Here is a 53,647-nt window from a genome sequence, read left to right as displayed (position 1 = left end):
GGAAATTCTGGATGGTGGGACAGTGGCTCTGGTCAATACAATGCTTCAGAAATTACTTATAAAGTTGTTTCGGGTGACTTTGATCGTGATGGTTATAAAGATGATATTGCCGGTATATTTGAGTATAGTAATGGTAACTCAAATATTCATGTGTGGAAGTCTACCGGAAGTGGCATGTTATATCAAGGTAATGATGGATGGATTTCAAATGTCAAAATAGGAGGTAGAGATGTAATGGGGGTAGCATCGGGTGATTTTGATGATGATGGTTATGATGATATTATCGCTTTGGCAGTAGATGTGACAAGTGAGAGTAAACCATTAGATAGGCCACAGTTTGAAGATCCTCATATTTTTATATCATATGGAGATCAATTTGAATTGAAAGTAGGAACTTGCAGCGGTACCCTAAAAGGAATGAGTTCGTCTAAAAAAGATATAAGCAGTGGAATGGATTGTAAATTATATCCAAACCCAGCGAAAGATTTTATTCAGGTAAAGTTTAATTCAGATGAATTGCTATGTCTAACTATTTTTAATTCATATGGACAGTTAGTTTTAAAAACAGATGTGAATTCTTTTGATAAGGTGAATGTAAGTTCTTTATCACAAGGTCTTTATACTGTTCGGGTTAGTTCGTCCAATAAAGAACTCAACAGCGTTCATAAACTGATTATTCAGAAGTAATATTTTAAGGTGAGATAAGCATATTTGCCATTATTAGTTTGGTAGAAGTCGTCTTGACTTTTAAGTATTTCGATAACAGGTTGAGGTTGTAGGTGTTTGCGTATGCATAAGTTACAACCTCATTTACAAAGTACTAAGCAAAGATATTATCGATTAAGAGAATTTATCTTGATTTGTCAACAGTAAAATGAGGTAATATGTGTAAATCAGTCATCCAATTCTCAATTTCCAAAGGTTCTTCATCAAGTCCGGCTAATAAGTAGCTATCAGATCCATTATAATATTCATCCAAAGATGTCATCTGTGCTCCAACTGGGAGAAAGATATATTGAAGAAAGGTGCTGAAATAAAAAATGCCGGCTTAAACCGGCATTGAGATATTTATATTATTGTCATGTTTTATTCTTAATATTTAAGTGCTATTAATATTGGCGCTTGATTATCTAAATTGATATCCTTTATTCCTTCAATTTCACTGGCAGAAACTCTGTAGAAATCACTTAAATCTGTCATCCAATTTTCAATTTCCAAGGGTTCTTCATCATGTCCGGCTAATAAGTAGCTATCAAATCCATTATAATATTCATCCAAAGATGTCATCCATAATTCAACATACATTGGTTCTTCATCTTCAACATTGAAAGATGCTAAATCAGTCATCCAGTCTTCAACCACCAACAAAACTTCATCGTTGTTAGCAAAGCTATTCAAGTCGGTCATCCACGATTCGATTTCAAGATTTGGCTCATCAGTGTTAAATGATTCTATATCGGTCATCCAATCTTCAACAATTACTTCATATTCTTCGAATGGTAATTCATCATAGCTTGCTTGTGCGTGTACACTAAAACTCATGATAAGTGATATGAATAATACGCTTGAAATAGATTTTAAGGTTGAGTGGAAATTGAAAGTTTTCATGACAATAAATTTAATAATTAACAACGTAAGAGAATTTTCAATTGCTGTGCCAAATCTTGTAAGTAAAAGATGTACAGTGTGTAATGAAAAGATAAAGACATTTGGGTCTTAATATTTCGCACGAATATGCAACAAGTTGGTGTTCGGAAATGAACAAAGCTTAAAAAGTTGAAATGAGCATTGATTTTATCTATAATATTCGTGGCAATTTTGATAAAACAGTAGTTATTTCCCCGTGTTCGCCTGATAGAGCAACACATTAAACCTAGATATATCATTAGGGTATCGTGATGAATGTTCAAACAATAATAAAATCAAGTATTTGAACGAGGAGTCATAGTCTAAGCTATGCTGACGAGTACAAATACAATGAAATGATTGATTTTGAAATTGTTTGAATTTGTAATAGATAATCTAATGACATTTCTGGGTTAAAATACTTTTGTGATGCTTCAACTATTTATCGTACTTTTGCATCTACCCAGTTAGAAATTGAACTAAAAACTGAGGTTAAGGTGTTGAAGAAAAGAAAAATAAACTATATGAAAACAGCAGAAATTCATACCGAAAAAGGCATCATGAAAGTAGAATTCTACGATAATGATGCTCCAAAAACAGTTGAAAACTTTGTTAAACTGGCCAAAGAAGGATTTTATGATGGTTTGTCATTTCATCGTGTTATACCTGACTTTGTGATTCAGGGAGGATGCCCTCATTCAAGAGATAAGAGCAGTCCTCGTGCTGGTACAGGAGGTCCTGGTTACAGCATTGATTGCGAATTAGATGGTGACAATCAATATCACGATCGTGGTGTATTATCAATGGCACACGCAGGTCGTAATACAGGTGGATCGCAGTTTTTTATTTGCCATGGTCGTGACAACACGCAACATTTAGATCGTCAGCATACATGCTTTGGTAAGGTTGTGGATGGTCTTGATGTTATTGATGATATCCGCCAGGGAGATGAGATTGTTAAAATTGTAGTAAACGAATAGAACAGTATAATATGAATTTTGAGATTTCAGGAAATGTAATTGTTAAGGATGATATACAGGAAATAAGCGCCAGTTTTAAAAAACGTGAGTTTGTGATTGAGGTAGTTAACGAGCGCAATTCTGACTGGAACGATTTTATTAAGTTTCAACTGACACAGGACCGATGCAACCTGATGGATCCTATTCAATTGGGTGAAAAAATAAAGGTGAGTTTTAATATTCGTGGTCGTAAATGGGAAAAAGACGGACGCGTTAACTATTTCTCTAACCTTGAAGCGTGGAGAATCGAAAAGGAAGAGGCTGTTTTGCCACCTGATGCTCCGGCACCATCTTTCAATGAAGCAGATATTCCACCTGCGGGACCCGAAGAAGATTTACCATTTTAATGATAGAATCAAAATCCTGAGCAAGTTGTTCAGGATTTTTTTTATGAAGTTCGATGATGTTGTTATAGCATTCAACGGAAAGGTCTTTTGGATATAAAGGTTGAGAGTAAAATCATGAAAGAATATCAGAAAATTCAAATGGGAAAAGTGAGTCTAATTACGATTGCTCATTTTTTTCATGATATCTATACTGCATTTCTTGCACCGCTGTTGCCTCTTTTGCGTGAATCATTAGGGTTTAGTTTAACCTTTGCAGGATTTTTATCGGTTGTTCAACGTCTGCCAACTTTGTTGAATCCTCTGGTTGGAATGTTGGCTGAGCGCACTAAAGCAAGGTATTTCGTAATAGTAACACCAGCCATTACAGCCATTGCAATGGGTTTGTTAACTGTAGCTCCAAATAAACTCACTCTTGTAATGTTGGTTTTAATCAGTGGCATCAGCAGTTGTTTTTTTCATGTACCATCTCCGGTTATGATGCGAAAAGTTTCTGGAGATCGGGTTGGAATGGGGATGAGCTTTTATATGGTTGGAGGAGAATTGGCTCGATCGGCCGGTCCGGTTTTAGTATTAGGTGCAGTTGAGCTATGGGGACTTAATGGTGTCACTTATTTTATTCCAACAGGCCTGTTGGCTTCAATCATTTTATATTTTAAACTACGTAATATATCCATCTCAGAAGATGTCAATTCAAGTAGTGGACTTGAGTATTTAAAGACATTCAGGAGTTTCCTGCCACTAATTTTAAGTATTGCATTAATTCTGTTTTTTAGAGCGGCCATGAAATCTGCTCTAACATTTTACTTGCCGGTTTTTATACAGAGTCGAGGTGAATCGTTATGGTATGCTGGTATTTCGTTGTCGGTACTGCAAGGGGCCGGAGTGGTTGGGACAATGTTTGCCGGAACAATATCTGATAAAATAGGTCGACGCAATACCTTATTAATCGCTTCATTAGGAGCTCCAATTTTCTTTTATACATATCTATATACAAGTGGTTGGTTACAGCTTATTGCACTTGTGGCAACCGGATTGTTTTTGTTTGCTACAGGCCCAGTGTTTCTGGCCATTGTTAATGAGTATAAAACTAAGCATAACAGTTTCGTCAACGCGGTATTTATGACCACTACCTTCTTAATCGGAGCGGTTATGGTGATGTTGGTTGGCTTCTTAGGCGATTTACTAAATCTTGAACTGACTTATAAGATTGTTGGTGCGCTGGCCTTTTTATCAGTTCCCGTAGTTTTATCAATGCCTAAAGATTGATTATAGAAATCGTGTTTCGTTTATATGCGGCTTAGGCACATGAATGGTGTGCTCAATTATGTGATCTAACTGGCTGATAAATTTAGATTTATCACGGTTTAATCCACCTTTGAATACAAGGTAATTTGATGCATGATCGCTCCTGAAAACAGTACTTTCCAATTCAAGCTGACTTAATAAAAGCCTCATCTCCTTAAGCATTTCAAGCTGCGAAAGTGGTTCAAATTCACCTTTCACCCGCTTTTTAAAATGTTCAAAGCCATAGGGAAACGATATAACTAATAATGCTAGCAAATCAGGTTGTATGCGGTTTAAAAGTTTAGCAGAATTAATCGCGTGATTCTCTGTATGTTGTCTTCCTCCCAAACCATTCAAAATCATAACAGACAGTTTAAAACCTGCATTTTTTGCACGGATAGAAGCATTAGCTTGTTCGTCAGCAGTTATACCTTTTCTCATCAATTTAAGCACATCATTATCACCTGACTCAAGACCGATGTAAAGTAGATCTAAACCTGCTTCTTTCAAAGATTTAAGCTGTTCGTCTGAATAACGCTTTAATTCCCTTGTTGAGGCATATCCAGATATTCTCTTTAATGAAGGGAAGCGTTCTTTAATGAATTGTATTGTTTTTAGCAGTAATTCGTACTCAACGGTAAAAAGATCACCATCGCCTATGAACAAGCGCTTAGCATCAGGTTGCATGCCCGATAACAAGATTACTTCTTTTACAATGGTATCCCATGGTTTAACCGAGTAGATTTTTGAGGTATACATTTCACAAAAATTACATTGGTTCCATTTACAACCATGTGTTAATTGGAATATCAGGGAATTCGCCTCTGAAGGGGGACGAAATACGGGCTCGTGGTAGACTAAAAACGACTCATTCATTTCCGCAAAAGTAATAAAACAACCCTTATAAAATGGCTACTTTTTCTTCATGCTAATATTTAATTTCGACACTTCGTGTTTTTGTAAATCATCCGTTGACAGAACTCTCTTAAAGTCAGGGCACAGATTTCTTTTACATCGAAAGTATAATTTTAAATCTTTTTTTAATTGATGGTTAAACTTTCCAACAGACTATTATTGATTCTACTGGCAGTTGGTGTATAAATAAAGGTTTTTGCAAAGATTGAAAACAAAAAAGCTGTTACAGATTAAGTGTAACAGCTTATATTTTGTGGCAATAAAGACCTACGCATTGAGACGTTTAAGCTCAGCGTTTACTTTATCAATTTCTTTTTCAATTCGTTTGATTTCCTTTAAAACAAATGAAATTTCATATCCATCACGAATGGCTTCTTTATCGAATTTCTCCATAACGATATAGTAGTACTTTTTGCCTCTGAATTGAACTTTAAGTGATTGATTGGCATTGTTGGCAATAAACTCGATAATACCGTTGTCAGTTCCATCTTTAAAGTTAATTACTTCCCATTGGTTCTCGCCATCTTCAAAATGCCGATTGTTGAACCCGTCTTCCTTAACTACTTCACTTAAAGCATTATTTCCGCTGAAATAAACTTTTATCTGGTCATGATGAATTCTTTCGGTTCCGGTATACCTGCTGGAGATGAAGAAGTTTCCTTCTAAATCCAGATGAGCCCTTAGGTATGTGCGTCCATAAGAGTTCTCAGGCTTTTGACGTTTATGAATCAAAATCTTCTTAGCTCCGTAGTCAGAAGATTCAATAAAGTTTTTCATTAATGGCTCTAGCTCTTTTTCTTTACCGGCTAACATGCTATCCAGAAAAACCAAATTTTGTTGTTGTTCTTCAATAACAATTTTACGGAGTAACTCTTTTCCCCTTGTTATAAATTCAACCTGGCCTGGATAAAGTTCTTCAATGGAGTCGATCTCAAGCTTGGCATCATTAAATAACTTGTTTTCAAAAAGTTTTTCAGCTTTGTTGAATCTTTCTTTTGCTAATTCTTCTTCCTTCGCTCCGCAAGAAATTAGTAAAATGGAAAATACTAATATGGCAAGTCCTTTCATACAATGAATATTTGATATTCAAAAATAGCAAGATTTTATGGAAGACTTATGAAAAGGTAAAAATGGCAAACAAAAAAACAGCAGATATTTTAATATCTGCTGCTAAAGTCTATAGATCTTATTTTTTAATTCAGGAGTTCAAGATTTTTGACATTCACATTTAAAGCTGATTTAATTGTTCCTTCTTTATTCTTGAACCCCTCACTTCCTGGTGTACCTTCAATCAGTACCTTTTTTCCTTGTTTCAGGTAATCGGCGATTTTAGTGCTTTGTTTTTCATTACGCCACATGGTAGCTCGTACCCATTCAGTACGTTCAACTTTTTGACCTTCTGAACTTTTATAGTCCATTGTTACAGCTACATCAAAATTGATGACTTTACTCTGACCAAGATCCTTTACCTCGGCATCTTTACCTAATGTTCCGCTTAAAATTAGTTTTAGCATTTTGCAAGGTTTTAGTTAATAAAAATTAGAATATTAATAAAACTAAGAACCTTAAATGTAATTGTCAAGTATCAACAATATAAAAGACAAAGTAAAAATAAGTGTTTAGTAATCTTTCTCTGATGTATCCTTAATGAGTTTCTTAGTAGAAAGCAAACCGCATGCTGCATAGATGTCTTCGCCTCTTGATTTTCTTATTGTTGTTGTGATTCCTTTTTTACTTAATTGATCTCTGAATACTTCCATGGTCTTATAATCACTTCCTTCCAATGGTGAATTAGGAATTGGGTGGAAGTGTATAAGGTTAATACGGCATTTTATACCGTTAAGTAGTTGTAATAAGCCTTTTGCATGTTGTATAGAGTCGTTAACTCCTTTAAACATGATATATTCAAAAGAAATGCGACGTTGTCGGCCAAAGTCATAGTCTTTTAAAGCTTCTACTACTTTTTCAGCTGTATAAACATTTTCAACCGGCATTAACTGTTTGCGTTCTTCGTTGAAAGGCGTGTGTAGACTGATTGCCAGATGAGCTTCTGACTCTTCAATAAAACGACGCATGGCAGGTACAATGCCGATAGTTGATACATTAATACGGCGAGGACTCCAGGCATATCCCCATTCAGAAGTGATAATCTCCAGACTTTTCAGGACATTTTCAATATTATCCATTGGCTCGCCCATGCCCATGTACACAACGTTGGTTAGTGTTTCCCTTTCAGGTAAGCTGGCAATCTGATTCAGTATCTCATTAATACTAAGATTTTTCTGAAAACCCTGGCGAGCTGTCATACAAAATAAGCAACCCATTTTACATCCTACCTGTGAAGAAATACATAGGGTATTCCGGTTTTCTTCAGGCAGATAAGCAGCTTCGATAAACTGGTTGTTGCTTGTTTGAAACAAATATTTCTTAGTTCCATCGATTGATTCCTGGTAGGATTGTGGAGGAATAAGCCCAACGGTATATTTTTCATTGAGTTGAATCCTGGCTTTTTTAGAAAGATTGGTCATGTCGTCAATGCAGGTCACATGTTTTTTATATAACCAATCAGCAATTTGCTTCGAGGTAAACGCCGGTAAACCTAATTCCTTTACGCACGCTTTCAACTCACTCAGTGTTTTGCCGTATAATGCCTCTTTACTCATCTCCTAAAAATATATTTCAGCTATAATGTTGTCGAATGGAATGCCTTTGTCAATCAATATTTCACGAACATCAATTACCATTTGCGAACTACCACAAAGATAGTATTTATTATCGGTTGGTAGTTGAGCCTTTTCTTTAAGGTAAGTTGTTAAACGCCCCTCGATGATTTTGCTATTTGATTCAGTGGTACAAAATCGCAGATATTTATCACCAAGCTCCTCTTCAAATAATTCTTGAAAGAAAAATTTATCAATTGTTCGTGCCCCGTGTAATAAGGTAATGTGTTTAGTCTGACCCGATTCTGTTAGAGAAATAAATGGAGCAATGCCAGTACCTGTTGCTATCCAGGTGGCAGGTTGATGCAGGCATAAAAATTTCCCGAAAGGCTCGGAGATGTATAAAGTATCGTCCTTTTTGACTCGCGAAAGAGGAGGAGTGAGTTCTCCCTCGGGTTTTATATCAAACAGAATACTAATGTATGGTTTGTTAACGGCGGAGGCAATGGAGTACAGGCGTGGTTCATCGTTTGGGTTCATAGCTATGGCGATCACCTGACCAGCTTTAAATTGAAACGGTTTTTCAATACTGATGTAATGAATTCCTTCAGATAAAATTTGATTATTAAGTACTTTTACCGGATTTAGTTCTTTTCGTTTGTGTTGGTTCATTAAATCTAATTTTGAATGAAACGGAAAAGCTGCCCTTTTGTTTGCATTATAGAAAAACAAAGGCAACCCCGGATAAGAGTTGCCTTTGTATATCTATAAAAAGAAGAATTATTTCAATTCAATCAATGCCTCTCCAGTCATTTCTTCTGGCTGTTCAATGTTCATTAGTCGAAGAAGTGATGGAGCTACATCAGCTAAAATACCATCTTTCACTTCACCCTGACGCTCAGTTACCCAAACGAATGGAACTGGGTTTAATGAGTGCGCTGTATTTGGAGATCCATCTGGATTGATAGCATTATCAGCATTACCATGGTCTGCAATAATGATTGCCTCGTATCCATTGGCTTTAGCTGCCTCAACAGTAGCCTCCAAACAATCATCAACAGCTTTCACGGCTTTCATAATGGCGTCGTACTCACCTGTATGTCCCACCATATCACCATTGGCATAGTTCAAGGCAATGAAATCATACTTGTTTTCATTCAGCTCAGCAACGATTTTATCTTTCACTTCGAAAGCACTCATTTCAGGCTGAAGATCGTAAGTAGCTACTTTTGGCGAATTAACCAAAATGCGCTCTTCTCCATCATAAACAGCTTCGCGACCACCTGAGAAGAAGAAAGTTACGTGAGCATATTTTTCAGTTTCAGCAATGCGCAGTTGCCTTAAGCCTTTGCCGGCCACCACTTCACCAATCGTATTGGTTACATTGTCCTTATCGAATAAGATATGCATCCCTTCAAAAGTTGCATCATAAGGCGTCATTGTGCAATAATGAAGCGGAATGGTTTTCATTCCTTCTTCTGGCATATCCTGCTGGGTTAAAACCTGTGTAATTTCACGGGCACGATCGTTACGGAAGTTGAAGAATACAACCACATCACCTTCCTGAATTGTTCCAACTTGTTTACCATTGGCATCAACATGACTAACGGCTTTGATAAACTCATCGGTTACACCATCAGCATATGACTCATCAATTGCAGTCAATATGTCATTGCTGGCTTTGCCAGTTCCGTTCACCATCAAGTCATAAGCTTCTTTTACTCGTTCCCAACGCTTATCGCGATCCATTGCATAATAACGACCAATCATAGAAGCAACCTGTCCGCCTGACTGCTTCATATGATCCAGTAACTCAGACATAAACCCTTTACCACTCTTAGGGTCGGTATCGCGCCCATCCATAAATGCATGAACAAAGGCACGCTCTTCAATACCGTACTCTTTAGCAATGTCTAATAATTTATAAAGATGCTCCTGACTTGAGTGAACACCTCCTTTTGATAATAACCCAAGGAAGTGGATTTGCTTACCACTTTCTTTAGCATACGAATAAGCTTTTACAATTTCCGGGTTTTGAGCAATTGATCCATCTGCACAAGCACGGTTAATTTTTACCAAATCCTGGTAAACAACGCGTCCGGCACCAATATTTAAGTGACCAACTTCACTATTACCCATCTGCCCATCGGGTAAACCAACATTTTCCCCTGAAGCCTGAAGCTTAGAGTTTGGATATTTCTTAAGCAGACTGTCGAAGTAAGGAGTTTCACCTGTAAAAATACCGTCAGATTTCGAGTGGTCGCCATAACCCCAACCATCAAGGATAATCAAAATCGTTTTCTTGCTCATGTGATAATATTTAATTCTTTTTCGATTTTTACTTTCTAATCTTTTCTAAAAACGGCGCAAAAATAGTCAATTTAAAAGGAAATTAAAAGGTTCTGTTTGTGTGCATTGCTTAAAGCAAGCATCAGAAGTTAAACAAGGGTTGTAAACAATGGTTTATAGTTGAATTGTCAGAAAACGTTAAAAAGATATAATAATTAAGAGTCCATTACTTGTATGTGGTTTTTTCTAAAAATCTCTTTTGCGTCTGATGATATTATTAAATGGTGATTAAAAATTAAATCCGATGCCAAATTCAAAGTAATTGCCGGTAGGAATAGCAAATTCAGCTGGCGTTAGGTTTTTTCGAAACTGATAGTTGGATTTAATGACAATATCTTCTGTAAGATTAAAGTTGGTACCGATGGCCAGGATATTCATATAATTCTGAACACGGGGAAGGTGTGCCAGGTTAGCATCAATGCTGGCATGCGTATTCAAATGTTCATATCTCACGAAAAGAGACCATTTCATCTCATGTGTGTCCATAATTGTATTTTTCACTTCCCGACGGTCTTTCCATAGCCAGTGTAAAATGTCTACACCCGCTTCGCCATAGATACCGTAAACCTCCTTCCCGAGAACCTGGCCATTGTTGACAGATTGACTGTTTCCAAGATGATAGATGCCTTCAGTATCTGACAACCAACCGTATGTCCCGGAAGTGAGCAAACGGAAGTTGTTTTTCGTGTAACGAGCATAAGCTGATATAAGGCTTAACTTCGAATCAAGCGTATAAGTTGCGTTATCCTTTGAGTAGTTGTAGTTACCATTTGAGCCATAATATCCTGAAACACTCAGATCAAGACCCGATTTGGAAGCATAGTTTAACTGACCAACCCACGCAAGTGAATTCATGTCGAATGCTTCTCGTCCGTTTCTCACCCAGGTTGCACTTTTGAATTGCTGACCATCAAGTGCTGTTACAACACTTGTAAAATAACTCAGTTGCGGTGTGATTTGCCCGTAGGCCGCCGCACCAAGTTCAATCCATGTTGAAGGAAGGATAAGACGCTCTGTTTCCGGTCGGTTAACCGAGTAGAATAGAATTGGCTCATCATTACTGTTAATATATCCAATGCCAAGGGGATGAAATCCGAAACGAAGATTAAAAGCTGAATGAAGACGGTAATCCATAAATAATTCAAAGGCTAGTTCTGTATGATTATCGTTGCCTGCCTTGAGGTATTCGACCTGGATCTCAGAATTGATGATCAATTTATCACTAAAGCGATAACCAAAGAAAACGGCTAGTCGGTAAAGGTTATTGTAGTAAAGTTCAATATCATCCAAGGCTTCTTTGTCGGGAGTGAAACCAGGTGTAGTAACGCCATTTATCTCACCAAAGCCACTTATAGACCATGGTTTATCAGAAAAGAATATTCCCGAGGCTGCTTTGCCAAGTCCCGGGTATTGATTAGGTGAGTTGGTAATTGTATCCTGTTGAAGGCCTGATCCGAAAGTATATGAACAAATAAAAATTAATGCGAGAATAAAAGTGGTCTTCATGACTTTTTGATTAAAAGTTTTACTTAAAGGCAGTGTTTACAGTTTATGCTGAAATTCAAATTGTAGCATAAACTATAAATATCATAAATGATTTGCAAGGTTAGTTTTTAATCAATAAAAAAGGGGAGAGACTTTCGTCTTTCCCCTTTATGTGTGGTGCCACCTGGAATCGAACCAGGGACACACGGATTTTCAGTCCGTTGCTCTACCAACTGAGCTATGGCACCAAGTTACTTTTACCGAAGTAAAAATAACATAAACAATAACCCTTTACCCTTTGGATTAATACCCTGTCCCCACAGGATATTAACTTAACCCTAAAATCAGCCTTACGACTGGTGGTGCCACCTGGAATCGAACCAGGGACACACGGATTTTCAGTCCGTTGCTCTACCAACTGAGCTATGGCACCAATCTTTGCCAACACCCCGCGTATCGGGACTTTTAGCGGCATCTCTTCCGAAATGCGGTGCAAATATAGGCAAAGATTTTGTACCGCAAAAACATTTTTAATTTTTTAGTGTTGCTTTTTATTTAAGGTTATGTGAATTTGCCTGATGTTTAGTATTTTTGCACCCTCAAAAAAAATTAATGGAGTTTCAGACATATACCTTGCGAAATGGAATTCGCATCATTCACAGGCAAGATAAATCACCGGTTGCTTATTGCGGGTTAATTATTAATACAGGATCGCGCGATGAAAAGCCGGAAGAGCATGGAATGGCTCATTTTATCGAGCATGTTATTTTTAAAGGAACAAAGAAACGGAAGGCCTATCATGTATTAAGCCGCCTTGATGATGTTGGTGGTGAGCTAAATGCTTATACAACAAAGGAAGAAACCTGTATTTATGCTGCTTTTCTGAAACAGGATTATGAGCGCGCCATTGAACTGATTCATGATATTACCTTTAATTCGACCTTTCCTCAAAAAGAACTGGCAAAAGAAAAAGAGGTTATTCTTGATGAAATAAATTCATATAAAGATAGTCCGGCCGAACTGATATATGATGAATTTGAAGAGATGCTCTTTAAGAATGATCCTATGGGGCGAAATATTCTTGGAACTGAGGATAAACTCAAGGCATTTGATGAGCAAATGATTCGGCAGTTTATGTCGAGTAACTACAATACGGATCAAATGGTGTTTTGCTCAGTTGGCAACATATCGTTTAAAAAGGTTGTGCACTGGGCAGAAAAGTATTTGGGTACGGTTGAGGAAAACCTCAGAGATTTTGATCGAAGTGATGTTAATGTTTATGTTCCAGAATCACAAACGATAGATAAAGAGACACATCAATGTCATGTATTGATAGGCAACATTGCTTATGATTACACACATGATAAAAGGTTGCATCTGCATCTGCTCAATAATTTGCTGGGCGGACCGGGAATGAACTCGCGTCTAAGTATGGCATTAAGGGAGAAAAATGGTATAGCATACAATGTTGAATCGAGTTATGCACCTTATTATGGAACAGGCGTTTTTAATATTTACTTTGGAACCGATGAAGAGAACCTGATTCGTTCTTTTAATATTATTGACCGGGAGTTAAAAATTTTGCGGGATAAGTCATTGGGAGCTCTTCAGCTACATAAGGCAATAAGACAATTAAAAGGCCAAATGGCGATTTCATCGGATAATCGAGAAAATTTGATGTTATCAATGGGTAAAAGTTATATGCTTTACGATCATGTTGATTCACTTGATACCATCTATAAAAAGATTGAAAGCATAAAATCAGTTGATATTTTAGAAGTTGCCAATGAAGTTCTTGACCCAAAGAAATTATCATATCTAATTTACCAATAGAAAATGACAGGTAACTCAATTGACCTCGAACAATATATTCTTGATCATATCGATGAAGAAATAGACATACTTAAAGAGTTGAACAGGCAAACGCACATAAAAATGCTTCAGCCGCGTATGTTAAGTGGTCATCTTCAAGGACAAATTCTAAAAATGTTATGCCGGATGATTAATCCTAAAAGCATTCTTGAGATAGGAACTTTTACAGGTTATTCAGCAATTAGCATGGCAATGGGGATTGACAAGGGTGCTACTATCGATACGATTGAAATAAATGACGAGAATGAGGAGTTTATTCAAATGTTTATTGATAAAGCTGGTCTGAATGATGTTATTAAATTACACATTGGCAGTGCCGTTGATTTGATTCCTGAAATGAATAAGCAATTTGACTTGGTATTTATGGATGGAGATAAGCGCGAATATAGTTTGTATTACGACTTAGTTTTTGATAAACTATCTAAAGGCGGTTATATTTTAGCTGACAATGTGTTGTGGGATGGAAAGGTTGTGCAGAAACTGCAGCCCAACGATGATTATACAAAAGAGATTCTGGCGTTTAATAAGAAAGTAAAGGAAGACAGCCGCGTTGAAAAGGTTATATTACCATTTCGCGATGGTATTACTTTAATACGTAAAAAATAAACTTTTCAGCACTCAAAATGTTTCAGAATAGAAACTTAAACTAAGCTTATGCAGACCGCAATCTTTTACGGCTCATCATTGGGCAACACGCAATTTGTAGCTGAAAAAATACATGCTCTACTTCCTCAGGCTGATTGTTTACCGGTGAATGATTTAACTGTGAGTCAGATTCTGAAATATGACAATATTATATTAGGAACTTCGACATGGGGTGTTGGAAATCTGCAGGACGATTTTGAGTTATTTGTTGATTTATTGCTATCGCTCGATATGTCGGAGAAAACCTTTGCTTTGTTTGGTTTGGGAGATCAGCAAACCTATCCTGATACATTTTGTAATGGTATGGGCAAACTTTATCATTTGTTAAATGATAAGGGTTGGAAAGTTGTAGGGCGCACATCAGTTGAAGGTTATGACTTTTCTGAATCAGAGGCTCAGGATGGTGATGAGTTTGTTGGCTTGGCCTTGGACGAAGACAACGAGCCGGACTTGACGGATGTTCGTATTGCTCAATGGGTTAAAATATTGCCATTTTAGGATGTTGGATGAAATAATCGTCTGATTGATTAATGTTCATCTAAGAAAAAGCTGCGATTATCCCTTGAATTTGTTTGTAAATCAATTTTTCAGGATTTATTGATTTATTCGCAATACTTTTATTTGTTCAAATAAAGGTAACAGGTCAGTGATGTATCTTAACGAACAAGTTGTTGCAGATTATATTTCCCATCAAATAGCTTTTAGCTTCGTATTTGATGAAGAAGGTCTTGTGCTAAAGACTCAAGGTCATTTTCTTGATGTTGGATTATTACAGCATGGTTCTAAAATAACTGAGATATTACCTGAAAACTTAATTCAACGTTACTATTCTTTTTTGTCTTCAGAACACGATCAATTTAAAGTGCAGTTGATTATAAATAGAAACAGCGAAACTTTATTTGTGAATTGTATTTTCTCGAAGTTGATTGGAGGTGAAATAGAATTGCTTGGTTATATAAGTGAGAACAATAATAAAGAAGCCTCAATCCCTATTGATAAACTACCTTACCCAATTGCGATTGTTAAAAAGGATGGCGAGGTAATGCAGATGAATAACTTGTTCATTAATTATTTTATAGATCGTGAGTTGATAGTGCGTCCTTTGTTTATTCAGAAAGTGATAAAGACTAACGAACTCTCTCCTGAGAAATTTGATTATTTGAGAATGATTGAATCGGATGCTAATTCGCGAGCCGTGTTATGCCATTATAACAGAGATAAGATTAATCAGACGTTTTTATTGAATTTAATTCCTCTCTCTGATGAGAAACCGAATTTATATCTGGCTACTGTAAAGGATCTGACTCAATTTATTGAAGTTCAGAAAAACCTGGAAGTTCAGAATGAGGAGTTGAAGAGGCAAGTTCAGGAAGAGTTTGATATCAATAAATCCTATGAGTTAAAGTTGCTTAAGAAAAATCGTTTAGAGTCATTGGGTGAGATTGCTTCAGGAATCTTCCATGAGCTAAATCAACCCTTAACCCATCTGAGTCTCAAGATCGATAATATGTTGGAGAAATATAGGAAGGGTGATTTGAATGAGGATTACCTGTTCGTGAAGACAGAGCAGGTTCAGCGCCAGATAACAAGAATGCGAGGTATAATTGATGAAATGAAACAATTTTCAATTGTACCTGATCAAAGAGATGAATTGATTAATGTAAAAGAGGTATTGGATTGTTCGCTTGAAGATGTCAGTTACCTGAAGGTTCAGGGCCTGGTTTTAATCGTTAAACAATTGGAGGATTTAAAAATAAGTGGCACTGGCAGGGAACTTGAGCAGGTGTTTGTGAATGTCCTTTCAAACTCATTGCAGGCATTGCAGTTGAAGATGCAAAAAGAGAAATCCTTTAAGCCTAAACTTCGGATTGTTTTCGAGAAAAAAGAGAAATTGGTTAGAATAGTATTTATTGATAATGGATTAGGAGCATCGGGAGACCTGAAGAAGTTGTTAAAACCTTTTTATACAACTAAAAAGAATGAAGGAGGTACCGGCTTAGGTTTGTTTATTGTCAATAATCTGATGCGTAAAATGAATGGAAATATAGAATTGAAAGCCAGGGAAGGAAGGTACTTTAAAACTATTCTGACATTTCCGGCCATACATTGATGTTGCAAAAGGCTTGATGGTCATTTCTGAAATTTACAGAGCATAATTATGTAAGAGTTCCATCAGACCGTTAAAAACTAAATTAACAGATGAAATACGTCATATTACTTTTTGAAGATGAAACTGAATTGCGACAGGAAATACATGAAAGTATCCTGCTTGATGATGTTGTGGTGTATCCATTTGAATCCTGGAAAGAATATGAAGAAACATGTATTGATTTAGAACCTCATTTGGCCATACTGGATATCAATTTACTGGATAGAGATGGTTTGTCAATATTTAAGGAGTTAAAGGAAAGCTATTCTGATATTGAAGGTATTGTAATTACCGGGCAAGCAAGCCTTAAAAATGCAATTACCTCTTTGAAATTAGGTGTAGACGATTACATTGAAAAGCCATTTCGGGTAAAAGAGCTAAGGAAAGCCATTGAAAAATGTGAAAGTTACAAGCGTTTCCGGGTTAAAAATTATGTGATCGACCGGCAACTGGAAGAATCAAGGAAAGAGTTTGAAGCGCATTGGGGTATTGAGTTTGTAGGAAGGAGTCAGGCCATTAAAGAAATAAACAGTATGATGAAGCGCGTGGCCCAAACAGACTCGACATCTGTTCTGATTACAGGAGAAAGTGGAAGTGGGAAGGAATTGATAGCAAGAGGTATCCATAGTTTAAGTGATAGGAGCGGGGCTCCTTTTTATCCTGTAAACTGCACGGCTATTCCGGAATCGTTATTTGAGAGTCAGCTTTTGGGTTTTCAAAAGGGTGCTTTTACCGGAGCATTATCTAATCAAGAGGGATGGTTTGAGTCTGCCAATGGAGGGACACTGTTCCTTAATGAGGTGGGTGATATAAATCTCGATGCTCAATCAAAGTTACTACGGGTGTTGAATGAGGAGAAAGTAAATAGAATAGGGTCCTCCAAAGAGACAACCGTTAATGTGCGTATTGTATGTGCGACCAATAAAGATTTAAAGAAAATGGTTGATGATGACCAGTTTAGACCAGATTTGTATCATCGGTTAAATTCATTTCATATTCATATGCCACCTTTAAGCAGTCGAAGTGAGGATATTCCGGAATTGGTTAATCATTTTATCAGGCTGTTTGCAGAAATTCATCATAAAGGAACAGTTAGTATACATTCAAAAGCAATGAACCTGTTAGTTAATCATCATTATACCGGAAATATCAGAGAGTTAAAGAATATAGTTGAAAGGGCAATGTTGATGTGTGATTCAAATGTGATTAAGCCACAGCATCTACCTTTTACAGATGAAGTTGGTTTGGTTGATAATGATTACGATTCGTATAGTTTAGAGGAGGTTGAGAAAGAAGCAATATTAAAAGCCATGAAGGTGTGTGGTCATAATAAAACACATGCAGCTGAGAAACTAAATATCACGCGTCAGGCTCTTAATCGAAAATTAAAGAAACACGGCATTGAATAAAGATATTTAAGCGGTTTAATTGGAGAGCAACTAATCCGAAATAAGCCTGTCCAGGTCTTGCTTCTCGAAAAGGGTCGGGTAATCATCTAAAAACTTTTCCATAACTACACTCATAACAGCTTCACGCATAAACTTTGACCGGTTACCGATCTTATATTTCTTGCAATACGTGCTTACAGCATCCTTTTCTTTATCATTTAATAAAAAAGTAGCCCGGTGCTTGCGTCGAAGTGCCTGTTCTCGTGAGATTACCTTCTGTTTATTCTTTTTTGTTTTTTTAGCCATTCAGAAGTGATGATTACCAGCGCAAAATTAATAAAATTACTCGATTGTTTATTAAACCATTGTTGGTAAAGATTAGCTATGAGAAATAAAGAGAGTAGAAATGTATCCGGTTAAGGATTAAAAATGGAATGAATATTAGATATATCAAAAATCCCTTATAAATTTGCGAAATATAATTAAATAAAGAAGAACTAATTAAGAAATGGGACGCGCATTTGAATACAGAAAAGCCTCAAAGCTAAAGCGCTGGGGAACGATGGCCAAGACATTTACGAAGATTGGAAAACAAATCACCATGTGTGTGAAAGAGAGCGGACCTGATCCAACGAGTAACTCACGTTTAAGGGTGTTGATTCAAAATGCCAAGGCAGCCAACATGCCAAAGGACAATGTTGAACGTGCGATAAAAAAAGCAACAAGTAAAGATACTGCTGATTATAAAGAAGTGGTTTACGAGGGTTATGGACCTTTTGGAACTGCTTTTATGGTGGAGACTGCTACAGATAATACCACAAGAACAGTAGCAAATGTCAGATCATATTTCAATAAATATGGTGGTTCACTTGGAACAAGTGGCTGTGTTGATTATATGTTTGAGCACAAATGCAACTTTAAAGTTGTAATGAAGGAAGGTGTTGATCTAGAAGAATTAGAACTTGAATTAATCGACTTTGGTGTTCAGGAGATATTCGAAGATGAAGGCTTTATCATGATTTATGGCGATTTTGAAGGTTTCGGACCCATCCAAAAGTATTTGGAAGATAATGGCTTTGAAATTGAAAATGCAGAATTCGAGCGCATCCCACAGGATACAAAAGAGTTGAATGATGAGCAAATGACTGAAATAGAGAAGTTATTGGCTAAGTTTGAAGAAGATGACGATGTGACCAATGTTTTTAATAACATTAAATAGTCAGCGATAATTCGTAGAGATTTGATATTTTCAAGCGGCAATCTGAACAAATCAGGTTGCCGCTTTTTAATTTTTATGAGATTCGTCAATATGTAATAGTATTGCTGTAAAGTATGAGATATGTTCTTGCTTATTGATGATGAGATATGTACTTTCAAAAACTATTTAAATGATTTTAGCGGTAGAATGGGGGCTTAAGTCAACAATATAGACCAAAGAATAAAACTTAAAACAGTTTCTTAATCAGAAATTCAATTAATAACTAAATAATTATGCAAGATTTAAAACAATACATTGAAGACAATAAACAGCGTTTTTTAGATGAGTTGTTTGAGTTAATTCGTATTCCATCGATTAGTTCAAAGCCAGAGCACAAGGATGATATGTACCGTTGTGCCGAAATGTGGAAGAAACTTTTGCTTGAGGGTGGTGTTGATAAAGCAGAGATAATGGAGACTGAAGGTAACCCTGTTATCTATGGTGAAAAAATGATGGACCCATCATACCCAACCGTTTTGGTTTATGCCCATTATGATGTGCAGCCAGCCGAGCCATTGGAATTGTGGAAGTCACCTCCGTTTGAGCCTGAAGTGCGTGACGGAAAGATTTTTGCCCGTGGTGCAGATGATGATAAAGGACAAGGTTTTATGCACACGAAAGCATTTGAATACTTGGTAAAGACGAATCAGCTGAAATGTAATGTTAAGTTCTTAATTGAAGGGGAAGAGGAAGTTGGTTCTCCAAGTTTACCTAAGTTCTGTAAGGAGAATAAAGAGCTGCTTAAATCGGATGTGATTGTTGTTTCTGATACCGGAATGATTGCTCCTGATGTTCCTACCATTACAACTGGTCTTCGCGGACTGTGCTATTGGGAAGTGGAACTAACAGGTCCGAATCGTGACTTACACTCAGGATTATTTGGTGGTGCAGTAGCTAACCCAATTAATGTATTGGCAAAGATGATCACCGAAATGGTGGATGAAAATGGTCATATCACTGTTCCTGGTTTCTACGATGATGTGATTGAAGTGTCGGACGAAGAGCGTGCCATGATGGCGAAGGCTCCATTCAGTGAGGAAGAATACAAGAAAGCTTTGGACATTGAAGAGTTGGCAGGTGAAAAAGGCTATACTACAAATGAAAGAACTGGTATTCGTCCATCATTTGATATTTGCGGAATCTGGGGAGGATATACAGGTGAAGGTGCGAAAACAGTATTACCATCTAAAGCATATGCGAAAATTTCTTCTCGCCTTGTTCCTGATCAGGATCACCAGAAAATAGCAGAATTATTCTGCAAGCATTTTGAATCAGTAGCTCCTAAGAGTGTAAAAGTAAATATCAGACACTTACACGGTGGACAGGCTTATGGATGCCCTATTGATCTACCAGCTTATAAGGCTGCAGAGAAAGCATTTGAGGATGTGTTTGGTCAGCGTCCTGTTCCGGTTCGTAGTGGTGGTTCTATTCCAATTATCTCGGATTTCGAGCAGATTCTTGGTGTTAAGTCGGTATTGATGGGCTTTGGTTTAGAAGCTGATGCGATTCACTCGCCAAATGAAAACTATCCATTGGAACAGTTCTTTAATGGTATCAATACGATTCCATATTTCTACAAGTACTTTGCTGAAATGGGAAAATAATAAATGTGAAGGAGGGTGTATGAAATAAATACCCTTATTCAAGAAATAATATTTTTATAAAAAGCTATCCTTATATTATAGGGGTAGCTTTTTTTATTCTACTTTCTTAAATGCTAATTGTTGGGTTGTTAAAAATTGGGGGTGTTTTATCTAAAAATGAAAAATATTGCCAAAAACCTCCAAAAAATAGCATTTCGTCAATGAAAAATGAAAAAATATTCATTTTTATCCCTAAAAATATAGGTTGATGTATAAAAATATCTATTTTTGCTCCTGCTAACTCGATAAAAAATTTGAAAATTATGGCACAATTAAGATTTCAGGCTCTGTCAGAATTAATGAACAGAGAGGCAAAAGAGGTAACTTTTCCTTCGGCGAAAGCAACAGATTACTATGGCGAATTGGTATTTAATAAAGATGCAATGTCTAAGTACTTGTCTCAAGATGCCTATAAAGCTGTAAAGATTGCAATTGATAAAGGTGATGCAATTGATCGCAAAGTTGCAGATAACGTTGCTTCAGGTATGAAAGCATGGGCAATAGAGCATGGTGCAACACATTATACTCACTGGTTCCAGCCTTTAACTGACGGTACAGCTGAAAAACATGATGGTTTTCTTGATTATGGTGATAACGGAAACATGATTGAATCATTTTCCGGTAAATTATTAGCTCAGCAGGAGCCGGATGCATCATCATTCCCGTCAGGAGGTATTCGCCAGACTTTTGAAGCAAGAGGTTACACAGCCTGGGATGTTTCTTCGCCAGCATTTATTATCGGTACAACACTTTGTATTCCAACTGTATTTATATCATATACAGGTGAAGCATTAGATTATAAAACACCATTCCTTAAGGCCCTTCACGCAGTGGACAAGGCGGCTGTAGGTGTGGCGCAATATTTCGATAAAGACGTACGTAAAGTTCATACCAACCTGGGATGGGAGCAGGAATACTTCCTGATCGATACAGCTTTGTATCAGGCTCGTCCAGACTTAATGGTAACAGGTCGTACTTTGATGGGACACTCTTCTGCTAAAGATCAGCAGTTAGACGATCACTACTTTGGTTCTATTCCTGAGCGTGTATCTAAATTTATGATCGAATTGGAAATTGAATGTCATAAACTAGGTATACCAGTTAAAACACGTCACAATGAGGTAGCTCCTAACCAGTTTGAGGTAGCACCGATTTACGAAGAGGCCAACCTGGCTAATGATCACAACCAGTTATTGATGGATGTGATGAAGCGTGTGGCGCGTCACCACAAATTTGAAGTGATCCTTCACGAAAAGCCATTTGCCGGTATCAATGGTTCAGGTAAGCACAACAACTGGTCGTTACAAACCGATAAAGGAGTTGTTCTGTTGGCACCAGGTAAGAACCCTAAAGGTAATCTGCAGTTTTTAACATTCGTAGTAAATGCTATTGCTGCTGTATATAAGAGTCAGGATTTATTACGTGCTTCTATCTTAACAGCATCGAACAGTCACCGTTTGGGAGCTAATGAGGCACCTCCGGCGATTATCTCTGTATTTACCGGATCTCAGATAGCTGATACTTTGGATAACCTGGCTGAGCGTATTACAGATCAGAAAATGACGCCGGATGAGAAAACAGCTCTTAAATTGGGTATCGGTCGTATTCCTGAAATCTTATTGGATAATACTGATCGTAACCGTACTTCACCATTTGCATTTACCGGTAACCGTTTCGAATTCCGTGCGGTAGGTTCAATGACAAACTGTGCAGCTCCTCTTACAGCTTTAAGTGCTGCTATGGCTGTTCAACTGGAAGAATTTAAGAAAGATGTTGACGAGTTGATCGAAAAAGGTGTTAAGAAAGACGAAGCCATCTTCCAGACCATTAAGAAGGTGATCCTTGAGTCGAACCCAATTCGTTTCAATGGTGACGGATACTCAGAAGAGTGGAAAGACGAGGCTGCGAAGCGTGGTTTAACTAATATCACTTCTGTGCCTGAGTCATTATCGAAGTACCTGGATGATGCAAGTAAGAAAGTTCTTATTGAAACTGGTGTGATGTCGGAGCGTGAGCTCGAAGCCCGTGTTGAGGTTGAGATGGAGAAATTCATGAAGAAAATTCAGATCGAAGCACGTGTGTTGGGTGATTTAGCTATCAACCACATTGTTCCAACCGCTATTCAGTATCAAACGGAGTTGATCCACAACGTGCAGGGAATGCGCGATATCTTCGATGAAAAAGAGTTTAATGAATTGGCAAGTGCCCGTAAGGAATTGATCAAAACCATTTCTGGTCATATTTCATCTATCAAAGCTAAAGTAGCAGAGATGATTGAAGCACGTAAGAAGTGTAATGTGATTGAGTCAGAGACTGAAAAAGCATATGCATACGATAAAGAGGTACGTCCTTACCTTGATGATATTCGTTACCACATTGATAAGTTGGAGCTAATCGTTGACAACGAGATGTGGCCATTGCCAAAATATCGTGAATTATTATTCTTTAGGTAGGATAATTAAGAGGATAAAAAAATCTACAGAGAAAAAAGGTCGCAGCGTTTGTTGCGACCTTTTTTACTGTAAAAAACCTGAGACCTGTCAGGTTTTAATCTATCTACGCCATTTCCAACACCGCCTTAACCACATTGTCAGCACCCTCTGCTATCTGCAGAATATTGGCATCTAACATATAGCAAGGTGTAGTGGCAATTTTATTGGCTTCATCAATAATCACCTCACCATGGTCTGTTATCAGGTGATTACCACCCATTGCCTCGATTGCCTGAGCAGTGCCTTCGTCCTGACCAATGGTTACTGTTACTTCACCTAATATTTTGGTAATTACAGCAGGGGCAATACATAAAGCTCCAATTGGCTTATTGGCTGCATGTGTCTCTTTAACCGCCCGTTCTGTTTCTGCTTCCACCGAGCAACCCGGACCATCAAAAGCAACTGAACTCAGATTCTTGGCAGCACCAAAACCGCCAGGTAAAAACAATGCATCAAAATTCTCAGCTTTATATGCTGATAAAGGTTGAATAGCTCCACGGGCAATTCGGGCGGCTTCAACCAACACATTGCGAGTTTCTTCGGCCGGCTCACCTTTCAGGTGGTTGATCACATGATGCTGCTCCACATCAGGGGCAAAAATGCTGTATTCAGCGCCTTGTTTGGCAATGGCTAACAGGGTTAGTACCGACTCGTGTATCTCGGCTCCGTCGTATACACCGCATCCTGACAGGATGACGGCTGTTTGTTTTTTTGTTGTCATAGCTCTATGTTTTTATTTGAACAATAAAAATACATTATTTTGAAGACCTAAGCCAAAGATTAAGACTCCAGTAAAGATTGCGCAAATAATAAAAGGCTACTTCTGTATGGTAACGGGAATGGGTATTTTTAATCATAAAAATCTCCACGTTCACATACAAAAACGATTAGTTCGTCAAGAAGAAGAAAAATAGCTGCTTAAAAAGGTGTTACGTTTTCGGGTTTTTGCAATTAACTTATATAAACCAGACACACTTTTATGATTGCAAACACCATTCAGTACACCTTGTTTTCTCTGAAAAATTCAGGTGTGATTTACACGAATTCAAGTCAATTTTATCAGAACCAGCCGGTACCAAATGGTATTCGTAAAATCCGGAACCGAAACATCGCGATACCAAATGGTATTCGAAAGAATCAGCAGCAAAACAAGCAAAAACCAATTGGTATTTGGAAGATTCAAGACTGAAACACCCAATGACCAAATGGTATTTACTTCCCTCAGTAGTGAAACACGTCAATACCATTTGGTATTGAGAAAAAAACAAAACAGCATCGATACCATTTGGTATCGTTACCAATAACTAATCTCACACATTCAACTAAAACATGTAAGACCATAAATTTTAAAAAAAGATGAAAATACCAAGAATCTTATCTAACACCCGGGTAAGTGAACTTAACTGGGTAACCCAACAAATGATTGATGAATATACGAAAGGTGATTACAGTGCCGATGCATACCTCACTGAAGTTTTTAATCAAGTTATTGATACGAATGATCAACTGGGTTTGGCCATCCAAAGAGATGTGGCTGAGTCGGAATTGGCCGAACTCGATGATCATACCGACACTATTTTTACCTGTTTACATGGTTTAACTAAAGGCTATACCTATCACCCGGATGAGGCTACCGCCGGGGCAGGTGTAAAACTGTTTAAGCGCATTGATAAATGTGGTCTGGAAGTAAAAACCAAAAGCTACGGGGAGGAGTACGGCTTGCTGAGCTCATTAATCACCGATAGTAAGGCACCGGAGTACCAGGCGGCTATTACTCAATTACCGGGTTGTGATGTACGCTTCCAGCAGCTTGAAACGGCTGTAAGCAACTTTGCAAGCCGACAAAATATCTATAAATCAGCTAAAGATGATGCTAAAAATCAAGAATCAGCCACGGTTATCAAAAGGCGATTAATTGATATTATTAAAGATGACCTGTCGGTTTACCTTAATGCCATGCAAAAAGTGAATCCTGCTGTTTATGGCGAATTATCGCAATTTATTGCCAATCGTATTAGCGAGAGTAATGCGGCTGTGCGTAGTCGTAAACAGAGCGTGGAAGCTTAAATTTTAATAGTTGAGATTAGTTGTGAGCCCTGCAGTTAATTCTGTGGGGCTTGTTTTATGAATTTGGTTGTTAAATTGTAAATCAATACTTAGCGCTAATAATAATCAATGCATATATGTATTGTCTGCATATTTGTTAATTTTAGCTTTGTAAGTACAAAAAACGATTGATACAATAAGATATAAGCGGACATGTCAGTTTACAAGAACGTTATGCGCCATAGTGGATTAGAAGTTTATTTCGTAAGATAATTTAGTTAAATAAAAAATGAGTGGAGTAGAATATTTTATTTGCAAACGTTGCGGAATTCGCAAAATGAAATCGCCCTTATTTAAAGACGGTATGTGTGACTCATGTAATAATCAATTTCATGCTGAGCAATTCAGAAGAGAATTAGAAAAAATGCCATCTGAAATTGCGACTAAATATCGTCTATATCTTATGAATGTAAATATTCATGATTACACGAAACCTGTTATCTGTGAAGATTATGTTCTAATTAAAGTTGACGGTAAAATTAGAGAAGCTATCAATAATATATTGACATTAGTTAGCTTGGGAGAAAGAGAGCAGATTATTCCTAGAGCAAAATATTTATTTGCAACTAATATAATGCTCGATTACGAAAGGGTTGAGTGTCATTTGCACAACGTATCCAACTCATCTTCATGTGAATTTTCAAGGGTATTTATTTGCGGTCTAAAGCTAAATTATTTCGATTGGAGTTTTCGTCACTTAGTCCCAGAAAACACTATAAATATAACAATTGAGAACATTAATCAGATATTAAAATTACGTTCAGACTCTACAAAGAACATAGATTTTGAAGAAGTTGATGTCAAGTATATTTTAAACAAAATATTGCAATCAACAGGCAGTGCTTTATTTAGGGGTATAAACAATCATTATCATAGTAATGATGGAATTGCAGCATCTATCTACAGAAACAATCCAGTCTTATTTAAATATGAAAAATTACAAGACCACGAAAAGGAAGTTGTTGATAAATTGCTGAGTAAAGATTTTTATCAGCCCAATACGGATAAGAAATTAATTTATGCTCTTACAGATTTACGACACAGTGGAAAAGATACTTGCTTACTAGACTTTTCAAAGAATCTTAAAATTGCTTTGTTTTTCTGTTGTTTTCCTACTCAAACAGCTAGTATTGGAGAAATTCTTATTCTAGAAAAAAAGGAGTTTGAATTTAAAGAAGAAGTTTCATATCCTAGTGAAAATGACTTTTTAATAAAGCCTGCTGTAACTATAAATACAGGAAATCGAGTAGAAGCACAAGAAAGTGTATTCCTATACTGTCATAAAGGCTATTTCCCAAGAAATGAACGTGAAGGCAAAGTTAAGAGCATACTAATTGCACCAAAATTAAAATCTTTATTCTATACATATAGTGGATATTTAGAAGAAGATATTTACCCAGATTTTCATGGTTTCATTGAAAATCAAGAAAACTTTAATACAGAAGCAAAGCTTGAATGTAAACGAAAAGAAGAAAAAGTTACAAATGAGAGACAGGTAGTTTACGAAATGGATAATTAACGGCGCATAACACGCAATCATAAGCAATGCGGGGTGAAGTAGAAAATTGAAACGAAAATGCAAGTAACAAACGGCATAGCAATTTGAAAGGCAAGTGCAATAAAACCCGTACATGCTCATATTGCCACTGTTAGGCCTCAAATAAAAAAACAGACATGAAACATTACACGTTAATTTTCATATTCCTTCTCATGAGTATAGGGTATGCCAATTCTCAACAAAAGGGAATCAATGTTATATATGGCGACCATCATTTATTTACAGTTGAGACACCGACTAACTGGATAAACGATAGGCAGGCGGCTAGCACAATTGGACTAACAAACTTCTTTTACTGCATTGATGACAAAAGTAAGTTAGTAAAGAGTTATATGTTTGCAAATGGAATTGATAAAGGAAATTCCCTGGATTCTTTAAACGCTTTTGTTGATGGAGATATCGAAGCATTTAAGGAAAAATACCCAAATGCAAAGATTTCTAAGTTCGAAATTGGGCATACCCCACCAATTATTGGTGCAATTGCACTTTCATACACAAACTTACATGACAGATTTAAGGAAGAGGTAGTCTACTTAGAAACAGAAATGACATTCATTGTCCTTACTTTCTCAGCAGATAATGAAAATGACTATCAGAAATATTCGAATGTTTTTGACTCTGAGTTTATCGGAACCTTTCAGTTTCTAGGTAATGACCCGACACCATTTCTTGAATGGCAAAAGAATAATCAAAATGAAAATACGAGGCCTAACAAACCGTAATAAAGAATAGCAGGCGGCAGTGCAATTGGTTGGGCAGAGTCTCGGTGATTGTCTAGTCGTCCTTTGGACGGACAATCTCAGCGCAGAATCGGCTACAGTGCCATGCGGACAACCGTTGTATGCAATTGTAAAAACAGACCAGAAATGACAAAAAAGAAGAAGGGAAATATCAAGAATAGAAATAAGATTAGTAAAAAAGACTTATCCAACAAAAGGAAAATAAGGAAAAATAAATGGGTACGATTGTTGGTTCTATTGGGAATATTTGTTGCTATGCTCTTCTTGATTTTCAAACCATTCCTTCCAAATAAAAATCAAACACCCAACAGGATTGAAATAGAATTTACAAAGGAGGGCGAACTTTCCTTCTTCGATAAACAGAATGATGAAATAATTACAAAGATTGATATTGAAATTGCAGAAGATGATTATGAAAGAGCATTAGGTCTTATGTATAGATACTCGATGAGTGATAGTATTGGTATGTTATTTATCATGGAAGAAGAAGTACCTCAATCGTTTTGGATGAAAGACACTTATATTTCTTTGGATATTATGTATTTAAACAAAGACTTTGAAATTGTAAAAATTCAAAAATATACTCAGCCATTTTCCGAGCAACCAATCCCTTCAGTTGAGAAATCTAAATATGTAGTTGAAGTAAATGGGGGATTTTGTGATAAGTTCAAAATCAAAGAAGGAGACTTTATAAAATATGAAAGAATAACTGCATACAACACGCTACAATAGCGCATTTCGGGATTATCAATATTTAGGTAAGTTCGTAGCTTCGATAACCAACGTCAAATCGCTGATTTGGCTTAAAATGAAAAGTTAAAACAAATACAACGCTTTGGCTTTGTGAAATTTTGAAAGTGAGTACGGTTAAAAATTCACTTACGCTTCATAGCCGCGTCCGTTGTGACCAAGCTAAAACTGCATAACCAATCATTATAAATAAAGATGGAAGAAAGCGAAAGAAAAATTAAATATGCAAGAATCACTGTCTATGCTTTCTTCGCAATAATAATTGCTTCAATAGTCATTTATACTTTGAATGAAATACGGATAAAGAAAATGGTATTAAATAACTATAAAACAACTATTGCTTATGTAGAAGATGTTGGTGTGGTAGGCATAGAATCAAATGTGTTTTTGACATATTCTTACATTGTTAATAATGTGAAATATGAGAGAACTATTCAGGCACCGTACGAATTTGAAGATTGTTGTGAACCAAAGACAAATAAGTGTTGTACAGCAAAGTATTGGGTCATCTATTCTATTAATAAACCTGATAAAAGTTTGATTAATTTAACAATTGACTTGCAAGGAATAAAAAATCCTATTTTTCCTGAGTCATTAGATTATTTTAATTGAATATTCAGAATTAAACCATTTAGTTGTGCTGGTGCTGATTTAACAAGTGAAAAGAAGATCTTCACTCATAGTATTTGTATCACACTTGCCGACTTTAGGCAGGCATTATAAAGAAAAAAAACAGGCCACAACAATGGCTTATAACGCATTGGGGGCTAGCAACACTTTGGAGAGTTTCTGTAACGGCAACCACCACCAAATCGTTGATTTGGCTTTTGAAATGAATAAAATGAAAACAAAATATAACAGCTTGGTTCAGTGTTTATCAGATTAAACTATCTCTTTAGAAATCACCATTATAATGTGAAAGCTTAAATTTTATTATTAAGATTCGTTATTAATCCTGCAGTTAATTCTGTGTGGCTTGTTTTATGAAACAGACTACAAACATTAATACTCTCAAAAAGGCTTATCAACACGTAGTACTAATAACAATCGACGTATATATATGTATTGTCTGCTTATTTGTTAATTTTAGCCTTATAAGCCGACAAAAATGATTGATACAATAAGATATTAGCGGACATGTCCACTTATAAGTGCGTTAGCGGTTATTAAGAAGAACCTTAAAGCAGACATCAAACTAAAAATATGGAATTAATATTTGCAGATGAATACTATGATTCTCCTGATTTTAAAGAGGGAGCATTTTCAAAAGACTTGAAAAAAGAACTGATAGAGTTTGATAGCCAAATTGATGCAATTGACGGAGATATAGGACACGGTGCAGATTGGCCAGTTGTCTTAATTGAGCTTTTTAACGAAATCGATTGGAGTTCTGTTTTTAAAGTAGGAACAATTTCAACTGTTTTTTTCTTGGGAAAGAAAATAAATGAAAATCTAGATGCATGGTTAGCGATAGGTAAAAAACTAAAGAAACTATTTGAAAAGAAGCAACCTAAGCGGATTGATGAAAAAGCTGCATTGTTGATGGCTTTAACAGACATAAAGGATAGTAATTTCGAATTAATTGATTTGGAAATATCTCTAAGAATCCACTCTTATAATGGTGATTTTGATATAAATGAAAATTTACTAAATCGCCCCGATTCTTTATACATTTTTGATATTATAACACCTGAATCACTTTTTATCTATGGAGTAAAATCAGATGGAATAATCTCATTTAAACATAAATATGGTAAACACTGGTTTGACTTCCTAAATGACAAGTAGACAGATGAAGTTTATTTTATTAGTAATTTTGGTTTTACCTCTAGGACTTTTAGCACAAAATAAAGCAGCCATTGATTCGGTAATGAATTATGGATTAGGTGATACTACATTGAGGAAAGTTTATTTTATAGCTGAGGAAATGCCCAAATTAATAAATGAAAAAACTATCGTTTCATACCTAATGAATCAGTCCTTAGCTACAGATACTTGTTGTGCATTTAGAGCATATATTGGATTTGTGGTAGAACCAGATAGTTCGATAACTAATAAAATGGTTCATGTTCATGCTGTAAATTGCAAAGAGCAGGGATTAGTTTATCATGGATCTGAAGTTATAGAAATAGAGTCATTGATTTTTAAAATCTTGGAAGAAATACCGCCAGTTGTACCCGGGAAAATTGATAATAAGAATGTAGCGGTAAAAATTTCATTTCCTGTTCACGTTGATTGTTATATAAGATAATATGTGTCGAAAAAAAGAAATAACAACTGCTAACAAACCGCATAGCGCATAAGGCGTTCGGTGCATTTGGGAAGGTTGGCAGCTTCGGTCAACACCACCAAATCTTTTATTTGGCTTTTGAAATGAATAAAATAAAAACAAAATATAACAGCTTGGTTCAGTGTTTATCTGATTAAACAATCTCTTTAGGAATTGCCACTATAATGTGAAAGCTTAAATTTTGATAGTTGAGATTAGTGTGAGCCCTGCAGTTGATTCTGTGGGGCTTGTTCTATGAAACATGCTGCAAACTAATCACTTTTGTTGTAACTTGAACTTATAGGAAACGAATCAAAAAAATATGAAAGAAAACAAAGCATGCATTATCCCGACAATGCGATACAAAAATGCCCGAACGGCAATTGACTGGTTATGCAAGGCATTTGGATTTGAAAAACACCTCATAGTTGAAGGAGAGAATAATACCATTGCGCACGCACAACTGACATACGGCAATTCCATGATTATGCTAAGTTCTGAAAATGAAAACGAATATGGAAAACTGGTAAAAACGCCCAAAAGCCTCAACGGAAATAACACTCAAGCACCTTATATTGTAGTCGAGAAAATTGATGAACATTACGAAAAGGCAGTAGCTGCGGGAGCAAAAATTCTAATAGAAATTAAAGATGAAGAATACGGTGGACGAGGCTATACATGCAAGGATGCTGAAGAATATATATGGAACTTTGGTTCATACAACCCTTGGACTGAAAACGAATAGTGAAAAGCCAGCAAACAACAATGGCTATTATGTCATGCCCTCCCTTTGGTCAGTCATGCCACATAGCCGGGTCGTTGTAGCCAATAAAAAATAATCACAATGAAAGATATCCCAGGAATCGATGAAAACGGCAATCCCAAGAATGGCCCATTTAAGGTGTTCTTCAAGAACGGACTTGTCTCTTGTCAGGGTGAATTTGACAACGGAAAAAAATCAGGAACGTGGAAATACTTTCTCAACAATGGACAATTGCAATCATCCGGCAACTACAAAAACGGGAAGATTGTTGGTAGGTGGGAATGGTTTTACAAAAGTGGTGAACCTAGGGGAACGGGTGGTTTCGATGATGAAGAGAATAAGCATGGTGAATGGAAACGATTCCATACCAACGGTCAACTCTGGGATGAAGGTCACTACGAACACGGCAAGAAGAAGGGCATTTGGAAGGTTTATAATGAGGCTGGCAGATTGGTAAAGGAGCAAACTTTTAAGTAGCGGAACAGGTGTCTCCATCTATCCTCGCAGCTAACAGGTGATTCAGACACTCGGATTTAATATTGATCGTGAAACCTTAATAAAGTGAATTGACCAAATTCGCCCAAGAAAGAGAAACTTGATTGACAGGATTAGGAAAAAAATAAATGGCTACAAAAATGACTATAAAGCAAAGGGCTAACCAACCAAACCGTTCCTACGCTTCCTAGCCGGAACGTTGTACATCACCCCAAAAGGAACCACTTATGAACTACCAGACATTTCAACCTCATCCGGATTTACAATCTTTTATTAACTGTTACTGGACATTAGAAGTTCCCGCCAATAATAATGGGGAAAGACAGCGGATTGTACCCGATGGCTGTATTGAAATGGCCTTTATTCTGGGAGATGACATAAAACGGTATACCTCAGAAGATGAATTTATACTGCAACCTCGTGCAATGGTGCTTGGGCAAACAATTGAACCTTTCTATATCGAACCAACAGGATATGTTGATACTTTTGCGATCCGTTTTTACCCATACGGATTTACTAACTTTGTAACAGTTCCGCTTAAAAACTTAGCCAATAAAGAAACTCCCATACAATTATTGTTTGGAGAAGAATCCGCCAAAGAACTGGAGCAAAAAATAATTCATGCGGCAGGTGTTAAGCAACGAATAGATATTATAGAGAATTTTTTTCTAGAAAGGTTAAACAACAAATCAACAATAGACAGTATTGTAAAAACAACCGTAGATGCCCTTTTATCAACAAACGGAAATGCACCAATAAAAACCATTCTTAGAGGAGATTTGTCCAAAAGAAGACAACTTGAGAGAAGGTTTGCAAAACAAATTGGAGTTAGCCCTAAACAGTTGGGTAAAGTAATACGCTTACAAACCGCATTAAAAATGTTACTTGCCCAAAAGACTGAGAGCCTAACGAATATAGCTTACGAAAGTGAGTATTACGACCAGGCCCATTTTATTAAAGACTTTAAGGAGTTTACTGGAATTAACCCAAAGGAGTTCTTGGGTAATGAAAATATGGCTCTTTCCTCCCTTTTTTATAAATAGGCTGGTGGGTGTCGCATTTTTACAATTTTAAGCATTGCAGAGGAGATATCTTAGTTGTGTTAATTAATCAGAAAATGAAACGTACATGTAAATTTTAATCTTAAAAATTACACACAACTTGTCCCGACTCAGGCGGGAGGGTAATGATTAAAATTTCTTGAGAGTTCCATGTGACAACTGAAAGAAAATTATAAACATGAAAAGATTAACCACATATGCAATACTTGCTTTTAGCTTTATTGCCTGCTACGGTCAAAACAAATCTAATTCAGAAACACAACAAATTACACGTGATATGAACACATTTATCTCTCTTTTTGAAATCCCGGCTACGGATATTTCACGAGCCATCAATTTTTATCAGTCAATTTTGGACATTAATATTGAGAAAATGGAAATGCCGGGAATGGAAATGGGAATATTTCCATACGAAGAACAAACGGTTACAGGAGTTATCATGAAAGGGGAAGACTACAAGCCTTCGGTTGATGGGGTAACCATATATCTAAATGGTGGAGACAACCTTCAACACATTCTTGATAAGGTCGAAAAGAATGGCGGAAAAATCATTGTTCCAAAAACCGCTCATGCAGATGAAAATGGATATTTTGCTTTGTTTGTAGATACAGAAGGAAATAAGCTCGGCTTAAATTCACCGAATTAAATCCGCAGTATTTTTAGAAACTGTTTAAGTTTTATCCTTTGGTTTATTTTGGCGACTTAAGCCCTCAAACTGCTACAAAAATTCTTTAAATAGCAGTGCTATTGTTCATCCTTAATTGTTTTTAATGGTATTCACGAACTTGCGTTTCGCATCATTTTTGCCTTATCTGAGAACTTAATTCATCCAAACTAATTAGCTCCGCTGAACGATGTTTCACAAAAACAAAATTTAAACAGTTTCTGGAAACTTTGTGGCGTTTTAAATTGCCTCAAAACAATCACTTCGTTCACTTGCAAACTCCAGGTGTGGGTCATGAACTGGCAGCAGTATACTAAATTGTTAGAACGTTTAACATCGTAAAGTACCGTGTCAAAGCGAACATTTGCTTCGAATAGAAAGACACATAACATCCATAAATTACCGCACAACAAACTATGTTGATATGGTAAACCATAAAATGAAGTTAAAGCTCTTTCCAGTTAAGACAATTATTTAATAGCTTTGATTGTTTTCGCTCCTGCACAAGCCTCCTCGTTAGTTTTACTTATCATGAAAGGATTTGTGTGATAGCAGGGTGTAAAGTTAGAATTGAACGTGAGTACAATTAATAAAATATGAAAGAGTTTGAATTTATTCTCTATGTTGCTAATCAGGATAGAAGTAAAGAATTTTATCAGGAACTATTGAAGATTACTCCAGGTTTAGATGTTCCAGGAATGACAGAATTTGAATTGACGGATGGTGTAAAGTTAGGCTTAATGCCAGAAAATGGAATTGCAAAGATCTTGATGGACAAGGTTCCACACCCAAAAGATGGTAATGGCATACCAAGATGTGAATTGTATCTAAAGGTGGAGGATGCAGAAGAGTATATAAAAAGAGGAATTCAATTGGGCGGGAAAGAAATTAGCAGATTAACAAAACGTGATTGGGGAGATACGGTTGGATATATTTCTGATCTGGATGGGCACATTATTGCATTTGCAGAGGGAGAGTAAATAAAATAACTAACAAATTATTGTAAGCAAATAGAATAAGTATGGAACAACAGGAAATCATAATTAGAATAAGTAAAACCAAAATATTAGGATTATTTGGGCTAAGCTTGTGTTTTATTATACTGGGAATATGGATTGCATTTTACGCACCGGATGTGAAGGTTGAAATGCTTAATTCTGATCTGCTAAAAAAGTCAATAGGATTCCTGTCTATCTTATTTTTTGGTTTCATGGGCGTATTGATTTTGAAAAAACTGTTTGAAAATAAAATAGCAATAAGAATATCCAGTGAAGGGATTTATGAGCATTCAACTGTGATCAATAATGGACTTATCAAGTGGGAAAACATTGAAAAAATTGAGCGTATTAAGGTATATACTCAAAAATTCATTCGAATCATTGTCAATAATCCAGAGGACTTCATTAACAGGCAAAAGAACATCCTGATTCGCAAGAATATTCAGGTTAGTCAGAATAAGTATGGTTCGCCGATTCAAATTTCAACCAATGGGCTTAATATTTCATTTGATGAATTGTATAATTTACTAAACGAAGAATTTACAAAAAGAAAATAACTACATAGCTTTGATTGCACTAAACTAACTGAACATGGAAAAACGAAATATGGTATTTATAGCCACCAGCCTAGATGGTTATATTGCCGATAAAGATGGAGGACTCGATTGGCTGTTTAGCATTCCCAACCCACAACAGGTTGATATGGGATACACACCATTTATTAACCAGGTTGATGCCATCGTGATGGGGCGAACCACCTTTGAAACAGTATGCGGATTCGAATGTCCCTGGCCTTATACCAAGCCTGTATTTGTTTTAAGCCGAAGCCTTAAGTCGATTCCTGATGCCTATGCCGATAAGGCAGAGCTGGTCAATGGTTCTTTATCAGAAGTGTTAGCACATGTAAACGAAAAAGGACATAAGCGACTCTATATCGATGGTGGGACGACCATTCAAAGTTTTCTTCAGGAGGATCTGATTGATGACGTGATTATAACAACTATACCGGTATTGTTAGGTGGTGGATCACCTTTATTTGGTGATTTGGTAAAGCCTTTAGACTTTGAGTTTGTCAAATCGACAGTTTACCTCGATAAGGTCATACAATGTCATTACAAGCGTAAGCGTTCTGATCAAGTATAAAATAAAAATGAGCCTGTTCAATCCCCAGAACAGGCTCGTTGTTTTATCGCACATTCGCAATATTTTTTTCAGCGTAAATCCGCGCCATCTGCGGGCTGTAAATTCTTCTTACTTCTATAGAAATAGCGGAATATAACCGGAAATACAAATAAAGTAAGGATTGTGGCTGAAACCACGCCCCACACGATAACAGTTGCCAAAGGTTTTTGTGATTCAGAACCAATGCCGGTGGATAGAGTGGCAGGAATCAGCCCGATAAAATCGGTACTGGCCGACATCAGAACCGGACGAATACGTTCACGCACCCCATCTTTAATGGCATCATCGAGTTGAAAACCACTGTTCAGGTTTTCTTTAAACTTGCTTATGAGTATCACACCATTTTGCACACTGATTCCAAATAAAGCGATAAAACCAACCCCAGCAGATATGCTAAAGTTAATATCCATCACCAGCAAACCAAACATTCCACCTATCAGGGCAAAAGGAGCATTGAGCATCACCATGCCTGCATCACCCGCATGATTAAAAGTAGAGTACAGCACAATAAAAATTAGCAGGAATACCAAGGGAACCACTTGTGTTAAGCGGCGCTGAGCCCGTTCCATATTTTCAAACTCACCATTCCAGGCCACATGCATGCCGGGTTGTAAAAGCACCTCTTCGTTAAACCGTTCTTGTGCCTCTGCAATGGTGCTACCCAGATCGCGTCCACGAACCGAGAAGGTCAGGGCAATGTTTCGTTCACCATCCGAGCGGTGAATAAATGCAGGTCCGGTAGTGGTGCCAATATCCGCAATTTCTTTCAATGCAATATGTGTTCCCTGCATTGTCGGAACCATGATATTACCAATATCCTCTTCATCGCTTCGGTACTCTTTCTGGTAACGAATACGAATATCAAAACGACGTTCACCTTCATATAGCTGAGAGGCGGCTTTACCACCAATAGCCATTTCGATCACCGAATTGGCATCCATTGTATTCACACCATATAGAGCCATCTTTTGCTCGTCCAGCTTAATACGCATTTCCGGTTGTCCCATCAACTGAACAATGGCCAGGTCTGTAATACCCTCAATATCATTTAAGATGTTATAAGATTGCAGGGCGTAATCTTCCAGTTCTTCCAGATCATTGCCAAAAATCTTTAAGGCCAATGCACCTTTTACACCAGAAACGGCTTCTTCCACATTATCCATAATTGGTTGTGAAAAATTAAAGATGATGCCCTGGTATTGCGATAGCAGTTGATCCATTTCTTCCACCAGCTCTTCTTTGTCTACTTTTCGTTCCCATTCACCAGGCGGAAGTAATTCAACATGAAACTCGATGTTGAAGAATCCAGTTGGATCGGTACCGTCATTAGGGCGGCCTGTTTGTGATAATACACTTTTCACTTCAGGAAAACTGCGCAGGTCGCTGCGGATTTTCTGTGTCAGATCATACGATTGGTCAAGGCCCGAGCTAATCGGCATCATAGCCCGTACATAAATAGCTCCTTCGTTTAGCTGTGGTAAAAATTCGGTGCCGATGTATTTACCTGCAACAATGGAGGCCAGCATGGCAATACCTGCCAGGCTCAGTGTAATTTTACGGTTGTTGTAGGCCTTTTCAAAAATGCGGTAGGTGACCTTTTGAGTAAAGCGAACAAACAGGTTATCTTTTTCTTTCACATTAGTGCGAAGCAGGACGCTTACCAATACCGGTATCAGCGTCAGTGAAAGAATCAATGCGCCCAGCAAAGCAAAACCAAAGGTATATGCCAGAGGTGAAAACATTTTACCTTCTACCTCCTGGAAGGCAAAGATGGGTACCAGAGCAATGATGGTAACCAGCTGTGAGGCAAATAAACTTTTCCCCAGTTCGGAACCTTTCTTCTTGATCAAGCCCATTTTAGCCAGTTTGTTAAAACGTTCCATACCCAGCCGCTTGGCTTGCTTGTCGAGCATCACGAACAAACCTTCGACCATCACCACGGCTCCATTCACAATAATACCAAAGTCGATAGCACCTAAGGATAACAGATTGGCCGACATGCCCTTGGCTCGCATCATAATAAAGGCAAAGAGCAAGGACAACGGGATGATGATAACCACCATGAGTGTCGTTCGCCAATTTGCCATAAATAGCAGTACAAAGATGATGACAAAGAAAATACCTTCCGACAGGTTTTTTAATACTGTATTGGTGGTATAGGTGATGAGCTCGTCACGGTCATAAAAGGTCACAATTTCCACATCGCCTTCAAGAACCCGTTCGTTGAGGTCAGTGATTTTGGCTTTGAGTGCATCAATGACTATTCCGGGGTTCTCATCCTTACGCATCACAACAATGCCCTGCACCATATCAGGATTATCATCCAAACCAACAATACCTAGACGTTCGGCGTGTGTTTCGCGAACTTTGGCCACATCCTTCACCAGGATAGGAGTGCCGTTGATATTGTCAATGATGATGTTCTCTATTTCCTTGATGTTTTCAAGCAAACCAATACCCCGAACCACAAAGGCTTGTCCGTTCTTTTGTATAACATCACCACCAACGTTAACGTTACTGTTTTCAACTGCTTCGTATAGCTCCAGGGCTGAAATGTCGTATTTAGCCATCGCTACCGGATTGGCAGCTACCTCGTAAATTTTCACCTCACCACCAAAGCTCACAATATCTGCAACACCGGGAACAGAACGTAGGTGTCGTTCGATCACCCAATCCTGTATGGTTTTCAATTCACGAACAGTTTTGGTTTCAGACTCCAGCACATAACGGAATATTTCACCTGTTGGTCCGCTGGATGGTTCCATATCCACATCCACATCATCGGGCAGGTTGAGATTGGCCATACCATTCATTACCAGTTGGCGGGCTTTAAACTCATCCATGTCGTCGCCAAAGGAGACAGTAACTACCGATAAGCCAAAGAGTGAGATGGAGCGCACATTGGTTTTGCCCGGAATGGCATTTAATTCTATTTCAACCGGAAGAGAGACAAATTTTTCCACTTCTTCAGCACTTCGTCCGGGCCATTGGGAGATGATACGAACCTTCGGATTAATAACATCAGGGAAGGCTTCGATGGGAGTTTGAGTATAACTGTATATGCCGGTAATGATCAACACCCCCGTCATAATAAATATGAAGAAGCGGTTGTTGAGTGAGAAGGCGATTATATTTTTGACTAATGATCTCATACTGGTCAATATTAAATGTTTAACACATGGCTTTGCTTAGCTTTTTTCTTTCGAATGCAGCTTTGATCATTCGCCGTACCGTTCATTATTTTGTAATTGTGTGAACACCAAAAGCGGATACTGAGACACAACTTTATCACCAGGTTCCAGTCCATTGCTTAGAAAGGTAGAGTCGTTATTCCGGCCCCATATTTCAACAGCCTGATTCTGAAACTGATTATTTCCGGTTTCTTTTACTACAAAGTGTTGTCCATTATCAAAGATGACCGATGATGATGGAACAGCTACCAGTAAATCGTCACTTTGCACACTAACTTCGGAGCGCACAAACATCTCTGGTAATAAGTATTGACCTTCGTTATTGATTTTCAGTTGAGCTTTAATAACCTTGGATTCGGGGTCTAACACGCGAACAACCCGATTAATGGATGCCTGATATTCTTTATCGGGATAAGCCAAGGATTGCAGTTTGACTGTCAAACCTTCCTTAATATATCGCATATTGGATTCGGAAATCAACAGGTTGACAAGTACCTCATTGAGGTTGGTGATGGTGAATAAAGGCTCTTCAAAATCCTCTGAAACAAAGGTGTTGGTTTGAATATTCCGTGCTTCAATGATGCCATCAATTGGCGTTTTGATCTGATATTCCGCAGATTCATTACCATCTAATATACTTAGCTGTTTCAGCACCTTATTCACTTCGGCACGCGCGATGTTTAATTCTGCTTCGGCAGTTGCCATTTCCTGATTTGATAACAAGCCATCATTAAATAATGAACGCGCTGCCTGATGTTCTTTTTCTTCACGAACCAGATTATTTTGAGCTGCAATCAGCTCATTTTGTAAATCTGTTAATTCATTGGATGAGATGATGGCCAGAACATCACCTTTCTTAACCTGATCGCCCAATTGCACATTGACCTTTATAACTTTTCCGCTAACCAGTGGTGGAATATTAATCTGAGCATCAGGTATTGAGGATACCTTTCCGTTCAGCCGGATTATTTGCTCACCTTTTGTGGATTGAGCTTCGCTGATGCTGATCAGGCGTTTCATCTTATCCGTTAAAAAGTCATCGGATTGATTATTTACGGTTGTTGTTTGATTGCAGGCTGCTAAAAATGGTAATAGCAGGATTAATATATAATTCTTCATTTTTCTGAGTATTTATGATTGACGGATGTTAATTATCGGGTTATTCACTTTCTGTTGAAATCAATTCCGGTTGAATAATTGATCAGTTCACGATCAGTAAAAAGCTGAGCGCGCAGCTCGAAATAATTGGTTACGCCTTCGTTGTAGGACTCGAAATAGTCGATAAACTCAAGGATACTGATGTTTTGCCTTTCAAAACCATTAATTGCACCAGTGATCATATGATCCAGTTCATCTATCAGATCATCATCCATAAGTTGCGCTACTTGCTGGGTTTGAATAAACTTATGGTACGACTCCAATATTTCTGCTTCGACTAGATTAACAGCTTTCTGCACATTGATTTCGGCTTGTTCCTTCGATATCTGAGCTTTCTTTATTTCACCCTGATTGCGATCAAATAAGGGTAGTTCAATGCCAAAGGTAAGTCCGACATAATCCCACTGTTCGGCACCTCGTCGGTCGTACATAGCGCCAATGTTCAAGTCGGGAATGGCTTCTGATTTAGCCATGCTGATTTCAGCATCGGCCAGCCGGGAAAGTTGTACTTCAACCTGAAGATCGGCTCGCTGATCTAATCCTGTCAGAAGCAACTGGTCTAAAGGCAGGAATTCGTTTTTAAAATCAGCCAGTAACTCAACGGGTTCTTCCAATATCAGTTCAGTCCTGTTAGGTATGCCTAAAAGAATGCGGAGACTGGCTGTTGTTTCAATCAGTTCCTGCTCCATCTGGAGTACTTCCATTTGGGTAGCCGTCAGCAATGTTTTCAAACGTGTTAATTCAGCACGTGAGTAATGACCCGATTCAAAGAGTCTGGTGTAAGCCGTAATCATATTATTAAGATGCACGGCACTTTTTTCCATTCGCTCTTTGCGCTGATTCATAAAATAAGCTTCAATAAATACAGTGCGAAGCTCATTTTTAAGGTTACGCACAGTTTCATAAAACTCAAGCTGTGCGATCTCAATGCCCCGGTCGGCTATCTCGGTACGTTTCTTTCTTTTTCGTCCCAGTTCAATTAGCTGATTAACTTCAAACACTCGTTGTGCATAGTAATCGTTGCGAAACCACTTTTTATCCTCATAATCCCACATAGCAATTTCGACATTTAGTTCCGGATTCGGCCATAATCGTGCCTGTATCCTCTCTGCCTCAGCCATCCTTATATTGTATTTCTCAGCTATTAACTCGAGATTTTGCTCGATAAATAACTGCTCGGTCAGTGCCAGATTAAGCACTTGTTTTTCTTGTGAAATGGCTGATGTGCCGACAAAAAGCAGCAATAGCCATGTGTTCAGAACTTTCATGTGTAAATTCTTTAAATGTTAGGTACATATGTTTTTACCGGTTGAACAGAATGCTTTATGGTTTATCAGTCAAATTGCTTTATGCTGGAGACCAGTATCTCTCATCATACCATGACTTCAGAGCTAATGACTCAACCTGACCTTATTGACGAGTGTTGCCATGTGGCAATTGGTGGGATTCAAGATTTGTTAGCAGGAGAATTTATTTCAACCTGAAAAATAAAGATGTCCACCCGGTCAATGCATTATTTAAGGCATGTAATACCTTTAAGAAAGTTCGGATTGTGGAGGAGGAGTGTCGGGAAGTGCCTTATAAAGGCCTGTCAGATTATTGTTGAAAGCATAACCTGTACTCTTAATTGTTCGGGCGTATTGACTGTGGTCAATATCCGTTTCATAAATAAAGTATTCTGTTTTTGAGCTTATTCTTTTGCTTTCTTCCATTCCCTCATCGTAATCAGCGAGGGTATTGTCGTCATCAATAATTAGCAGGAAGGCCTCAAGAAAACTTTCAACTTTGTTTGTGGCATTCAGACTTCTAAAATCCTGGTCATCGACATTAACCAGGTTGTTGATAAACAAAAGCATCAGCACCCAATAGGTTAACTTCTTCCATGTTGAGTTTAATGCTGAATATTTATTTGTGTTTATCATTTGCATGCCCGTCAGTAATCAAATACTATACCAAATGTATTCTTGAATGATTGATAAAGATTTGAATTTGCACAATAGTATCAGGCATAGTAAAATAATTGTGGATTGTACATTTTTCTTTTTTCTGCAGATTTTTATTCATCCAAACAGGTGAATACATTTTCAGCGTAAATCTGCGTTATCTGCGAGCTGTAAAATTCTGCTCCGGGAATTAGGGTAATATAGATGCGATCTGTAAAATCATAAAAAAAGGCAACCAGATGGCTGCCTTTCAATTATATTGGTTTTTATGGATTAGTCCTCTTGAGGAACAAATACCACTTCAATTTTATCAGACTTCTTGAAGAATTTCTTAGCCAATTTCTTAATTTCTTTGGCCGACATGTTTTCAATAATGTCTTCATAGTTTTCTGCAAGAGCCATGTTGATACCATTTACATAGTAACCATAGATGTTGTTCATCCAATAACTGTTTTGCTCTTTGCTTTCGGCACGACCTTTTAGGAAGTTCATACGCGTCTTATCAATGTCCTCCTGAGAAGCACCTGTTTTCATCATTCTATCAATTTCGGCGTAAACCAAAGGAATCAGATCATTTGCCCTTTCAGGATCACAATCGAACTGGATAGAAACATTTCCTTCTGCTTTTGGATAATGGCTGGTAGAAGCTCTTACACCAACTCCATAAGTTCCACCTTCTTTCTCGCGAATACTCTCGGTGTAACGTAAAGTAAGAATAGAGCTGATAAATGACATACCGATACGGTTTTCAGGAGTATAGTCCAACTCAGTATTGTAGTAAATCTGAACGTTGGCTTTTGGTTCAGCCATTTTAACTGGAATAGTCTTTTTCGTTACTCCTTCAGGACCATTCACATTATTATCTCTCCAGTTTTCTCTTGTATCATTCGAAGCGATGGCACCAAGATATTTAGCTGCCATTTCTTTAGCTGTTTCTTTTTCGATGTCACCCACGCTAAAGAATGTGAAATCAGCAGCATTATTAAAGCGTTCTTTGTAAATGCGTTCCATAGTATCGAAAGAAACATTTTTCAGGTAATCCACACCAAAAACAAGGTTACGTTCGTGATAATTAGTGCGAATAGCGCTGATGCTGTCTTGCATAATCTTCTTTGGATCATCACCCATATTGCTTACATAAGCCATATAACGTGCCATCAGTGCATTCTGAGCTTCTTCATCGAAACGAGGTTGTTCAAAGCGCAGATAAGCAAGTTGCATCATGGTTTCGAAGTCTTCTGTACGACAGCTACCCTTAATAGATTCAGATAAACCACCAATGCTAAATGATACATTGGCTTTTTTACCAGTCAACGCTTTTTGCAGAGCGATGGCATTATAATTACCAATACCTGAAGCAGAAATAAACTCACTGGCCATGTTAACCGATGGTAAGTCAGCTACGTCATATAAAGACGAACCACCTTTACTATAGCTACTTAGTGATACCTGGTTCTTATTGTAGTTAGCATAGCGATAAACCACTTTAGTATTGTTATTCAAAGTCCATTCAACTGCATCAAAATCAGGTAGCTCACGTTCCGATATAACTTTACCTTCTCTTGGTAGTTCCTCAACTAATGATGAGCTTACAGCTTCATCTACATAAGCTGTAATGCCTGTATTATTTTCAACCTTATTGATAATAGCGAAAGCTTCTTCTTTGGTTAAGTGTGTAATATCCTCCTTTTCAGGACCAGAAATGACAACAACTCTGTTTTCATCTGTATACATGGTGTTGAAATAAGCCTTCAATTCCTCAGCCGTAATTGATGGAATAATTGATTGAGCAAACTTATATTCATACTCTATACCTGGCATTGGAACATTTTCCAAATAAAGACTGGCTATTTCTTTACAATAACTGTCATGACTGATTTTATCTCGTTGCTTGTAATAATTTTCGAAACCCAGCAACATAGATGTTTTTGCACGCTCTAATTCACCATTGGTAAAACCAAAACGTTTAACACGTTCAACCTCTGTTAAGATCGCTTCAAATGCAACAGCCTCTTCATTATCTTTAGCTGTTGTGTTGATGCTCATTAAGCTAACTGTTCGAGGATAGTCAGAGAAACCAACAGAACCATTGATGAAAGGAGGATTTCCTTTTTGTAATAGTTCATTGATGCGCGTTGATATCATAGACTTAATCAAACTACGCATGTAGTTAGCTTTTAATGTCTGGTGGTTTTTATCAGCAGCTGCTTCACCTTCGTGTCTGATGTATAGTGCTACACTTGATTGTGGATTTTCCTTGTCAAGTGCTAAAGCGAAAGTTGTTTCAGCTCTTGGTTCAACTTTTACTTCATAACGTTCTTTAGGGTTGGTAACTGCTGGAATCTTAGAGAATAACTTGATTACTTTTTGTTCCATTTCTGCGGCGTCAAAATCACCTACAACTGCAATAGCCTGCAAATCGGTTCTGTACCAATCGTGATAGAAGCGACGTAATTCATCGTACTCAAAGCCTTTGATTACATCCAGCTCACCAATTACATCGCGCTCTCCATATTTAGAGTTATTTAAAAGAGCAGGCATAATTTTAGCACGTGTTCTGAAGCTGGCATCTCGTCTGGTACGCCATTCCTCAGAAATAACGCCACGTTCGGCATCAATTTCTTCTTCTTCTAACAAAAGGTAATTCGACCAATCATGCAGAATCAACAGACAAGTATCCATTAACCCATTTGGAGCCACCGGAACATTGGAAATGTTATAAACAGTTTCGTCCTGTGCGGTATAAGCATTGATGTTTCGTCCAAAAGCGATACCGTGCTTTTCCAGTGACGAGATAACACCTTTACCAGGGAAGTGTTTTGTCCCGTTAAAGGCCATGTGCTCAAGAAAGTGGGCTAAACCATCTTGTGTGTCATCTTCCAGGATACCACCAACATTTTGAATGATATAAAAGCTGGCACGCTCTTTTGGTTCCTGATTATGTCGGATATAATAAGTTAATCCGTTATCTAATACTCCGGTCCTGATAGCCGGGTCAACAGGGACAGCTGAATTTAAATCATACTGGGCCTGTAATGAGCTTCCTATTAAAAGGTAAGCTGCTAAAAATAAAAATATATGCTTCATCTTGGTTAGTTTTAACAGGTGTCGAATATATGAATAAGACATTGCTGCATACTTGAATTAACAATTATTAACAGGTTAATTAAGGTTAACGCTTATTAACAGAGGGACTGAAACGCAAATATATTTCTATATCATTTGCTAAAACATGATTCTTTGCACGGAAGAAAAATAATCGCTAAAGCTAAGATTTTGAGTTTAGTGTTCCAGACACTTGGTTTTGGGTTTTGAGTCTTACGGATCGTATCTTTAATCCCATAATGCAAATAAAGATACGATCCGCAACCAAGCGCTAAAACTTATCCGATGAATATTTACGTCATGCAAATATTCATCGGATAAGTTTAGAAATAGCAGATTGCGATAAATTTGGATTCTGTACCTTCATAAAAGGTACATGTAATTATAGGAAATATTATTGCAGCTTCATAAGCTGCAAATGTCGTTAAAGGAATTGCCATTGCAGGGTCATAATTTGCAAATGTTGTCAAATAAAACGCTAATGCGGCCTCATGATTTGCACATGTAAACAGTACATGCCCTTTTTATGAGACTGCAATAGCGTTTTATTTAGGCAATTTCAGAAGTAAGACTTAAAAAGAAAAATACATGAGGTTAATCTTTAGGGATTAGCCTTTTTGTCTTTCATAATAATATATTGACTCATAAGCCACAGGTTTTTTGCTAAAATTGGACATACCAATCCCATCAATTGAAGTTATTTTCGGTAAATGATTTATGCTGCCCTGGATGCTTGATTCTGCATCCGCCTTCCTATTTCAAGAGCATTCCCAACATGGATGCCCATAAAAATCCAAAGCATTTCAGAGTCCTTTGTTCGGGCCTTAATGCGATTCAAATAGTAATGTTGTTTATCCTTGCCAAAACTGCCTTCCAGGCGGGTCGCCCGCTCTTTTTTGATTTGTGCTGCCATCTGCTTACGGTGTTGCTCGTGCTTACCTTCACGTCCTTTTCTAACAAAATCAGTCCGGATATTATGAGAGGTGGCAAAGCGTCGGTTGGCATTGGTGGCATAGATAGCATCAGCACCGGCTATCTTTAGTTTTGTGTGAGTTAAGGCTTGAGCCAGGTAAACCGATGACTTAAAATGAGTACCTTCATTAAAGGCATCAAAGCTAAGGTGTTCGATAAAGCTGATACCATTAATCTGTATTTTATTGACCTTGGCCCCGAACTCTACTGCTTTTGTTTCTTTTCCCCTGACAATCGGGCGGATATAGCTTTTGGAAAGACTAACGATTCGGTCTTCCGGAGATTGACCTGTAGTAAACTTATAGTTTTGTTGCTCCAGTACTTTTTCAATGATAGCGTATTGTGTATAATATTTTTCAGGCATTTTAACATCCAGTTGCCTGAGCATGATTGCCAGTTCATCCAGTAGTTTTGTGAGCAAATTCAATAATCCCCTGCTAATGGCAATGCGTTCCTTTTTCGGCTTCCGACGTTTGCGACTATAGTTCCAATAGCGCTGTTTCCACTTATTGTATTTGCTGCGCGGCATGGCTTGTTTGCTATATGGACAAAGTAGTTTTAACTGGTTCTGACACCAATCAGTTGCTTCCCATAACAACTTCTGATCGGTAGGGAAACGCAAACTGCTTTCGTAACAAGTGGCATCGGTAACAACCTGATCCAACTCTTCCATATAAGGCAACCAATGCCCGGCTAAACACTTTTGTGCCTGGTCAATATCCAATTGGGCTGCCAGCTCGCATCGTATCTGACTAATGATTTTAAAATTGGTGATTTGCTCCCCAACTCCCAATAATAATCGACAAAACAGCTGGTAGTAAATATTGGAGTTAAACTGCTCTACCAGGCGTTTATCTGAACAACAAGCATAGTTCTTCAGGAACATTAATGCCAGTTTTCCTTGTGGGCTAAATAGACAATCTGGCCCCATCTTACTTTCTGTGATACCGAATGAATCAACGAGCTTATCCCATGGAATAGCTTGGTAGATCTTACCTAATGAAGAAGCAAGAAATTGTTTATATACGACCTGAAAATTATCTTCAATAGAAAAAAGAGGAAGATGAGCCTGAAATTCTGGAATACTTTGTAATTTTATCACTACTAGAAAAAAAGCAAACCCCGATTTATGGCAAAAGTGCCTGTTTTCGGGGTTTTGTTATACTCTTAAGATAGTGATAATTATCTAATTATCAAAGTAATAGAATAGCTTATGGATATGCCTATTTATATGCAATGGTATTTTTGCTGATGCATCACCTTTTTGTTAGTTGTCATTAGCAAATTATTGTTGCACTACTTCAAATTCTCAATTACCTGATCCAATTCTTCAACATCAGGGTAATCTTTTTTCATTTGCAGAGCCAGCTGTTTGGCTTTAGGCCCCATATTATTTGAAATATAATAGCGTAATAATTCGGCTTTGCTGTTATATGATTCAAACATATTGATCTCTTTCTGCAAATAACGTTCGGCTTCCTGCTTATTGCCCTTGAAATCATACATCATTGCAATGTTATGTGCCACACGCGGACGCTCTGGGTTTAAATCGTAGGATTTGACAAGAACTGAAAGTGACTCGTCATATTTCTTCATTTCGGATAATAACAACCCAAAAGAATACATGGCCACTGCATCTTTTGGCTCGTTCTTTAAATAATCACGAAACAGCAGCTCGGCTTTATCGTTTTGTTGAATCTTATTATACAGATATGCCAGATTTAATTTGATGAAATGAAGTTCCTTGTCCTGCTTTAAAGCTTTTAGATAAAATTGCTCGGCCGGCCCATAATCTCCACGGTTGTAATAAAAGTTAGCAAGGTTGAATTTACCAATAGGGAAGTCTGAGTTATAAATCAGGACATCTTCGTATTCCTTAATAGCTTTATCATAGGATTTACGGTGCTTCTGAGGAATCTGATCCTGACCCATGGTTGATAGAATGCGGGCTGCTTCGGTTCGGACGGCTTTAGTATCATCAATCAACATTGGATATAACAGTGAGGCATCTTCTTCACTGGTCAATTGTATAGCTCTAACTGCTGCGAGGCGCATATCCGGGTACAGGTTACTTAAATAATCTTCAACTTCCTTTTTCAGAGAATCCTGGAAATAATTACCCATATACTGGATCGATAAGCTTCGAATATTATGGGGGTAAAGCTCTTCGTTGATAATCCTTTTAAGGCGCACAACCGCTTCTTCTTTGCCATTACGTGCATCATCAAAAGCCTGAGCAAAATGGTAAGACCTGCTTTCTCCATACCATTGTGTAATATAATTCTCTGACCATTGGTTGCTTTTATCTGCGTGGCACTGATTACAGGCATTGGGCACATCATATTTAATAGATAAATCAGGACGTGGCACCCTGAAACTATGATCACGGCGATAGTCAACACCCATATAATACTGACCATGCATATGGCAATTGATACATAATGTTCCCGAACCAACTTCAAATTTCACACCTGATTCGGATATGACAGCCTCGCCAGGCATTCCTGCTTCTTTATGGAAGTGATGATCGGGAGTATCGTAAATATCAGCTGTATGACACTGAAGACAAAGCTTGTTATAGTCAGTGCCGAAGAGTAGTTCACCACTGTGTACATTGTGGCAATCGTTACATTGTACTTCGCGCTCCTTCGTGTACATCTTACTTTGGGTAAGTGAGGCATACACATAGTCTTCTTCCAGTATCTGTCCGTCTAAATGCCAGGTTGGAACATCCGGAAGGTTTGGTATCATGTGGTTATGAATGTTGTGTGTACTGTAATCGAAATCGCCTAAGGCACTGCGACGCGAATGGCAACGTGCACAATTATCAACATATTGCTCATTGGAGATACCGCTGGTTTTAATCGGCAAGCCGTAGTTCTCATATTCATCGCGTGCATATTCAGGCAAGGCAGCCCATTTAAGGTGGTTGGATGAAGGTCCGTGACAGGCTTCGCAACTAACATCAATTTCCGACCATGTGGTGTGATAGGTATCAGTGATATGATCGTAGTTTTTTTGCAGATTGGTTGAGTGACAGTCGGCACACATACTGTTCCAGTTCTGAGCCTGATTGGTCCAGTGCAGCCAATTATCGTGATGCACATCCTGATCGGCATAAACCGAATCGACCATGTGATACCACACGCTGTCCAGTGTATTCCAGGTTAGTGGAAGTGTTTGCAGACGACCTCCGTCAAATTCAACTAAATATTGTTGCAAAGGTGTAAATCCAAAAACATACTTTATTTCAAAATCTTGCATTGTTCCATCAGCACCGTCGGTATTAACCATAAATTTACCATCTTGCATAAAGGCACGATGCGTTAGTCCGTTACCTTCAATGGTTACATTATTAAAGTTGGCCAAAACGGTTGTATCATTCGCAACATCCATAGCAAGATCGTGATGCGATCCAACCCAATCGTTATATTCAGGTAAATGGCATTCAATACATGTTTCCCGGCCTACGAAGTGAGGTGTTTCGTCAATTTCGTTACCATCTGATATCGAATATGTTTGAATAAGCAGGTAGGCTGGGAAAAGCATTACTAATACTCCAACTAATGCTAATGAGATATTATTATATTTTTGGACGTTGATCATCTATGCATAAGTTATTTGTGACTGGTCGTACTTGTTTCGTCTTATTGGTTTTGATGTATCGACCCAAATCTTATTTTTCTCGATTGTGATTGGGAAGAGGTCAAGTGCTCTTGTTGCCGGAGGAGCCAATACTTCTCCATGTTTGTTAAAAGCCGATGCATGGCATGGACAAAGAAATTTATTTTCCTTAGTCTGAAAGTTAACAGTACATCCCAGATGGGTACATTTGGTCGAAATAGCTAAGAAACCACCATCTTTCAGACATGATAAATAAAAGTGAGCTGAGCTAAAAGGGTATACTTTCCCTTTCTCAAACAAATCAATATCACCGGCACTAAACATGTTTTCAGGTTCAATTGCTTCGCCCCCTTTTTTTAGCAGATTAAGAAACAGATAAACCAATTCCAGTGATACAACTGTAAGTATTGCTTTTTTTATAAAGCCTCGACGTGTTATCTTTTTTATGAAACTCATAATTCTTTAACTAAGCAAATAAATGCATGCCTTCGCCTCTCAATAAACTACCAACAATAGTCATAACGAGGTAAGCCGTAAATAATATTGTGACCAATGCAATTATTAATTCAATTTTACCGGCATTTAAATGCTTTTTAACCAGTAGTATAAAACCATATGAAGGCAAAATATATAAAAGCAATGGAAATAAACCGGTAGTTAGTAAAACAGGTGCGTTGGGCATCCACTGTTGGAATTCTAAGAAATATTCTGTACCCAGAATAAGGAATGATGTAAAGATCAGAGAGTAAACTACAGACCATATGGTAATCTTCTTGCCTGTTGCTGAGTTAAACCAAACACCGACATTTATTTCTGTTTTATAATAAGGTATATAGATTAAGAAAGCGGTGACCAATACGGGTACAATAAAGATTCCAAAGCCCGGATGCATGTGTAGCAAAAGTTCCTGAAATCCCATGAAGTACCAGGGTGCCTTACTTGGGTTAGGACTTTCCAGAGGGTTTGCTTTTCCTAGCAATGGGGCATCAACCACCATTGAGAATATAATAAGCAACAGGATTAATGAAAGGGCTACAACAATTTCCTTATATATTAATTCGGGATTGGTATTGACCATTTCTTTCTTTGGACTAGCAGGTACAGCAACACCTTTTGCTTTGCGGACCAGCCAGAAATGAATACTCATCAGAAATACCATCAGAAGAGGCAGTAATCCGGTATGAAAATGATAAAAGCGTAATAAGGTTTCTTCATTCACTTCAGAACCACCTCTGACCAAAGTCGCCATACCATCACCTATAACCGGGATGTAACTCAGCATATTCGTCATAATCGTTACCGCCCAGAAAGCTAATTGATCCCATGGGAGAAGGTACCCTGTAAAGTTCGACATAATAACCAAAAACATGATCAAAAGACCATACAGCCAGTTTTTTCTTCTTTCGTGATAGATCGATTGGCTGTAAAAGACCCTTACAACATGCAGAAACGAAACAACAACCAACAACATGCCACTCCAATAGTGCATATTGCGTAGCAATTGTCCGAATAGTACTTCATTTTGCAAGTATATAATTGAGTCATAGGCTCCCTTTTCTGAAGGAACATAAACAAAACGAAGTAATAAACCTGAGATAAATAGTAAAACAAACAATAATGCAGCAATTCCACCCAGACCAAATGTTCTTGTATATTTAATGGATTGAGCATTAACCTTTGGAGGATGTAGATGTAGCAGAAGTTTTGTGATTGCTTTGTTTGTTCCTTTATCGGTCATACTCTAGTGTTTTGACGCTAAAATACTAGCTTTTTAATAATCAGAGGTAGAATTGAATTAATTATTCCAAAAAATTGTTTGGCGAAGTGTTACCTGAAAAATGTGTGTTAATACCTGTTCAGTTGCTCTGTTAACATTATTGTGTTCAAAATAGTAATTGACGTCTGCACTTAACTTAGAACTAAACATATACCCCATTCCCAGGCAATACCGTCCTCTTACCCAAAACGTATCATCTGATTCCTCATAAATATTGAAATTGAATTCAGCAGAGGCTCTGTAAAATAAAGATTTAGGGGCTATGGGTTGACTATCGAAACGTCCCTGGTGCAAAATTCGATACCGTAACCTCATTTTAAAGTCAGGAGTATCGTTATGTACCGTTGTAAAGATGCGTTCTTCCAATCGGAATCGATGCTGAATAGCTGAGGATTTCAATCGGGGATAGCTTATTGTAAGAGTTTGGTGAGGGCGATACTCGTGTCGGGTTACATCCACTTCCTCAGTAATGTCGTCTTTCAATATATCATCATAATAGTGAACCCGATTATACATAAAACCCAGATCAACTCTGTAAAAATCGGATATTGTGCGTGTGATGTTTCCTCTAAAACCCCATCGTGTCCAGATATTACTTCCCAACCCAAGGTACGACCCGAAATCAAGGTTAAGCGTGTACTTTTCGTTAAACCTGTGACGTTGTACATAAATAGAACGCAACTCACCACTTCCATTAAACATGTTAAAGTCAATGTGTTGTTGAGCCTTGGTGCCGATTAGGGGAGGTAATAATAAAATAATTAATCCTATATATTTCTTCATTCTTCTTCTCGAATTCAACCCAACCCGCTTCGGATTGTTATAATCATTAGCTACAAAGATATTAATTATCAAATTTAATTAAGTGTATTAAAATATTAAGATTATGAGCTTAAATCATTATCCAATTATAGCCATCGGTGCCAGTATAGCCTCTATTAGTTTTATAAGAACTTTAAGAGCACATGAGGATCAGCGGCAGATCTTGCTGATTCATGGAGAAGACCGTCTTCCGTATAAACGAACTAAGATTAATAAAAATATGGTTCGTGGTTTTGACAAAGATGACTTTAAGATGGCTGATGAACAGTGGTATTTTGATAATAATGTTGAACTTATTTATGACCGGGCACTTGATCTTAATCCTGAGGAAAAGACAGTTCATACTAAAAAAGGAAATGTTTATTATTACGACAAATTATTGCTGGCAACGGGTGCATCTGCAGTAATTCCTAAAATTTCAGGAGTAGATTCTAAGGAAATACATGGAGTGCAAAATGCCAAAGATGTGGATGATGTATTGGATGCCAGTGTTGGTAAAGAACGTTTTCTAATCATTGGTGGGGGAGTGGAAGGTATTGAAACGGCTGATCAGTTAGTTAGAAAAGGTAAACAGGTGGTAATAGCCAGTAGAATGAAGTTACCACTGCAAAAGCTATTTCCTGAAACATTACTTAACGAACTTGTCAAGAAAATAAATGCGAAAGGTGTTCATCTGTTTAATGGAGTTTCAGTTTCAAACATCACAAAAAAAGATGAGCATTACGAGGTGACCTTAAAAGGACAAAAGTTGAGGTTTGACGTAATAATTGCATGTACCGGAGCTGTTCCTAACATTGATTTAGCCCGAAAGGCTGAATTAAAAGTAGAGAGGGGAATTTTGGTAAATGAATATTTACAAACTTCTGACAAAGATATACTGGCAGCTGGCGATGTGGCTCAACACAATCGAGGTGTGGTAACAGGTTTATGGCATGCTGCTGAACATCAGGGAGAATTAGCAGCCTTGTATATCTTAGGAAAGCCGCAAAAGCATGATTTGCCACCTTTCCGATTAAAGACCGATGTTTTTGGTTTATTTATGTTTTCTGGTGCTTACGAGGAGATGATTCCTGGAGCCTATGAAGCAAAAGAAGAACGTTATGGTGATGTTCATCGCATAATGTATTACTCAGATAATCAACTTAAATCAGTGGTGTTTATCAATGATAAGAACCGTGCTAAAACTTATCAACAAGCACTTTTTGAACAATGGGATAAAGCTAAAGTGGCTTCCGAACTACCTTTACCACCAAAAATCAGCTTTGCTTTTTGATTATTGTATGAATGCATTAAAAGTGCATAATTATACCTTAGGAATGCATATTACTCGCTAATAA

General features: G+C 37.5%; 48 protein-coding genes and 2 tRNA genes. 27 read left to right on the top strand and 23 right to left on the bottom strand.

Annotation, left to right across the window (positions count from 1 at the left end; translation table 11 throughout):
- Positions 1–687 (top strand): T9SS type A sorting domain-containing protein (locus tag AC4MRQ_RS01705; protein ID WP_491195902.1); only part of this gene is annotated, 687 nt, incomplete at its 5' end.
- Positions 688–850: 163 nt separating this feature from the next.
- Here the strand turns inward: AC4MRQ_RS01705 and AC4MRQ_RS01700 are convergent.
- Both AC4MRQ_RS01700 and AC4MRQ_RS01695 read right to left on the bottom strand, forming a co-directional pair.
- Entirely contained in the window at positions 851–988 is a 138-nt protein-coding gene (locus tag AC4MRQ_RS01700; RefSeq protein WP_491195901.1) for a hypothetical protein, read from the bottom strand.
- Positions 989–1,092: 104 nt separating this feature from the next.
- The gene (locus AC4MRQ_RS01695; RefSeq protein WP_491195900.1) at positions 1,093–1,608 is read right to left on the bottom strand and encodes a hypothetical protein; all 516 of its coding nucleotides are present in this window, start codon (positions 1,606–1,608) and stop codon (positions 1,093–1,095) included.
- A 542-nt stretch (positions 1,609–2,150) separates the two neighbouring features.
- Here AC4MRQ_RS01695 and AC4MRQ_RS01690 point away from each other — a divergent pair.
- The 3 genes from AC4MRQ_RS01690 (at position 2,151) to AC4MRQ_RS01680 (ending at position 4,258) form a co-directional block, all read left to right on the top strand.
- Positions 2,151–2,606: a peptidylprolyl isomerase gene (locus AC4MRQ_RS01690; RefSeq protein ID WP_491195899.1), complete on the top strand. Its 456-nt coding sequence runs from the start codon at positions 2,151–2,153 to the stop codon at positions 2,604–2,606.
- 11 nt (positions 2,607–2,617) lie between these two features.
- Positions 2,618–2,992, top strand: a complete 375-nt coding sequence (locus tag AC4MRQ_RS01685) for a DUF3127 domain-containing protein (protein WP_491195898.1) — start codon at positions 2,618–2,620, stop codon at positions 2,990–2,992.
- Between the two features lie 114 nt (positions 2,993–3,106).
- Positions 3,107–4,258: an MFS transporter gene (locus tag AC4MRQ_RS01680; RefSeq protein ID WP_491195897.1), complete on the top strand. Its 1,152-nt coding sequence runs from the start codon at positions 3,107–3,109 to the stop codon at positions 4,256–4,258.
- Here AC4MRQ_RS01680 and AC4MRQ_RS01675 read toward each other — a convergent pair whose 3' ends face one another.
- The 9 genes from AC4MRQ_RS01675 to AC4MRQ_RS01635 all read right to left on the bottom strand — a co-directional run bounded on the left by AC4MRQ_RS01675 (position 4,259) and on the right by AC4MRQ_RS01635 (position 12,118).
- A complete protein-coding gene (locus AC4MRQ_RS01675) occupies positions 4,259–5,152 on the bottom strand; it encodes a radical SAM protein (RefSeq protein WP_491195896.1) in 894 nt (297 codons plus the stop codon).
- Positions 5,153–5,458: 306 nt separating this feature from the next.
- Positions 5,459–6,259 carry a hypothetical protein gene (locus tag AC4MRQ_RS01670; RefSeq protein ID WP_491195895.1) on the bottom strand — a complete coding sequence of 267 codons (801 nt, stop codon included), beginning with the start codon at positions 6,257–6,259 and terminating at the stop codon, positions 5,459–5,461.
- 125 nt (positions 6,260–6,384) lie between these two features.
- Entirely contained in the window at positions 6,385–6,705 is a 321-nt protein-coding gene (locus AC4MRQ_RS01665) for a single-stranded DNA-binding protein (protein WP_491195894.1), read from the bottom strand.
- 105 nt (positions 6,706–6,810) lie between these two features.
- Positions 6,811–7,854 (bottom strand): dual-specificity RNA methyltransferase RlmN, encoded by a 1,044-nt coding sequence (rlmN, locus tag AC4MRQ_RS01660; protein ID WP_491195893.1) that lies wholly within the window; start codon positions 7,852–7,854, stop codon positions 6,811–6,813.
- Positions 7,855–7,857: 3 nt separating this feature from the next.
- On the bottom strand, positions 7,858–8,523 hold the full coding sequence (locus tag AC4MRQ_RS01655; RefSeq protein ID WP_491195892.1) for an oxidoreductase: 666 nt from the start codon (positions 8,521–8,523) through the stop codon (positions 7,858–7,860).
- A 108-nt stretch (positions 8,524–8,631) separates the two neighbouring features.
- The gene (gene gpmI, locus AC4MRQ_RS01650; RefSeq protein WP_491195891.1) at positions 8,632–10,161 is read right to left on the bottom strand and encodes a 2,3-bisphosphoglycerate-independent phosphoglycerate mutase; all 1,530 of its coding nucleotides are present in this window, start codon (positions 10,159–10,161) and stop codon (positions 8,632–8,634) included.
- Positions 10,162–10,428: 267 nt separating this feature from the next.
- Positions 10,429–11,706: a hypothetical protein gene (locus AC4MRQ_RS01645; RefSeq protein ID WP_491195890.1), complete on the bottom strand. Its 1,278-nt coding sequence runs from the start codon at positions 11,704–11,706 to the stop codon at positions 10,429–10,431.
- A 154-nt stretch (positions 11,707–11,860) separates the two neighbouring features.
- Positions 11,861–11,933, bottom strand: a tRNA-Phe gene (locus AC4MRQ_RS01640).
- A 109-nt stretch (positions 11,934–12,042) separates the two neighbouring features.
- A tRNA-Phe gene (locus AC4MRQ_RS01635) sits at positions 12,043–12,118 on the bottom strand.
- Between the two features lie 179 nt (positions 12,119–12,297).
- On the opposite strand from AC4MRQ_RS01635, the gene AC4MRQ_RS01630 reads away from it, so the two are divergent.
- The 5 genes from AC4MRQ_RS01630 (at position 12,298) to AC4MRQ_RS01610 (ending at position 17,760) form a co-directional block, all read left to right on the top strand.
- A complete protein-coding gene (locus tag AC4MRQ_RS01630) occupies positions 12,298–13,518 on the top strand; it encodes a M16 family metallopeptidase (RefSeq protein WP_491195889.1) in 1,221 nt (406 codons plus the stop codon).
- Positions 13,519–13,521: 3 nt separating this feature from the next.
- Complete coding sequence (locus AC4MRQ_RS01625; protein WP_491195888.1) at positions 13,522–14,163, top strand: O-methyltransferase; 642 nt, start codon at positions 13,522–13,524, stop codon at positions 14,161–14,163.
- 48 nt (positions 14,164–14,211) lie between these two features.
- Positions 14,212–14,700, top strand: a complete 489-nt coding sequence (locus AC4MRQ_RS01620; RefSeq protein WP_491195887.1) for a flavodoxin — start codon at positions 14,212–14,214, stop codon at positions 14,698–14,700.
- Between the two features lie 151 nt (positions 14,701–14,851).
- Positions 14,852–16,312: a sensor histidine kinase gene (locus tag AC4MRQ_RS01615; RefSeq protein WP_491195886.1), complete on the top strand. Its 1,461-nt coding sequence runs from the start codon at positions 14,852–14,854 to the stop codon at positions 16,310–16,312.
- 89 nt (positions 16,313–16,401) lie between these two features.
- On the top strand, positions 16,402–17,760 hold the full coding sequence (locus tag AC4MRQ_RS01610) for a sigma-54-dependent transcriptional regulator (RefSeq protein ID WP_491195885.1): 1,359 nt from the start codon (positions 16,402–16,404) through the stop codon (positions 17,758–17,760).
- A 30-nt stretch (positions 17,761–17,790) separates the two neighbouring features.
- Here AC4MRQ_RS01610 and AC4MRQ_RS01605 read toward each other — a convergent pair whose 3' ends face one another.
- Positions 17,791–18,045, bottom strand: coding sequence for a hypothetical protein (locus tag AC4MRQ_RS01605; protein ID WP_491195884.1), 255 nt, complete (start codon positions 18,043–18,045; stop codon positions 17,791–17,793).
- 202 nt (positions 18,046–18,247) lie between these two features.
- Here AC4MRQ_RS01605 and AC4MRQ_RS01600 point away from each other — a divergent pair, with 202 nt between their 5' ends.
- The 3 genes from AC4MRQ_RS01600 (at position 18,248) to AC4MRQ_RS01590 (ending at position 23,093) form a co-directional block, all read left to right on the top strand.
- Positions 18,248–18,958 carry a YebC/PmpR family DNA-binding transcriptional regulator gene (locus AC4MRQ_RS01600; RefSeq protein WP_491195883.1) on the top strand — a complete coding sequence of 237 codons (711 nt, stop codon included), beginning with the start codon at positions 18,248–18,250 and terminating at the stop codon, positions 18,956–18,958.
- A 272-nt stretch (positions 18,959–19,230) separates the two neighbouring features.
- Positions 19,231–20,601 (top strand): dipeptidase, encoded by a 1,371-nt coding sequence (locus tag AC4MRQ_RS01595; protein ID WP_491195882.1) that lies wholly within the window; start codon positions 19,231–19,233, stop codon positions 20,599–20,601.
- 302 nt (positions 20,602–20,903) lie between these two features.
- Positions 20,904–23,093, top strand: a complete 2,190-nt coding sequence (locus AC4MRQ_RS01590; protein ID WP_491195881.1) for a glutamine synthetase III family protein — start codon at positions 20,904–20,906, stop codon at positions 23,091–23,093.
- A gap of 103 nt (positions 23,094–23,196) precedes the next feature.
- On the opposite strand, the gene elbB is transcribed toward AC4MRQ_RS01590, so the two are convergent.
- Positions 23,197–23,853, bottom strand: a complete 657-nt coding sequence (elbB, locus tag AC4MRQ_RS01585) for an isoprenoid biosynthesis glyoxalase ElbB (RefSeq protein WP_491195880.1) — start codon at positions 23,851–23,853, stop codon at positions 23,197–23,199.
- A gap of 635 nt (positions 23,854–24,488) precedes the next feature.
- Here elbB and AC4MRQ_RS01580 point away from each other — a divergent pair.
- The 14 genes from AC4MRQ_RS01580 (at position 24,489) to AC4MRQ_RS01515 (ending at position 35,679) form a co-directional block, all read left to right on the top strand.
- Positions 24,489–25,199: a DUF6261 family protein gene (locus tag AC4MRQ_RS01580; RefSeq protein WP_491195879.1), complete on the top strand. Its 711-nt coding sequence runs from the start codon at positions 24,489–24,491 to the stop codon at positions 25,197–25,199.
- Positions 25,200–25,467: 268 nt separating this feature from the next.
- Positions 25,468–26,757, top strand: a complete 1,290-nt coding sequence (locus AC4MRQ_RS01575; RefSeq protein WP_491195878.1) for an FRG domain-containing protein — start codon at positions 25,468–25,470, stop codon at positions 26,755–26,757.
- Positions 26,758–26,912: 155 nt separating this feature from the next.
- Complete coding sequence (locus AC4MRQ_RS01570) at positions 26,913–27,518, top strand: hypothetical protein (RefSeq protein WP_491195877.1); 606 nt, start codon at positions 26,913–26,915, stop codon at positions 27,516–27,518.
- A 144-nt stretch (positions 27,519–27,662) separates the two neighbouring features.
- Entirely contained in the window at positions 27,663–28,268 is a 606-nt protein-coding gene (locus tag AC4MRQ_RS01565; RefSeq protein ID WP_491195876.1) for a DUF192 domain-containing protein, read from the top strand.
- 213 nt (positions 28,269–28,481) lie between these two features.
- Positions 28,482–28,898 carry a hypothetical protein gene (locus AC4MRQ_RS01560; protein WP_491195875.1) on the top strand — a complete coding sequence of 139 codons (417 nt, stop codon included), beginning with the start codon at positions 28,482–28,484 and terminating at the stop codon, positions 28,896–28,898.
- A gap of 591 nt (positions 28,899–29,489) precedes the next feature.
- Entirely contained in the window at positions 29,490–30,074 is a 585-nt protein-coding gene (locus AC4MRQ_RS01555; RefSeq protein WP_491195874.1) for a hypothetical protein, read from the top strand.
- A 4-nt stretch (positions 30,075–30,078) separates the two neighbouring features.
- A complete protein-coding gene (locus AC4MRQ_RS01550) occupies positions 30,079–30,537 on the top strand; it encodes a hypothetical protein (protein WP_491195873.1) in 459 nt (152 codons plus the stop codon).
- Between the two features lie 340 nt (positions 30,538–30,877).
- Positions 30,878–31,300, top strand: coding sequence for a VOC family protein (locus AC4MRQ_RS01545; protein ID WP_491195872.1), 423 nt, complete (start codon positions 30,878–30,880; stop codon positions 31,298–31,300).
- Positions 31,301–31,399: 99 nt separating this feature from the next.
- Positions 31,400–31,795 (top strand): toxin-antitoxin system YwqK family antitoxin, encoded by a 396-nt coding sequence (locus tag AC4MRQ_RS01540; RefSeq protein ID WP_491195871.1) that lies wholly within the window; start codon positions 31,400–31,402, stop codon positions 31,793–31,795.
- Between the two features lie 245 nt (positions 31,796–32,040).
- Positions 32,041–32,856, top strand: coding sequence for an AraC family transcriptional regulator (locus AC4MRQ_RS01535; protein ID WP_491195870.1), 816 nt, complete (start codon positions 32,041–32,043; stop codon positions 32,854–32,856).
- Positions 32,857–33,052: 196 nt separating this feature from the next.
- Positions 33,053–33,520, top strand: a complete 468-nt coding sequence (locus tag AC4MRQ_RS01530) for a VOC family protein (RefSeq protein WP_491195869.1) — start codon at positions 33,053–33,055, stop codon at positions 33,518–33,520.
- A gap of 614 nt (positions 33,521–34,134) precedes the next feature.
- A complete protein-coding gene (locus tag AC4MRQ_RS01525) occupies positions 34,135–34,518 on the top strand; it encodes a VOC family protein (RefSeq protein WP_491195868.1) in 384 nt (127 codons plus the stop codon).
- A gap of 41 nt (positions 34,519–34,559) precedes the next feature.
- Positions 34,560–35,093, top strand: a complete 534-nt coding sequence (locus AC4MRQ_RS01520) for an STM3941 family protein (RefSeq protein ID WP_491195867.1) — start codon at positions 34,560–34,562, stop codon at positions 35,091–35,093.
- A gap of 34 nt (positions 35,094–35,127) precedes the next feature.
- Positions 35,128–35,679 carry a dihydrofolate reductase family protein gene (locus AC4MRQ_RS01515; protein ID WP_491195866.1) on the top strand — a complete coding sequence of 184 codons (552 nt, stop codon included), beginning with the start codon at positions 35,128–35,130 and terminating at the stop codon, positions 35,677–35,679.
- A 68-nt stretch (positions 35,680–35,747) separates the two neighbouring features.
- Here the strand turns inward: AC4MRQ_RS01515 and AC4MRQ_RS01510 are convergent, their stop codons facing one another.
- From AC4MRQ_RS01510 to AC4MRQ_RS01465, 10 genes are all read right to left on the bottom strand, one after another.
- Entirely contained in the window at positions 35,748–38,870 is a 3,123-nt protein-coding gene (locus AC4MRQ_RS01510) for an efflux RND transporter permease subunit (protein ID WP_491195865.1), read from the bottom strand.
- A 66-nt stretch (positions 38,871–38,936) separates the two neighbouring features.
- Positions 38,937–40,028: an efflux RND transporter periplasmic adaptor subunit gene (locus tag AC4MRQ_RS01505; protein WP_491195864.1), complete on the bottom strand. Its 1,092-nt coding sequence runs from the start codon at positions 40,026–40,028 to the stop codon at positions 38,937–38,939.
- A gap of 44 nt (positions 40,029–40,072) precedes the next feature.
- Entirely contained in the window at positions 40,073–41,335 is a 1,263-nt protein-coding gene (locus tag AC4MRQ_RS01500) for a TolC family protein (protein ID WP_491195863.1), read from the bottom strand.
- Positions 41,336–41,602: 267 nt separating this feature from the next.
- Positions 41,603–41,989, bottom strand: a complete 387-nt coding sequence (locus AC4MRQ_RS01495; RefSeq protein ID WP_491195862.1) for a hypothetical protein — start codon at positions 41,987–41,989, stop codon at positions 41,603–41,605.
- A gap of 294 nt (positions 41,990–42,283) precedes the next feature.
- A complete protein-coding gene (locus AC4MRQ_RS01490; RefSeq protein ID WP_491195861.1) occupies positions 42,284–45,097 on the bottom strand; it encodes a M16 family metallopeptidase in 2,814 nt (937 codons plus the stop codon).
- Between the two features lie 733 nt (positions 45,098–45,830).
- Positions 45,831–47,189, bottom strand: a complete 1,359-nt coding sequence (locus AC4MRQ_RS01485) for a transposase (protein ID WP_491195860.1) — start codon at positions 47,187–47,189, stop codon at positions 45,831–45,833.
- 194 nt (positions 47,190–47,383) lie between these two features.
- Positions 47,384–49,693: a cytochrome c3 family protein gene (locus AC4MRQ_RS01480; RefSeq protein WP_491195859.1), complete on the bottom strand. Its 2,310-nt coding sequence runs from the start codon at positions 49,691–49,693 to the stop codon at positions 47,384–47,386.
- Entirely contained in the window at positions 49,694–50,167 is a 474-nt protein-coding gene (locus tag AC4MRQ_RS01475) for a QcrA and Rieske domain-containing protein (protein WP_491195858.1), read from the bottom strand. It lies immediately after the preceding gene.
- Between the two features lie 10 nt (positions 50,168–50,177).
- Positions 50,178–51,449, bottom strand: coding sequence for a cytochrome b N-terminal domain-containing protein (locus AC4MRQ_RS01470; protein WP_491195857.1), 1,272 nt, complete (start codon positions 51,447–51,449; stop codon positions 50,178–50,180).
- Positions 51,450–51,506: 57 nt separating this feature from the next.
- Positions 51,507–52,271: a DUF2490 domain-containing protein gene (locus tag AC4MRQ_RS01465; protein ID WP_491195856.1), complete on the bottom strand. Its 765-nt coding sequence runs from the start codon at positions 52,269–52,271 to the stop codon at positions 51,507–51,509.
- Between the two features lie 103 nt (positions 52,272–52,374).
- Here AC4MRQ_RS01465 and AC4MRQ_RS01460 point away from each other — a divergent pair, with 103 nt between their 5' ends.
- Positions 52,375–53,583 (top strand): NAD(P)/FAD-dependent oxidoreductase, encoded by a 1,209-nt coding sequence (locus AC4MRQ_RS01460; RefSeq protein ID WP_491195855.1) that lies wholly within the window; start codon positions 52,375–52,377, stop codon positions 53,581–53,583.
- The last annotated feature ends 64 nt before the right edge of the window (positions 53,584–53,647 follow it).

This window comes from Carboxylicivirga sp. (genome assembly GCF_982718395.1).
The sequence above is the reverse complement of the archived record's forward strand: the minus strand, read 5'-3'. Positions and strand labels throughout refer to the sequence as shown.

Coding starts and splice junctions, on each gene's coding strand:
- AC4MRQ_RS01470 (WP_491195857.1), bottom strand. CDS start 51,449: ATGACCGATAAAGGAACAAACAAAGCAATCACAAAACTTCTGCTACAT.
- AC4MRQ_RS01510 (WP_491195865.1), bottom strand. CDS start 38,870: ATGAGATCATTAGTCAAAAATATAATCGCCTTCTCACTCAACAACCGC.
- AC4MRQ_RS01540 (WP_491195871.1), top strand. CDS start 31,400: ATGAAAGATATCCCAGGAATCGATGAAAACGGCAATCCCAAGAATGGC.
- AC4MRQ_RS01630 (WP_491195889.1), top strand. CDS start 12,298: ATGGAGTTTCAGACATATACCTTGCGAAATGGAATTCGCATCATTCAC.
- AC4MRQ_RS01515 (WP_491195866.1), top strand. CDS start 35,128: ATGGAAAAACGAAATATGGTATTTATAGCCACCAGCCTAGATGGTTAT.
- AC4MRQ_RS01480 (WP_491195859.1), bottom strand. CDS start 49,693: ATGATCAACGTCCAAAAATATAATAATATCTCATTAGCATTAGTTGGA.
- AC4MRQ_RS01645 (WP_491195890.1), bottom strand. CDS start 11,706: ATGAAGACCACTTTTATTCTCGCATTAATTTTTATTTGTTCATATACT.
- AC4MRQ_RS01655 (WP_491195892.1), bottom strand. CDS start 8,523: ATGAACCAACACAAACGAAAAGAACTAAATCCGGTAAAAGTACTTAAT.
- AC4MRQ_RS01685 (WP_491195898.1), top strand. CDS start 2,618: ATGAATTTTGAGATTTCAGGAAATGTAATTGTTAAGGATGATATACAG.
- AC4MRQ_RS01505 (WP_491195864.1), bottom strand. CDS start 40,028: ATGAAGAATTATATATTAATCCTGCTATTACCATTTTTAGCAGCCTGC.
- AC4MRQ_RS01560 (WP_491195875.1), top strand. CDS start 28,482: ATGGAAGAAAGCGAAAGAAAAATTAAATATGCAAGAATCACTGTCTAT.
- AC4MRQ_RS01615 (WP_491195886.1), top strand. CDS start 14,852: ATGTATCTTAACGAACAAGTTGTTGCAGATTATATTTCCCATCAAATA.
- AC4MRQ_RS01550 (WP_491195873.1), top strand. CDS start 30,079: ATGAAGTTTATTTTATTAGTAATTTTGGTTTTACCTCTAGGACTTTTA.
- AC4MRQ_RS01495 (WP_491195862.1), bottom strand. CDS start 41,989: ATGATAAACACAAATAAATATTCAGCATTAAACTCAACATGGAAGAAG.
- AC4MRQ_RS01695 (WP_491195900.1), bottom strand. CDS start 1,608: ATGAAAACTTTCAATTTCCACTCAACCTTAAAATCTATTTCAAGCGTA.
- AC4MRQ_RS01475 (WP_491195858.1), bottom strand. CDS start 50,167: ATGAGTTTCATAAAAAAGATAACACGTCGAGGCTTTATAAAAAAAGCA.
- AC4MRQ_RS01580 (WP_491195879.1), top strand. CDS start 24,489: ATGAAAATACCAAGAATCTTATCTAACACCCGGGTAAGTGAACTTAAC.
- AC4MRQ_RS01605 (WP_491195884.1), bottom strand. CDS start 18,045: ATGGCTAAAAAAACAAAAAAGAATAAACAGAAGGTAATCTCACGAGAA.
- AC4MRQ_RS01465 (WP_491195856.1), bottom strand. CDS start 52,271: ATGAAGAAATATATAGGATTAATTATTTTATTATTACCTCCCCTAATC.
- AC4MRQ_RS01500 (WP_491195863.1), bottom strand. CDS start 41,335: ATGAAAGTTCTGAACACATGGCTATTGCTGCTTTTTGTCGGCACATCA.
- AC4MRQ_RS01525 (WP_491195868.1), top strand. CDS start 34,135: ATGAAAGAGTTTGAATTTATTCTCTATGTTGCTAATCAGGATAGAAGT.
- AC4MRQ_RS01555 (WP_491195874.1), top strand. CDS start 29,490: ATGGAATTAATATTTGCAGATGAATACTATGATTCTCCTGATTTTAAA.
- AC4MRQ_RS01600 (WP_491195883.1), top strand. CDS start 18,248: ATGGGACGCGCATTTGAATACAGAAAAGCCTCAAAGCTAAAGCGCTGG.
- AC4MRQ_RS01610 (WP_491195885.1), top strand. CDS start 16,402: ATGAAATACGTCATATTACTTTTTGAAGATGAAACTGAATTGCGACAG.
- AC4MRQ_RS01670 (WP_491195895.1), bottom strand. CDS start 6,259: ATGAAAGGACTTGCCATATTAGTATTTTCCATTTTACTAATTTCTTGC.
- AC4MRQ_RS01570 (WP_491195877.1), top strand. CDS start 26,913: ATGAAACATTACACGTTAATTTTCATATTCCTTCTCATGAGTATAGGG.
- AC4MRQ_RS01530 (WP_491195869.1), top strand. CDS start 33,053: ATGAAAAGATTAACCACATATGCAATACTTGCTTTTAGCTTTATTGCC.
- AC4MRQ_RS01595 (WP_491195882.1), top strand. CDS start 19,231: ATGCAAGATTTAAAACAATACATTGAAGACAATAAACAGCGTTTTTTA.
- AC4MRQ_RS01565 (WP_491195876.1), top strand. CDS start 27,663: ATGACAAAAAAGAAGAAGGGAAATATCAAGAATAGAAATAAGATTAGT.
- AC4MRQ_RS01690 (WP_491195899.1), top strand. CDS start 2,151: ATGAAAACAGCAGAAATTCATACCGAAAAAGGCATCATGAAAGTAGAA.
- AC4MRQ_RS01700 (WP_491195901.1), bottom strand. CDS start 988: ATGACATCTTTGGATGAATATTATAATGGATCTGATAGCTACTTATTA.
- AC4MRQ_RS01575 (WP_491195878.1), top strand. CDS start 25,468: ATGAGTGGAGTAGAATATTTTATTTGCAAACGTTGCGGAATTCGCAAA.
- AC4MRQ_RS01625 (WP_491195888.1), top strand. CDS start 13,522: ATGACAGGTAACTCAATTGACCTCGAACAATATATTCTTGATCATATC.
- elbB (WP_491195880.1), bottom strand. CDS start 23,853: ATGACAACAAAAAAACAAACAGCCGTCATCCTGTCAGGATGCGGTGTA.
- AC4MRQ_RS01460 (WP_491195855.1), top strand. CDS start 52,375: ATGAGCTTAAATCATTATCCAATTATAGCCATCGGTGCCAGTATAGCC.
- AC4MRQ_RS01535 (WP_491195870.1), top strand. CDS start 32,041: ATGAACTACCAGACATTTCAACCTCATCCGGATTTACAATCTTTTATT.
- AC4MRQ_RS01675 (WP_491195896.1), bottom strand. CDS start 5,152: ATGAATGAGTCGTTTTTAGTCTACCACGAGCCCGTATTTCGTCCCCCT.
- AC4MRQ_RS01490 (WP_491195861.1), bottom strand. CDS start 45,097: ATGAAGCATATATTTTTATTTTTAGCAGCTTACCTTTTAATAGGAAGC.
- rlmN (WP_491195893.1), bottom strand. CDS start 7,854: ATGAGTAAAGAGGCATTATACGGCAAAACACTGAGTGAGTTGAAAGCG.
- AC4MRQ_RS01520 (WP_491195867.1), top strand. CDS start 34,560: ATGGAACAACAGGAAATCATAATTAGAATAAGTAAAACCAAAATATTA.
- AC4MRQ_RS01545 (WP_491195872.1), top strand. CDS start 30,878: ATGAAAGAAAACAAAGCATGCATTATCCCGACAATGCGATACAAAAAT.
- AC4MRQ_RS01665 (WP_491195894.1), bottom strand. CDS start 6,705: ATGCTAAAACTAATTTTAAGCGGAACATTAGGTAAAGATGCCGAGGTA.
- gpmI (WP_491195891.1), bottom strand. CDS start 10,161: ATGAGCAAGAAAACGATTTTGATTATCCTTGATGGTTGGGGTTATGGC.
- AC4MRQ_RS01680 (WP_491195897.1), top strand. CDS start 3,107: ATGAAAGAATATCAGAAAATTCAAATGGGAAAAGTGAGTCTAATTACG.
- AC4MRQ_RS01620 (WP_491195887.1), top strand. CDS start 14,212: ATGCAGACCGCAATCTTTTACGGCTCATCATTGGGCAACACGCAATTT.
- AC4MRQ_RS01590 (WP_491195881.1), top strand. CDS start 20,904: ATGGCACAATTAAGATTTCAGGCTCTGTCAGAATTAATGAACAGAGAG.